The sequence below is a fragment of the Streptomyces toyocaensis genome (assembly GCF_000725125.1).
GTDB lineage: Bacteria > Actinomycetota > Actinomycetes > Streptomycetales > Streptomycetaceae > Streptomyces > Streptomyces toyocaensis.
Genome location: NZ_JFCB01000006.1, coordinates 170351 through 228021 on the forward strand (window position 1 = coordinate 170351; position 57671 = coordinate 228021).

47 protein-coding genes and 2 pseudogenes (2 of these 49 running past the window's edge) are annotated in these 57671 nt (G+C 72.1%); 29 read left to right on the top strand and 20 right to left on the bottom strand.

Annotated features, from left to right (window positions below; translation table 11 throughout):
• A pseudogene (locus tag BU52_RS09930) lies at positions 1-393 on the top strand (tyrosine-type recombinase/integrase) (its annotated part extends 12 nt beyond the left edge of the window); the annotation flags it as partial.
• Between the two features lie 110 nt (positions 394-503).
• Complete coding sequence (locus tag BU52_RS35235) at positions 504-1385, top strand: hypothetical protein (RefSeq protein WP_157847855.1); 882 nt, start codon at positions 504-506, stop codon at positions 1383-1385.
• A 74-nt stretch (positions 1386-1459) separates the two neighbouring features.
• Here the strand turns inward: BU52_RS35235 and BU52_RS09935 are convergent, their stop codons facing one another.
• Positions 1460-2821, bottom strand: coding sequence for a glutamine synthetase family protein (locus tag BU52_RS09935; protein ID WP_037931427.1), 1362 nt, complete (start codon positions 2819-2821; stop codon positions 1460-1462).
• 246 nt (positions 2822-3067) lie between these two features.
• Positions 3068-3511, bottom strand: coding sequence for an RrF2 family transcriptional regulator (locus BU52_RS09940; protein WP_037931430.1), 444 nt, complete (start codon positions 3509-3511; stop codon positions 3068-3070).
• 194 nt (positions 3512-3705) lie between these two features.
• On the opposite strand from BU52_RS09940, the gene BU52_RS09945 reads away from it, so the two are divergent.
• The 3 genes from BU52_RS09945 to BU52_RS09955 all read left to right on the top strand — a co-directional run bounded on the left by BU52_RS09945 (position 3706) and on the right by BU52_RS09955 (position 6850).
• Positions 3706-4371, top strand: coding sequence for a DUF3105 domain-containing protein (locus BU52_RS09945; protein ID WP_037931433.1), 666 nt, complete (start codon positions 3706-3708; stop codon positions 4369-4371).
• Positions 4368-4991 (top strand): DUF305 domain-containing protein, encoded by a 624-nt coding sequence (locus tag BU52_RS09950; RefSeq protein ID WP_037931436.1) that lies wholly within the window; start codon positions 4368-4370, stop codon positions 4989-4991. The genes BU52_RS09945 and BU52_RS09950 overlap by 4 nt, the downstream gene beginning before the upstream one ends.
• Before the next feature lie 98 nt (positions 4992-5089).
• Positions 5090-6850 (top strand): NAD+ synthase, encoded by a 1761-nt coding sequence (locus tag BU52_RS09955; RefSeq protein WP_037931439.1) that lies wholly within the window; start codon positions 5090-5092, stop codon positions 6848-6850.
• Between the two features lie 119 nt (positions 6851-6969).
• On the opposite strand, the gene BU52_RS09960 is transcribed toward BU52_RS09955, so the two are convergent.
• The 3 genes and pseudogenes from BU52_RS09960 to BU52_RS32745 all read right to left on the bottom strand — a co-directional run bounded on the left by BU52_RS09960 (position 6970) and on the right by BU52_RS32745 (position 13479).
• Positions 6970-8022 carry an endonuclease/exonuclease/phosphatase family protein gene (locus BU52_RS09960; RefSeq protein WP_037931441.1) on the bottom strand — a complete coding sequence of 351 codons (1053 nt, stop codon included), beginning with the start codon at positions 8020-8022 and terminating at the stop codon, positions 6970-6972.
• A gap of 797 nt (positions 8023-8819) precedes the next feature.
• Positions 8820-10040: pseudogene (locus BU52_RS09965) on the bottom strand (glycoside hydrolase family 64 protein); the annotation flags it as partial.
• Between the two features lie 100 nt (positions 10041-10140).
• Positions 10141-13479, bottom strand: a complete 3339-nt coding sequence (locus tag BU52_RS32745) for a glycosyl hydrolase (RefSeq protein WP_107061125.1) — start codon at positions 13477-13479, stop codon at positions 10141-10143.
• A 445-nt stretch (positions 13480-13924) separates the two neighbouring features.
• Here BU52_RS32745 and BU52_RS09975 point away from each other — a divergent pair, with 445 nt between their 5' ends.
• The 5 genes from BU52_RS09975 to BU52_RS09995 all read left to right on the top strand — a co-directional run bounded on the left by BU52_RS09975 (position 13925) and on the right by BU52_RS09995 (position 20025).
• On the top strand, positions 13925-14950 hold the full coding sequence (locus BU52_RS09975; RefSeq protein ID WP_037931444.1) for a LacI family DNA-binding transcriptional regulator: 1026 nt from the start codon (positions 13925-13927) through the stop codon (positions 14948-14950).
• 298 nt (positions 14951-15248) lie between these two features.
• A complete protein-coding gene (locus BU52_RS09980) occupies positions 15249-16553 on the top strand; it encodes an ABC transporter substrate-binding protein (RefSeq protein ID WP_037931447.1) in 1305 nt (434 codons plus the stop codon).
• 128 nt (positions 16554-16681) lie between these two features.
• Positions 16682-17647, top strand: a complete 966-nt coding sequence (locus BU52_RS09985; protein ID WP_037931450.1) for a carbohydrate ABC transporter permease — start codon at positions 16682-16684, stop codon at positions 17645-17647.
• The gene (locus BU52_RS09990; protein WP_037931453.1) at positions 17644-18549 is read left to right on the top strand and encodes a carbohydrate ABC transporter permease; all 906 of its coding nucleotides are present in this window, start codon (positions 17644-17646) and stop codon (positions 18547-18549) included. Before BU52_RS09985 ends, BU52_RS09990 begins: the two co-directional genes overlap by 4 nt.
• A 63-nt stretch (positions 18550-18612) precedes the next feature.
• On the top strand, positions 18613-20025 hold the full coding sequence (locus BU52_RS09995; RefSeq protein ID WP_037931456.1) for a GH1 family beta-glucosidase: 1413 nt from the start codon (positions 18613-18615) through the stop codon (positions 20023-20025).
• A 15-nt stretch (positions 20026-20040) separates the two neighbouring features.
• Here the strand turns inward: BU52_RS09995 and BU52_RS10000 are convergent, their stop codons facing one another.
• Both BU52_RS10000 and BU52_RS10005 read right to left on the bottom strand, forming a co-directional pair.
• Entirely contained in the window at positions 20041-20661 is a 621-nt protein-coding gene (locus BU52_RS10000; protein WP_037931460.1) for a TetR/AcrR family transcriptional regulator, read from the bottom strand.
• A 76-nt stretch (positions 20662-20737) separates the two neighbouring features.
• Complete coding sequence (locus BU52_RS10005) at positions 20738-22327, bottom strand: MFS transporter (protein ID WP_037931464.1); 1590 nt, start codon at positions 22325-22327, stop codon at positions 20738-20740.
• 206 nt (positions 22328-22533) lie between these two features.
• Here BU52_RS10005 and panB point away from each other — a divergent pair, with 206 nt between their 5' ends.
• From panB to BU52_RS10020, 3 genes are all read left to right on the top strand, one after another.
• Positions 22534-23412 (top strand): 3-methyl-2-oxobutanoate hydroxymethyltransferase, encoded by an 879-nt coding sequence (panB, locus tag BU52_RS10010; RefSeq protein ID WP_037931468.1) that lies wholly within the window; start codon positions 22534-22536, stop codon positions 23410-23412.
• 173 nt (positions 23413-23585) lie between these two features.
• On the top strand, positions 23586-24602 hold the full coding sequence (locus tag BU52_RS10015; protein WP_037931471.1) for an ATP-binding cassette domain-containing protein: 1017 nt from the start codon (positions 23586-23588) through the stop codon (positions 24600-24602).
• Positions 24599-25417: an ABC transporter permease gene (locus BU52_RS10020; RefSeq protein WP_037931474.1), complete on the top strand. Its 819-nt coding sequence runs from the start codon at positions 24599-24601 to the stop codon at positions 25415-25417. Before BU52_RS10015 ends, BU52_RS10020 begins: the two co-directional genes overlap by 4 nt.
• Here the strand turns inward: BU52_RS10020 and BU52_RS10025 are convergent, their stop codons facing one another.
• On the bottom strand, positions 25418-28690 hold the full coding sequence (locus BU52_RS10025) for a BTAD domain-containing putative transcriptional regulator (RefSeq protein ID WP_037931477.1): 3273 nt from the start codon (positions 28688-28690) through the stop codon (positions 25418-25420).
• A gap of 166 nt (positions 28691-28856) precedes the next feature.
• On the opposite strand from BU52_RS10025, the gene BU52_RS10030 reads away from it, so the two are divergent.
• On the top strand, positions 28857-29657 hold the full coding sequence (locus BU52_RS10030; protein ID WP_037931480.1) for a site-2 protease family protein: 801 nt from the start codon (positions 28857-28859) through the stop codon (positions 29655-29657).
• On the opposite strand, the gene BU52_RS10035 is transcribed toward BU52_RS10030, so the two are convergent.
• Both BU52_RS10035 and npdG read right to left on the bottom strand, forming a co-directional pair.
• Positions 29647-29889, bottom strand: coding sequence for a hypothetical protein (locus BU52_RS10035; RefSeq protein ID WP_078903184.1), 243 nt, complete (start codon positions 29887-29889; stop codon positions 29647-29649). The genes BU52_RS10030 and BU52_RS10035 overlap by 11 nt on opposite strands.
• A 4-nt stretch (positions 29890-29893) precedes the next feature.
• Positions 29894-30607, bottom strand: a complete 714-nt coding sequence (gene npdG, locus BU52_RS10040) for an NADPH-dependent F420 reductase (RefSeq protein WP_037931485.1) — start codon at positions 30605-30607, stop codon at positions 29894-29896.
• Between the two features lie 141 nt (positions 30608-30748).
• Between npdG and BU52_RS10045 the strand changes: the two genes are divergently transcribed.
• Entirely contained in the window at positions 30749-31351 is a 603-nt protein-coding gene (locus BU52_RS10045) for a hypothetical protein (RefSeq protein ID WP_037931488.1), read from the top strand.
• Between the two features lie 17 nt (positions 31352-31368).
• Here the strand turns inward: BU52_RS10045 and BU52_RS10050 are convergent, their stop codons facing one another.
• On the bottom strand, positions 31369-31599 hold the full coding sequence (locus tag BU52_RS10050) for a hypothetical protein (protein ID WP_037931491.1): 231 nt from the start codon (positions 31597-31599) through the stop codon (positions 31369-31371).
• Between the two features lie 60 nt (positions 31600-31659).
• On the opposite strand from BU52_RS10050, the gene map reads away from it, so the two are divergent.
• Both map and BU52_RS10060 read left to right on the top strand, forming a co-directional pair.
• Positions 31660-32517 carry a type I methionyl aminopeptidase gene (map, locus tag BU52_RS10055; protein ID WP_037931493.1) on the top strand — a complete coding sequence of 286 codons (858 nt, stop codon included), beginning with the start codon at positions 31660-31662 and terminating at the stop codon, positions 32515-32517.
• Positions 32518-32537: 20 nt separating this feature from the next.
• On the top strand, positions 32538-33185 hold the full coding sequence (locus BU52_RS10060) for a biliverdin-producing heme oxygenase (protein WP_037931496.1): 648 nt from the start codon (positions 32538-32540) through the stop codon (positions 33183-33185).
• A gap of 4 nt (positions 33186-33189) precedes the next feature.
• On the opposite strand, the gene BU52_RS10065 is transcribed toward BU52_RS10060, so the two are convergent.
• Entirely contained in the window at positions 33190-33834 is a 645-nt protein-coding gene (locus BU52_RS10065; protein ID WP_037931498.1) for a PhzF family phenazine biosynthesis protein, read from the bottom strand.
• 277 nt (positions 33835-34111) lie between these two features.
• On the opposite strand from BU52_RS10065, the gene efeO reads away from it, so the two are divergent.
• The 4 genes from efeO to BU52_RS10085 are packed head-to-tail and all read left to right on the top strand — an operon-like array spanning position 34112 to position 38348.
• Complete coding sequence (gene efeO, locus BU52_RS10070) at positions 34112-35269, top strand: iron uptake system protein EfeO (RefSeq protein WP_037931501.1); 1158 nt, start codon at positions 34112-34114, stop codon at positions 35267-35269.
• 16 nt (positions 35270-35285) lie between these two features.
• Complete coding sequence (efeB, locus tag BU52_RS10075) at positions 35286-36524, top strand: iron uptake transporter deferrochelatase/peroxidase subunit (protein ID WP_037931504.1); 1239 nt, start codon at positions 35286-35288, stop codon at positions 36522-36524.
• Positions 36525-36526: 2 nt separating this feature from the next.
• Positions 36527-37399: an iron uptake transporter permease EfeU gene (gene efeU, locus BU52_RS10080; protein WP_037931507.1), complete on the top strand. Its 873-nt coding sequence runs from the start codon at positions 36527-36529 to the stop codon at positions 37397-37399.
• Complete coding sequence (locus BU52_RS10085) at positions 37359-38348, top strand: hypothetical protein (RefSeq protein ID WP_051858089.1); 990 nt, start codon at positions 37359-37361, stop codon at positions 38346-38348. The genes efeU and BU52_RS10085 overlap by 41 nt, the downstream gene beginning before the upstream one ends.
• Before the next feature lie 51 nt (positions 38349-38399).
• Here BU52_RS10085 and BU52_RS10090 read toward each other — a convergent pair whose 3' ends face one another.
• Positions 38400-39134, bottom strand: coding sequence for a bifunctional DNA primase/polymerase (locus BU52_RS10090; protein ID WP_037931510.1), 735 nt, complete (start codon positions 39132-39134; stop codon positions 38400-38402).
• A 216-nt stretch (positions 39135-39350) separates the two neighbouring features.
• Between BU52_RS10090 and BU52_RS10095 the strand changes: the two genes are divergently transcribed.
• Positions 39351-40214 carry a glycerophosphodiester phosphodiesterase gene (locus tag BU52_RS10095; RefSeq protein ID WP_037931605.1) on the top strand — a complete coding sequence of 288 codons (864 nt, stop codon included), beginning with the start codon at positions 39351-39353 and terminating at the stop codon, positions 40212-40214.
• On the opposite strand, the gene BU52_RS10100 is transcribed toward BU52_RS10095, so the two are convergent.
• Positions 40192-40809 carry a TetR/AcrR family transcriptional regulator gene (locus BU52_RS10100; RefSeq protein ID WP_037931512.1) on the bottom strand — a complete coding sequence of 206 codons (618 nt, stop codon included), beginning with the start codon at positions 40807-40809 and terminating at the stop codon, positions 40192-40194. The genes BU52_RS10095 and BU52_RS10100 overlap by 23 nt on opposite strands.
• A 119-nt stretch (positions 40810-40928) precedes the next feature.
• Between BU52_RS10100 and BU52_RS35920 the strand changes: the two genes are divergently transcribed.
• Entirely contained in the window at positions 40929-41174 is a 246-nt protein-coding gene (locus BU52_RS35920) for a DUF6243 family protein (protein WP_078903185.1), read from the top strand.
• On the opposite strand, the gene BU52_RS10110 is transcribed toward BU52_RS35920, so the two are convergent.
• From BU52_RS10110 to BU52_RS10120, 3 genes are read right to left on the bottom strand one after another with little or no spacing between them, the layout of a single operon-like run.
• Complete coding sequence (locus BU52_RS10110; protein ID WP_037931515.1) at positions 41171-42184, bottom strand: small ribosomal subunit Rsm22 family protein; 1014 nt, start codon at positions 42182-42184, stop codon at positions 41171-41173. The two genes, BU52_RS35920 and BU52_RS10110, sit on opposite strands and share 4 nt — an antisense overlap.
• A 32-nt stretch (positions 42185-42216) precedes the next feature.
• Entirely contained in the window at positions 42217-43386 is a 1170-nt protein-coding gene (locus BU52_RS10115; RefSeq protein ID WP_037931611.1) for a serine hydrolase domain-containing protein, read from the bottom strand.
• On the bottom strand, positions 43347-44675 hold the full coding sequence (locus tag BU52_RS10120) for a multidrug effflux MFS transporter (protein WP_037931518.1): 1329 nt from the start codon (positions 44673-44675) through the stop codon (positions 43347-43349). Before BU52_RS10120 ends, BU52_RS10115 begins: the two co-directional genes overlap by 40 nt.
• Before the next feature lie 140 nt (positions 44676-44815).
• Between BU52_RS10120 and BU52_RS10125 the strand changes: the two genes are divergently transcribed.
• Positions 44816-45868, top strand: a complete 1053-nt coding sequence (locus BU52_RS10125; protein ID WP_037931521.1) for a Gfo/Idh/MocA family protein — start codon at positions 44816-44818, stop codon at positions 45866-45868.
• Here BU52_RS10125 and BU52_RS10130 read toward each other — a convergent pair.
• On the bottom strand, positions 45855-47495 hold the full coding sequence (locus tag BU52_RS10130; protein ID WP_037931524.1) for an alkaline phosphatase D family protein: 1641 nt from the start codon (positions 47493-47495) through the stop codon (positions 45855-45857). The two genes, BU52_RS10125 and BU52_RS10130, sit on opposite strands and share 14 nt — an antisense overlap.
• Positions 47496-48754: 1259 nt before the next feature.
• Here BU52_RS10130 and BU52_RS10135 point away from each other — a divergent pair.
• From BU52_RS10135 to BU52_RS10150, 4 genes are all read left to right on the top strand, one after another.
• Positions 48755-49366 carry a helix-turn-helix domain-containing protein gene (locus BU52_RS10135; protein WP_235216303.1) on the top strand — a complete coding sequence of 204 codons (612 nt, stop codon included), beginning with the start codon at positions 48755-48757 and terminating at the stop codon, positions 49364-49366.
• A 118-nt stretch (positions 49367-49484) separates the two neighbouring features.
• On the top strand, positions 49485-50225 hold the full coding sequence (locus BU52_RS10140) for a helix-turn-helix domain-containing protein (protein WP_235216300.1): 741 nt from the start codon (positions 49485-49487) through the stop codon (positions 50223-50225).
• 123 nt (positions 50226-50348) lie between these two features.
• Positions 50349-51272, top strand: a complete 924-nt coding sequence (locus BU52_RS10145; protein WP_037931529.1) for an ACP S-malonyltransferase — start codon at positions 50349-50351, stop codon at positions 51270-51272.
• Positions 51273-51313: 41 nt separating this feature from the next.
• On the top strand, positions 51314-52147 hold the full coding sequence (locus BU52_RS10150; RefSeq protein WP_078903186.1) for an IclR family transcriptional regulator: 834 nt from the start codon (positions 51314-51316) through the stop codon (positions 52145-52147).
• Between the two features lie 239 nt (positions 52148-52386).
• Here BU52_RS10150 and BU52_RS10155 read toward each other — a convergent pair whose 3' ends face one another.
• On the bottom strand, positions 52387-54375 hold the full coding sequence (locus BU52_RS10155; RefSeq protein ID WP_051858096.1) for an ABC1 kinase family protein: 1989 nt from the start codon (positions 54373-54375) through the stop codon (positions 52387-52389).
• Positions 54372-56525 carry an MMPL family transporter gene (locus tag BU52_RS10160; RefSeq protein WP_037931532.1) on the bottom strand — a complete coding sequence of 718 codons (2154 nt, stop codon included), beginning with the start codon at positions 56523-56525 and terminating at the stop codon, positions 54372-54374. The genes BU52_RS10155 and BU52_RS10160 overlap by 4 nt, the downstream gene beginning before the upstream one ends.
• A gap of 329 nt (positions 56526-56854) precedes the next feature.
• Here BU52_RS10160 and BU52_RS10165 point away from each other — a divergent pair, with 329 nt between their 5' ends.
• Positions 56855-57671, top strand: partial view of a polyprenyl synthetase family protein gene (locus tag BU52_RS10165; RefSeq protein ID WP_037931535.1) — the 5' portion only. 248 nt of this gene lie beyond the right edge of the window; 817 of the gene's 1065 nt are visible here — the first part of the coding sequence; its start codon is at positions 56855-56857; the stop codon falls past the right edge of the window.

Consider the following 57671-nt stretch of genomic DNA (forward strand, 5'->3'; position numbering starts at 1 on the left):
TTTCCCCCGGTGGAAATGACCTTGCCGTGGCTCCGGGCGGATGGTCCGCCCGTCACGAAACGGCTGCTGTTCACGCGCCTCGACGGCGCGGGTGCCGTTCGGCGTACCGACTTCAACGACCGCGCGTGGAAGCCTGCTCTCGTGGCCGCAGGGGTCATTCCAGCGCCGAAGCCGGGAGAGCGTCATCAGGCTGCCCGCGAACACGGCATGCACGCCCTTAGGCACTTCTACGCCTCGGTCCTCCTGGACGCCGGCAAGAACGTCAAGGCGCTGAGCAACTACCTCGGACACAGCGATCCGGGGTTCACGCTCCGGGTCTACACGCACCTCATGCCGAGCAGTGACGCACGGGCCCGTAACGCGATAGACAGTCTCTATCAGACAGTCACATGACGCCACAAAAATACACAAACGGAATAATTGAGTATTTCGGGATAACTGAACCATGATGCAGTTATCCCGAATGCTCACCGACACGGGCGAATTGTCACTATCATGCCCGCATGAGCAGCCGCCCTTTCCCCTCGCCGACGAGCGAAGACATCATCAGCTCCCTCGAACGCACTGGCTACCTTCTGGAACAGCGCGTGGCCAGAAAGGTAAGGTCCGCCGGTTTTACGGCAACCACCGGGAAGGCTTTCAAGGATCCAGAGGAGGGAAAATCACGTGAAGTCGACGTGTTCGCCGTCAAAAAAGTGTGGGACGCACCTTCTGGCAACGTACTGGTTTCAATTCAACTAGTGATTGAGTGTAAGCGCTCCGATGGTCCGTACGTCGCCCTTGGAATGAATCCCAACGTTCTGGATACTCACCGCCAGCCACACTCACATACGCTTCCAATTGATCAGGTTCGATGGCTGGAGTACGTAGGCGAGCGAACCGCTCGTCAACACGGGATGCAGACGTGGAAGTGGCTGGGCCTTCACGAGCTTCCGGGTAGCCCAAATCGTGACACCCGCAAAGGGGTCCAATTGGTTCGAATGAACCCAAAGAATAATGCGTGGACCGCAGAAAATTCTTCCGTCTTTGAATTGACCATCCCTCTAATGAAGGCAGTGGAAGCCTTCCGCCCTCTGCGGGACAAGAATCCTGAGCCGAGGCACGCCCATTTGTGTCTCTGCTTTCCAATCATCGTTACAAGCGGCGAACTCTTCTACGTGAATGGAGAATCCGAGACGCCAGCCGCAGAACGAGTCGACTGGGTTCCCCTCGAACGAGATATCGACATGAACTCGATGACTGGATTGTTCAACCAGGCAGCAAGCGACTCACCCCAGGTGCCTGCGCGGCATCATCCCGCCTCGCCATTCCCGGTTACGTGCCGGGCGTCAAGTTCCCTTCGCTTCAGTCTGTCTGACGGCCCAGAGACGGCCCAGGGGTGGTGAGAGACGTGGGGCCGACGGTCCGTGGCCGTCGGCCCCAAGGGTTCGTCTCGGCGGGAAATCGCCCTGACCTGCCCTTACAGCACCGGCAGGTTCTTGCGGAGCTCGAAGGCCGTGACCTCGGAGCGGTACTCCTCCCACTCCTGCTTCTTGTTGCGCAGGAAGAAGTCGAAGACGTGCTCGCCGAGGGTCTCGGCGGCCAGGTCGCTGCGCTGCATCAGGGCCAGGGCCTCGCCCAGGTTCTGCGGCAGGGGCTCGATGCCGAGCGCGCGGCGCTCCGCGTCGGAGAGGGCCCAGACGTCGTCCTCGGCGCCCGGCGGGAGCTCGTAGCCCTCCTCGATGCCCTTCAGACCGGCGGCCAGGAGCAGGGCGTAGGCGAGGTAGGGGTTGGCGCCGGAGTCGAGGGAGCGGACCTCCACGCGGGCGGAGCCGGTCTTGCCGGGCTTGTACATCGGCACCCGGACCAGGGCCGAGCGGTTGTTGTGGCCCCAGCAGATGTACGACGGGGCCTCGCCGCCGGCGCCGGCCGGGCGCTCCGTGCCGCCCCAGATGCGCTTGTAGGAGTTGACCCACTGGTTGGTGACCGCGGAGATCTCCGCCGCGTGCCGCAGCAGGCCCGCGATGAAGGAGCGGCCCACCTTGGAGAGCTGGTACTCGGCGCCGGACTCGTAGAAGGCGTTGCGGTCGCCCTCGAAGAGGGAGAGGTGGGTGTGCATGCCGGAGCCCGGATACTCCGAGAAGGGCTTGGGCATGAAGGTCGCCTGAACGCCCTGCTCCAGCGCCACCTGCTTCATGACCAGGCGGAACGTCATGATGTTGTCCGCCGTGGAGAGCGCGTCCGCGTACCGGAGGTCGATCTCCTGCTGGCCCGGGGCGCCCTCGTGGTGGGAGAACTCCACCGAGATGCCCATCGACTCCAGCATGGTGATCGCCTGGCGGCGGAAGTCCATCCCGACGTTCTGCGGGGTGTGGTCGAAGTAGCCGGAGTTGTCCGCCGGGGTCGGGCGGCTGCCGTCGAGCGGCTTGTCCTTCAGCAGGAAGAACTCGATTTCCGGGTGGGTGTAGAAGGTGAAGCCCAGGTCGGAGGTGCGGGCCAGGGCGCGCTTGAGGACGTAGCGCGGGTCCGCGAAGGACGGGGAGCCGTCCGGCATGAGGATGTCGCAGAACATGCGGGCCGTGCCGGGGGCCTCGGCGCGCCAGGGGAGGATCTGGAACGTCGACGGGTCGGGCTTGGCGATCATGTCGGACTCGTGCACCCGGGCGAAGCCCTCGATGGCCGAGCCGTCGAAGCCGATCCCCTCGTCGAACGCCTGCTCCAGTTCGGCGGGGGCGACGGCCACGGACTTGAGGAAGCCCAGCACGTCGGTGAACCACAGGCGCACGAACCGGATGTCGCGCTCCTCCAACGTCCGGAGCACGAACTCCTGCTGCTTGTCCATCTTCCGCTTCCCCATCCTTGCCGGTCAGGCCGCCTGTCCGCGCCCGCGCCCCGGAAGGCGGGCGGGCTACCGAGCGGGCACACGGGCATCCCACCACACCAGCGTTTCATACGCGTTGCCGGCCTCGACCGGCCGACTGGCCGTGGCGTGAACGTCCCGCTCAGGACAGGTGTACCGCTCTGGCGCCCATCTTGCCTGTTCGGACCCGCCTCCGTAACGGGTGGCCCCGCGTCCGCCGCGGCCGGCTCACGGCCGCGGGGAGATGCCCAGCAGGAGGGGGCCCGTGGGGTCGACGACGATGTCCGCCACCGTGATCGGGTCCAGCGTGGCGTAGAAGGCCTCCTGGGCCCGGCGCAGGGCGCCGCGCAGCCGGCAGGCGGAGCTCAGCGGGCAGGGGGCCGAGGTGGCCGTGCCCTCGCAGTCGACGACGTCCCCCTCGCCCTCGAAGGCCCGGACCAGGGCGCCCACCGAGGCGGTACGGCCCGCCTCCGTGAGCGCCAGGCCGCCGCCCCTGCCGCGCCGGGTGGTGACCATGCCCATGTGCTGGAGCTCGGCGACGACCTTCGCGGCGTGGGTGTACGGCACGTCCATGGCCGTCGAGACGTCCCGCGTCGTCGGGTTGGAGCCGTCGGCCACGGCGAGGCGCATGAGGACCCGGAGAGCCAGGTCGGTGGAGCGCAGGAGCCGCATACCAGGCAGCGTAGGTAATCGGCATTGCGGGTTCAAATTATCCGGGGTGGAGAAGGTGGGTGGGGGTGATGTGTGCGGCGGCCCTGCGGGCCGGTTCGCATCCGGTCGGATGTCCGCGCCCCCTACGGCCGGGCGCGCCTTCGCCCTTACGATCAGCTCACCCGATCGTCCCACTCCCCCCGAAGGACACTCCCATGGGCTCCGCCAAGAAGAGCAGCGCGGCACGCACGGCACGCATAGAGGAGATGCGGCGCGCCGAGCAGGCCCGCGAGCGCCGCACACGGATCCTCACGATCGCCGCGAGCGTGGTCGTCGTCGCCGGACTCGTCGTCGGCGGTGTGGTGCTCGTCCGGTCGCAGTCGGACGACGAGGGCGCCGGCGCGGCCGGTGACGCGAAGAACGCGGGCTCGTTCGTCACCGGCAAGGACGGCGTGCGGACGTGGAAGGGCACGCTGGGGCGCAACCACGTGACCAAGGCGGTGGACTACCCCGTCACGCCCCCCGTGGGCGGTGACCACAACCCCGCGTGGATGAACTGCAACGGGGACGTCTACACCGACGAGATCAACAACACCAACGCCGTGCACTCGCTGGAGCACGGAGCCGTATGGGTGACGTACAACGCCTCCGCCGACAAGGCCGACGTCGACGCGCTCGCCGCGAAGGTGAAGAAGACGCCGTACACGCTGATGAGCCCGGTCGACGGGCAGAAGGAGCCGATCCTGCTGAGCGCCTGGGGGCACCAGCGGACGGTGACCGGTGCGGAGGACCCGGACGTGGACGCGTTCTTCGAGAAGTTCGTCCAGGGACAGCAGACGCCCGAGCCGGGGGCCGCCTGCACCAACGGGCTGTCCAGGTGAGGCAGCTCGGGCTGATCGCGGGAGCCGCGGCGGCCGTCCTCGTGGGGGCCGGGGCGATCACGTACGCGACGGCCGGGGACGCGGGGACGCCGGACGCCGTGCCGTCCGCGGACTCCGCGGACGCCGGGTTCGCCCGGGACATGGCCGTGCATCATCAGCAGGCCGTCGAGATGTCGTACATCGTGCGGGACCGGACGGACGACGAGGCGGTCCGGCGGCTCGCCTACGACATCGCCCAGACGCAGGCCAACCAGCGGGGCATGCTGCTGGGCTGGCTCGACCTGTGGGAGCTGCCCAAGGTGTCCGCGGATCCGCCCATGACCTGGATGGGGATGGGCGACACGGCCTCGGGCAAGGACGGGGCGCTGATGCCGGGGATGGCGACGAACGCCGAGATGAAGCGGCTGGGGTCGCTGGACGGGAAGCGGGCCGAGGTCTTCTACCTGCAGCTCATGACCGACCACCACAGGGGCGGGGTGCACATGGCGCAGGGGTGTGTGCGCGCGTGCGAGGTGGGCGTCGAGAAGCGGCTCGCGCGGGGGATGGTGGAGGCGCAGGAGTCGGAGATCGCGCTGATGGCGGGGATGCTGAAGGAGCGGGGGGCGGCGGAGCGGGAGTAGGGGCGGGCGGGGCCGTGGCCGGTCCGCCGTCGTCCCGTCGTCCGGTCGTGGACCAGGGCTCCGGGACATCGTGTCGGTTTGACGATTACACTGGCCGCGTGCCTCAACTACGTCTCGCCCTGAACCAGATCGACTCGCGCGTCGGTGACCTCGCCGGGAACGCCGAAACGATCGTCCGCCGGACCCGGCACTCCGCCGAACGGGGAGCGCACCTCGTCGCGTTCCCCGAGATGGTGCTGACCGGGTATCCCGTCGAGGACCTCGCCCTGCGGTCGTCCTTCGTGGAGGCGTCGCGGGCCGCGCTGCGCTCGCTGGCCGCGCGGCTCTCCGAGGAGGGGTTCGGGGACCTTCCGGTGGTCGTCGGGTACCTCGACCGCAGCGCCGCCGCCCAGCCGAAGTACGGGCAGCCGGCCGGTGCGCCGCAGAACGCGGGCGCCGTGCTGTACGGGGGTGAGGTGGTGCTGACCTTCGCCAAGCACCACCTGCCGAACTACGGCGTCTTCGACGAGTTCCGGTACTTCGTGCCCGGTGACACCATGCCGGTGGTGCGCGTGCGGGGTGTGGATGTCGCCCTCGCCATCTGCGAGGACCTGTGGCAGGACGGGGGGCGGGTGCCGGCTGCGCGGTCGGCGCGGGCCGGGCTGCTGCTGTCGATCAACGCCTCGCCCTACGAGCGGGACAAGGACGACACCCGGCTGGAGCTCGTGCGCAAGCGGGCGCAGGAGGCCGGGTGCACGACCGCGTACCTCGCGACGACGGGCGGGCAGGACGAGCTGGTCTTCGACGGGGACTCGATCGTCGTGGACCGTGACGGTGCGGTGGTGGCGCGGGCGCCCCAGTTCGCCGAGACGTGTGTGGTGGTCGATCTCGAGCTGCCTGCCGCGGTGGCCGACGCGCCCACGGGGGTGGTGGACGACGGGCTGCGGATCGAGCGGGTGGTGCTGTCGGAGGAGCCGGTGCCCGCGTACGACGCCGGCCCGGCCGGGGCGTACGCCGAGCGGCTCGACGACGACGAGGAGGTGTACTCCGCGCTGGTGACCGGGCTGCGGGCGTACGTCGAGAAGAACGGGTTCCGGTCCGTGCTGATCGGGCTGTCCGGGGGGATCGACTCGGCGCTGGTCGCGGCGATCGCCTGTGACGCGGTGGGCGCGGAGAACGTGTACGGCGTCTCCATGCCGTCGAAGTACTCGTCCGAGCACTCGAAGGACGACGCGGCGGAGCTGGCGCGGCGGACCGGGCTGAACTACCGGACCGTGGCGATCGAGCCGATGTTCGACGCGTACATGGGGGCGCTGGGGCTGACGGGGCTGGCGGAGGAGAACCTGCAGTCGCGGCTGCGGGGGACGCTGCTGATGGCGATCTCCAACCAGGAGGGGCACATCGTGCTGGCGCCGGGGAACAAGTCGGAGCTGGCGGTGGGGTACTCGACGCTGTACGGGGACTCGGTCGGGGCGTACGGGCCGATCAAGGACGTGTACAAGACCGTGGTGTTCCGGCTGGCTCAGTGGCGCAACCGGGCCGCGGTGGAGCGGGGGCAGACGCCGCCGATTCCGGAGAACTCGATCTCGAAACCGCCGAGTGCGGAGCTGCGGCCGGGGCAGGTGGACACGGACTCGCTGCCGGACTATCCGGTGCTGGACGCGATCCTGGAGCTGTACGTGGACCGGGACCGGGGGGCGGACGAGATCGTCGCGGCCGGGTTCGACGCGGAGCTGGTGGCGAAGACGCTGCGGATGGTGGACCGGGCGGAGTACAAGCGGCGGCAGTACCCGCCGGGGACGAAGATCTCGCCGAAGGGCTTCGGCAAGGACCGGCGGCTGCCGATCACCAACGGCTGGCGCGAGGGGGCACACGGCTGACGCCCGCGGCGCAGCGGGCGGTGCGGTGGGGGTACGCGGAGCGCCTGTGGTCGCTGGGTGGGCCGGGGTCGGCTGTCCCACGCCCACCGCACGCCGCGCGCGGCTGTGCCACGCCCCACCTAGCCGGCCGGTGGGGTGACCTTCACCCGGGCTGCGATGGGGAGGTGGTCGCTGGCTGTGGGCGGGAGGGTCCAGGAGGCTTCCGGTTCGGCGCCCCTGACCAGGATCTGGTCGATCCGTGCCATCGGGAACGACGCCGGCCAGCTGAAGCCGAACCCGCTGCCCACGGCGCCCTGGGTGGAGCGCATCTGTGAGGAGACCGCGTTCAGGGCGCGGTCGTTCATCGTGCCGTTCAGGTCGCCGAGCAGGACGACGTTCGGCAGGGGCTCGCCGGCGATGGCCTCGCCCAGGGCGTCGGCGCTCTTGTCGCGCTGACGGGCCGTGAAGCCGGCCTCCAGTTTCACGCGGACGGAGGGCAGGTGGGCGACGTAGACCGCGACCCGGCCGGCGGGCGCGGTCACCGTGGCGCGCATCGCGCGCTTCCAGCCGAGGCGGATGTCCACCGCCTTCACGTCGCTCAGCGGGTACTTGCTCCACAGGCCCACGGTTCCCACCACGGAGTGGTACCTGTACGTCGGGGCCAGCGCCGACTCGTAGACCGGGACCTGTGACGCCTTCAGTTCCTCCAGGGCCAGGACGTCCGCACCCGAGGCGGCCACGTCGCGGGCCGTGCGGGAGGGGTCCGGGTTGTCGGCGTTGACGTTGTGGGTGGCCACCGTCAGATCGCCGCCGGTGGCGTTCTTGTCGGTGAGCAGGCCGCCGAAGAGGTTCAGCCAGACGGCCGCGGGCAGGACCGTCGCGATCAGGGCCGTAGCCGACTTGCGGACCAGGGCGAGGACGAGCAGCACCGGGATGAACAGGCCCAGCCAGGGCAGGAACGTCTCGACCAGGCTGCCCAGGTTGCCGATCGCGTTCGGGATCTGCGCGTGGGCCAGCATGACCAGGGCCAGCAGGACCGCGCACGTCGCGAGGAACAGTCCCCGGCGCCAGATGCGGCGGTCGCCGCGCCAGCCTCTGCTCACGCGGTGCCACAGGCGCCGAAGCCGGGAAGCCGGCTGCTCGGGCCCCGAGCTTCCGTTGTCCGTCTCCGTCATGTACGCCTGCTGCGCCATACCGTCGCCTCACAACCTGCCGTGCACACCGTCTCCCCCGTAAGACCCTAGGGGATGATCGGTTCTCTTCCTGCCGCCCCTCGGCGGCCGTACGGGGGCGATGACGCGCCGCGGTGCCCGGGGGGTTCCGGGTGGGGAGGGTGAAAGCGCCGTCTGTGACGAAACGCGCACAGCGGGGCTCGGCGGCCTCCCCACCGCACCGCCTAGAACGGGGTCGTGAGGACGGAACCCGAGCCGACCCCGAGGGAGGCCGTGCCGTCGCCGATGGCGTTCCACACCTCGACCCGGATCGTTCCCCCGGACATGTCGCCGAGGGTCCCGGTGGCGGAGTGCAGTCCGGCGCGTGAGCCCAGGTACTCCTCGTACCCCGGAACCGGGTCGGTGGCGAAGTAGCGGAAGGTCTCCACCCGTTCGAACGTGCCGTCGCCGGTCAGGTCGTACGACACCCTGACCTGCTGGCCGAGTCCGACGTGCGTCCCGGCGTCCGTGCGGAAGGTGAAGTCCGTCGCGCGGGTGGGGTCGTGATCGCCGACCACGTCGTGCGCCTCGTAGACGAGCGGCTCGTACGGCTGTCCGTCGTGGGTGGTCCCGTCGGCGGAGGGGATGGTGTCGGCGCTCGCTTCGGCCGCCGCCCGGGTGCTCAACTGTCCACCGGAGTGGAGGAAGAAGGTGTCGCCGGTGGGCGGGAGCGTCGGTGTCACGGTCGGGGTGGGGCTCGGGGCCGGGTCCCCGGGCCCGGGATCGCCCGGGGACGGCGACGCCCCGCCGGTGGGTGTCGGGGCCGGGCCGGAGTCGCCCGACAGCGGGTCGAGGGTCACGTAGGCGTGCCGCGGGTCGCCGTCGTGGACCAGCGACTCGTGGGCGCCGACGTCGTCGAAGGCGAAGGCGTACGCCTTGCCGTCGGCCATGCGCTCGTGGACCTCGCGCGCGTAGTGGTTGGTGACCGCGTCCCGGTAGAAGTCGGCGGACGAGGAGTCGGGCTGCTGGGAGTTGGACAGCAGGGTCGAACGGTTCAGAGCCGCGCACAGCGTGCGGGAGAGCGGGCCGCGCACCATGTCGTTGGGCGCGTCGAGGAGTTTGTAGCAGCCGTAGACGCTGTCGGAGTCCGGCTTGGCGAAGGACGTGGCGAGCGCACCGGACCCGTCGGTGAAGTTCATCCTGTCCCCCGAGACCCGGCCGTAGTACTTGATGTCGGGACGGTGGGAGAACGGTGTCACCGTCAGTGTCTCGGTGCTGTACTTCTGCCAGACACGGTCGATGTAGTCCTTCAGTGAGTCCTGCAGCGGGGCGCCCGCCTCGATGCCGTGGCTGGGGGCGAGGGCGCGCAGGACGGTGCCGTCGGCCCGCCGGTGGATCAACTTCTCCCAGCCGCCGCCGCGTTCCTCCAGCGCGTCGAAGAAGCCCTGGTAACCGCCCGGCTTCAGGTGGCCGGTGGTGGAGACCGATCCGTCGGGGCGCTCCACGCCCACGGCGTAAGGGGCGGAGAACATGTCGACCTGTGTGCTGTTCAGCCACAGCCCCGAGTCGTTCAGCGTGTACTCGGACCAGTTGAAGAGGATGTCACGGTTGGGGTCGGTCGGGTTCTGCACGGCGGGCTGCACCAGGCCGCCGGTGGCCAGCCTGAAGTCCAGCTTCTCACCGTAGGAGAAGTAGAGCCGGCCGGAGAACTTGGGCAGCCGGATCGTCATGGACTCGCCGTCGGCGGGGCCGGCGAAGGACGCGTCCGGCGCCGGGACGGGCGGGACGGTGCCGCCCGGCCAGGGGTGGAAGGTGCCGTCCGCGTCGGCCCAGCCCTGGCGCCCCGTGGACAGTTCGGTGCCGAGGTTGTACAGGTGGATCTGCTCGCCGGTGCCGGAGTTGTTGGTCAGGGTCAGCGGAATGGTGTCCGGCACCGCCGCCTCGGCACGGGACGCCGCGCCGGTGCCGACGACACCGGCGGTCGCCAGTACCGCTGCGGCGGCCACCAGGGCGAGGACCCGGGGGCCGGGACGGAACCGGCCCGATCTTGTCCTGGACATGCGCGTCCTCCTGAGAGACACGTGGGGGGAGGCACCCGGGGTGCCGTTGGCTGCGCCGGCCCGGCCGGTGGGAGACCCACCGGCCGGGCCGGGTGTCCCGTCAGGCGAACGGGATGGTGAGGACGGAGCCCGCGCCCACCTGGAGGGTGGAGGGACCGTTGCCCAGTGCGCTCCAGACCTCGACGCGGATGGTGCCGCCGTCCAGGTCGCCCAGGGTGCCCGAGGCGGAGTGCAGGCCCTGCCGGGCCGAGGAGTACTCCTCCCAGCCGGGGATCGGGTCGGTGGCGAAGTAGCGGAACGTCTCGACGCGCTCGAACGTGCCGTCGCCGGTCAGGTCGTACGACACCCGCGCCTGCTGGGCGTGGCCCACGGAGCTGCCCGCGTCCACCTTGAACGTGAAGGCGGTTGAGGAGCCCGCCTTCACGGTGCCGTTGACGTTCTCGACCTCGTAGACGAGCGGGTTCTTCGGGGTTCCGTCGTTGTTGGTGCCTCCGGCGGAGGGGATGGTGTCGGAGGTACCGGTCGCGGCCGCCTCGGTGGCGAGTCCGCCGCCCGACTGCGGGTAGAACGTGTCGCCCGTGACCGGCGGGTCGCCGGCCGTGGTCACCTTCAGCGTGCCGCTCGCCGGACCGGCCTGGCCGGCCGTGTCGCGCGCCTTGACGCTGTAGGAGTACTCGGTGCCGGCCGTCAGTCCGGTGTCGGTGTGCGTGGTGCCGGTGACGGTGGCGACCTTGGTGGTGCCGCGGAAGACGTCGTAGTCCTTGACGCCCTTGTCGTCGGTCGCCGCCTCCCAGGTCAGTTCGACGGAGGTGCTGGTGACCTCGCCGGCGACCGGGGTGCCGGGCGCGCCGGGCGGCTGGTCACGCGTGCCGGTGGTGGTGACCGTCACGGTGTCGCTGGGCGGGCCGACCTGGTTGGAGGTGTCGCGGGCCCTGACCTTGTAGGTGTACTCGGTTCCCGAGGCCAGCCCGGTGTCCGTGTAGGTGGTGCCGGTGACGGTGGCGACCTTGTCGTCGCCGCGGTAGACGTCGTAGTCCTTGATGCCGAGGTCGTCCGTCGCCGCCTCCCAGGTCAGCTCGACGGAGTCGTCGGTGATGTCGCCGGCGACCGGGGTGCCGGGCGCGCTGGGCCTGTCGTCACCGGGGGCGCCGCACAGCGTGCCGAGCTCGGTGTCGTCGCCCGCTCCGGACGCGGTCGACTTCGCCGGGACGTTGAGCACGCCGCCGTCGGAGAAGAGGACCGAGCACTCCTCGGCACCGTAGTTGTGCGCGGCGTAGGTCTTGGTGCCGTTCTTGTCGAAGACGGTAGCCGTCGGCGAGTTGGCCGTGACGGTCATGTCCGGGGCGCCGATGGAGTTCATCGTGGAGACCCAGTGGTAGGTGTGGGCCTTGGTCTCGCCGGCCTCGGGGACGTACCCGCCGTTCCACTGGTTCCAGTACTGCATGGCCTTGGCCGGGTCGTAGAGGGCCTGGACCTGCCAGAAGATGTCCTTCCACTCGACGGCCGGTCCGCCGTTCTCCTTCTCCATCTCGGTCACGCTGCGGCGCAGCATGTCCTTCTCGCGGGCCAGGTGCAGCGAGCCGCCGGTCATGGGGAGGAAGTTGATGCCGTGGATCTCCTCGGGGTTGGCGGTCCACCAGGTGGCGTAGGCGCCGCCGCTGCTCCAGACCATGCCCACGACGTCGTGGGTGAAGTCCTCGGGGTAGACCTGCTGATCGGCGTCGAACCAGTACTGCGCGATCGACTCCGACTCGGTCATCATCATGTAGACGCCCTGGTCGCGCAGCGCCTTGTCCCCCGTTGCCGAGCCCCACATGATCAGGCCGGCGCTGAGGTTGATCGACTCCGAGGACGACTCCTGGTTGTTGCCGGCGGCGAAGGCCTCGTGACCGGCGGCCCAGCTGTGACCGGCGTAGACGTCGAAGCCGCGCAGGAACGGGTACTTGGAGTCGTCCCTGGCCGGGTTGGCGGCGTCCTTGATGAGCTCCTTCACCATGCCGCCCCACTCGGAGTCGGCGGCCCACTGCGGGTCGTACTGAGCCACGATCGCCGCGGCCATCACGTAGTACGAGTAGTGGAAGTGGTGGTCGTTCAGCTCCTGGTCGCTGCCGTAGGAGGCCGGGTAGCCGATGAGCGTGCGCCAGTCCTTGTCGTAGGAGAACTCCGAGGGCCCGCCGACGGTGAACCACTCCTCCATGCGGCCCTCGATCAGCTCGATGAGCTTGTCGCGGCTCGCGGTGTCACCGATCTGGTCGGCGATCGGCACGAGCTGGGCGAGCTTGCCCAGGGCCTTGCCGGTCCAGTAGGTGTCGATGGCGCCGCTGAACGGGTCGCCCTGCGTCAGCACGTCGTTGATGTACGTCTTGAGCTTGGCCTTGTCGACGCCCGCGGCGCTCGGCAGCCCCGGCAGGACGCCGTTCACCTTCTGCACGGTGGTGAACGAGGTGCCCTCGCGGACCTTCATCTCCCCGCGGGAGGACACGTAGCCGTAGTCGGTCAGCGGGTCGGAGGTGTGCAGCCACTGGTGGCGGTAGAGCGCCTGGAGGGTGCCCTTCTCCGTGCCCTCCTTCGGCTCGGTGATCAGCGAGTACTTCGCCTCGACCTCTCCGGCACCCTCCCGGTACTCCCAGTCCACGGTGGAGCCGGTCACGAAGCTGAAGGCGTACTTCTCGTAGTCGGCGAGCGCGTCCTTGCTGGGCAGGACGGCCAGGGAGAAGTAGTCCTTCGAGCCGAGGTCGGCCCTGATCTCGCTGCCGGACACGGTCCAGTCGCTGCTGCTCGGGGCGAACAGCGCGTAGTCGTGGCCGGAGATGGTGACGCCGAGGACGTTGCCCTGGTCGGCGAAGACCGTCGGCGGGGCCGCGGCCTTGATCTGCGCCGCGCCGCCCGTGCCCTCGGCGTACACGTACGGCATACCGTGGCCGATGGTCGTCCGCAGCGTGCGCGCACCGTCGTTCCAGTACGGGGTCACGGTCCAGTCGCTCCACCCGTCCGCCTTGGCGTCGGGGGAGTTGAGGCCGGCGAGGCCGAGGGTCAGGTCGGCCTCGTGCGCGAACTCGTACTGACGCCCTTCGCCCACGATCTGGTGGTCGGTGGGGTAACCGACCTCCAGGCCACCGGACACCGCCTTGTAGGTGAGCGGGTGCCCGTACATGTTCTCCGACCACGGGTTGGCGGCGAACCGCTGGAAGGCCAGCGAGGACCACCAGTCGTTGGTCGGTACCGGCGTGTCCGCCATGCGCGGCGTGACCTTCGGCTTGACCGCCTGGCCGCCGTTGTTGGACGGACCCTGCCGCCCGGCCGGCCGGACGTCGCTGTAGCTTCCCTTGCCCACCTCGACGGTGGCGGCCGAGGCGACACCACTGCCGATGGTGGCCACCAGGCCTCCCGCGGCCATCGCGGCCGCCGACAGTAGGGCCAGGGGTCTCCGGAATCTCATGCGCAACCTTTCTGAGAGCGCTCTCAAGACGGCGCTCAACGTAGGCATCGGGCAAAGAACGGTCAATACTTCAAACAGGAATTGATGCCATCGGCCCGTCCGGGAGCCGACGGCAGAGGGTGGGGCGATGCCCCGCCCTGTGCCGGCGAAGCGGGTGCCGCGACGGAGTTCCGCCGCAGAGGGGACGCCCCGCCGCCGCAGGCGCTCGGCTGAGCCCTAGCGCCCCGGTGCCGCTCCGGTCGGCACCGGGGCGGTACCGCGACCGCGCATGGCGCGAGAACGGCTCCCGGACCCGCGTCCGGCCCGGACGCGGGTCCGGCCGCGAACCGGCGGCATCCCCGGCCGCCGTGTTGAAAGCGCTCTCATGTCACGACCGGGGGATCTATCCTGTCCACTGGGAGGAGCGGCAGGCGACGAGGTGCCGCACAGCAGACCAGGAGTTCCCTTGCCCGAGCAGACAGCAGCAAACCGTCCGACGCTGGAGGCTGTCGCTGCGCGGGCGGGCGTGTCGCGCGCCACGGCGTCGCGCGTGGTCAACGGCGGCGCCGGGGTGCGTCAACCGCTGGTCGACAAGGTGCGCGCGGCGGTCGACGAACTGGGTTATGTCCCCAACCACGCGGCACGCTCGCTGGTGACCCGCCGGCACGGCGCGGTCGCCGTGATCATCGCGGAGCCCGAGTTCCGGGTCTTCTCCGACCCGTTCTTCGCACAGCAGCTCCGGGGCATCAGCCGGGAACTGACCTCCAGAGACGTCCAGTTGGTGCTGCTGTGGGTGGAGGACGAGTCCGATCACGGGCGGATCGCACGGTATCTCGCCGGGGGGCACGTCGACGGGGCGATCGCCTTCTCCCTGCACGGCGACGACCGTCTGCCGACGCTGATCACCGAGAGCAAGGTACCCGCGGTCCTCGGCGGCCGTCCGGGGACGGAGACCGGCCCGACCCTGCCGTATGTCGACACCGACAACCGGGGCGGCGCGCGGGAGGCCGTGCGCCACCTGGTCTCCCTGGGGCGACGCAGCATCGCGCACATCGCGGGCCCGGGCGACCAGACCTCGGCTCTGGACCGGATCGCCGGCTATCACGACGTGCTGATCGACCCCGACCCGGAGCTGCTGCGCGAGGGGCACTTCACCGAGGAGAGCGGCGCCCGGGCCATGGCGGAGCTGCTCGACCGGCGGCCCGACGTCGACGGCGTCTTCGTCGCCAACGACCTCATGGCCCTGGGCGCCCTGCGCGTGCTGCGCGAGCGGGGCCTGCGCGTGCCGCAGGACGTGGCGGTGGTCGGCTTCGACGACATGGAGGCGGTGGTACGCGCCAGCGACCCGGCGCTGACCACGGTGCGCCAGGACGTCGAAGGCCTGGGCAGGCTGTCGGTGAAGCTGCTGGTCAAGCTGCTGAACCGGCCCGCCGGCCATGTCCCCGCGTCCGTGATCATGCCGACGACCCTCATCCGGCGCGCCTCGGCGTGAGAGCCGGCTCCCGGGCGGCGCCCGGGAGTGCGACGCCGCGTCCGCGTCCGCACCGGATACGGGCCGGCGGCGTTCCCGTGCGGCGAACCGCCGGGTGCGCGGAGCGCCTTCGACCCGGGGCCGTGAACGGCCGACGGGACCGGCGGTGACCCGCCCGGCCGGGCGGGTCCCGTGACGGGAGTCGCCAACCCGACGCGTTCGGAGCCTTGACGTACGGCTCCTCGGCCGGGCACTCTCCACTCGCACCGTGAGAGCGCTCTCAGAGCGCTCTCGCGCCACCGAGTCAAGGAGCCCACCCATGCCCACAGCCCGTGCCGCAAGAAGAGTCACCGCCCGACTGGGGGCGCTCGTCCTGACCGGGGCTCTGCTTGCCGCCTGCGGCGGTTCGTCCGACGCCGACTCCGCCGACGGCGCGAACGGCAAGATCACGCTCACCGTGGACCTCTTCGGCTCGTTCGGCTACAAGGAGGCCGGGCTCTACGCGGAGTACGAGAAGCTGCACCCGAACGTCACGATCAAGCAGACGGACACCGAGGACGAGGCCGACTACTGGAAGTCGCTCCAGACCCGCCTCGCGGGCGGCGGTGGCCTCGCGGACGTGCAGGGCATCGAGGTGGGCCGGATCGCCACCGTCACCCAGCAGCAGACCGACAAGTTCGAGGACCTGAAGAAGTACGGCGCGGAGTCCCTGAAGGGCCAGTTCGCCGAGGCCAAGTGGGCCGCCGCCACGGGCAGGAGCGGAGAGGTCCTCGGGCTCGGGACGGACGTCGGCCCCGAGGCCATGTGCTACCGCACCGACCTGTTCAAGAAGGCCGGGCTGCCCACCGACCGCGAAGAGCTCGCGCAGCGCTGGTCCAGCTGGGACGGCTACCTGGAACTCGGCAAGAAGTACAAGGCGAAGGCCCCTGACAAGAGCGCCTGGCTCGACAGCGTCGGCAGTCTCTACTCGATCATGATCGGCCAGCAGAAGGAGCGCTACTACAGCGCGTCCGGAGAGCTGATCTGGGACAAGAACCCCGCCCTGCTCGAGGCGTGGGACCGCTCCGTGGAGGCGGCGGAGAGCGGGCTGAGCGCCGAGCTCGACCAGTGGTCGCCGCAGTGGAACCAGGCCTTCGCCGCCGGCTCCTTCGCCACCATCCCGTGCCCCGCCTGGATGCTCGGCTACATCAAGGGCCAGGCCGGTGACGCGGGCCAGGGCAAGTGGGACATCGCCAAGCTGCCCGGCGGTGCCGGCAACTGGGGCGGCTCCTACCTGTCCATCCCGCGCGCCGCCGAGCACAAGAAGGAGGCGTACGAGCTCATCAAGTGGCTCACCGCGCCCGAGCAGCAGGAGAAGCTCTTCCGCAAGCAGGGCAACTTCCCCTCCAGCACCGGCGCCATCGACAAGGTCGCCGACACCACGGACCCGTACTTCTCGGACGCCCCGACCGGCAAGATCTTCGGTGACGCGGCCAAGGCGGCGCCCGTGCAGGTCCTGGGTCTGCACGACCAGAGCATCGCCCAGCAGATCACCAACGCGCTGAGCGAGGTGGAGCGCAAGGGCACCGACCCCGACAAGGCCTGGAAGAACGCCTCGAAGGGCGTCGCCAACACCCTCGGCTGAGCCGAGCCGAGGCTCCGGCCCGACGTCCGCGCCCCGAGCGCCGACCCACGCCTCCGCCGCCGCCGCTGCCCGCCCCGCCGGCGGCGGCGGAGTTCCATGACCGCCGTTCCCCTCCCGAAGGCCGCCCCGTGACCCTTTCCGCACTCGAGACGCCGGCCCCGCCGGCCCCGCCTCCCCCGCCCTCCCGGCCGAACCGCGCACGGCGCGCGTGGCAGAAGATGTCGCCCTACGCCTACATCGCGCCGTTCTTCACCCTGTTCGCCGCCTTCGGCCTCTTCCCGCTGATCTACACGGCGTTCGTGTCCCTGTACCGGGTCGAGCTGCAGACCCCCGGTGACATGGAATGGCGAGGGCTGGACAACTACACGGCCCTGTTCAGCGACGACTTCTTCTGGACCTCGCTGCGCAACACGTTCACCATCGGCGTCATCTCCACGGTCCCCCAGCTGGTCATGGCCCTCGGGCTCGCGCACCTGCTCAACTACCGCCTGCGCGCCCGGACGTTCCTGCGCACGGCGATGCTGCTGCCGTACGCGACGTCCGTGGCCGCGGCCACCCTGGTGTTCGCGCAGCTCTTCGGCCGGGACTTCGGCCTGATCAACTACGTCGCCGGGCTCGTCGGGATCGGCCCGATCGACTGGCAGACCGGCACGGTCGCCTCCCAGATCGCCGTCTCCACCATCGTCGTCTGGCGGTGGACCGGATACAACGCCCTGATCTACCTGGCGGGCATGCAGTCCATCCCGCAGGAGCTGTACGAGGCCGCCGAGATGGACGGGGCGTCGAAGTGGCGCCAGTTCTTCCACGTGACCCTGCCCGGACTGCGTCCGACGATCGTGTTCACCGTGATCGTCTCCACGATCGGGGCGACGCAGCTGTTCGGCGAGCCGCTGCTGTTCGAGGGGTCCATCTCGGGCGGCATCTCGCACCAGTACCAGACCCTCGGCCTGTACATGTACGAACAGGGCTGGGGCTTCTTCCACCTGGGCCGGGCCGCGGCCATCGCCTGGGTCATGTTCCTGCTCATCGTGGTGGTCGTGGGGGTCAACGCCCTGCTCGCGTACCGTCGTACCCGCAAGGAGGCCGTGCGATGACCACACTCGCCGACCCGCCGGTCACGCCTCCCGTCCGCCGGGAGCCGCCGACCCGGCGCCGGGCCCGGAAGTCCCGCGCCGGACGCACCAACCACGCCGGCAAGCTCACGTACGCGATCCTTACCGTCGCCGTCCTGGTCTCCGCCTTCCCGTTCTACTGGACCATCGTGGCGGCCAGCCGTTCCAACGCCGACCTCGCCCAGGTTCCGCCGTCGCTCCTGCCCGGCCCGCACCTGCTGCGCAACTTCGAGGCGGTGCTGGAGGAGGCGGACATCGGCAAGGCACTGCTGAACTCCTTCATCGTGTCCGGCTCGATCACCCTCGGCACCGTGCTCTGCTGCACGCTCGCCGGTTTCGCCTTCGCCAAGCTGCGCTTCCGCGGACGCGGCGCGCTGCTCGCCGTCACCGTGGGAACGATGATGATCCCGCCGCAGCTGGGCGTCATCCCGCTGTTCATGCTGATCGCCGAACTGCAGTGGGTGAACCAGCTCCAGGCCGTCATCCTCCCCGGCCTGGTCTCCGCGTTCGGTGTGTTCTTCATGCGCCAGTACCTGGTGCAGTCGCTGCCGGACGAGCTCATCGAGGCGGCGCGGGTCGACGGCGCCTCCACCGCCAGGATCTTCTGGTCCATCGTGGTGCCGGTCGCCCGGCCGGGCATGTCCGTGCTGGGCCTGCTGACCTTCATGGCCGCGTGGAACGACTTCTTCTGGCCCATCGTCGCCCTGTCCTCGTCCGAGCCGACCGTCCAGGTGGCCCTGCGCCAGCTCGGCGGCGGTTACGTCCACGACCAGTCCGTGATCATGGCCGGCACCCTCCTCGGCACCCTTCCGGTGCTGCTGGTCTTCGGCCTCCTGGGCCGGCAGATCGTCGGCGGCATCATGCAGGGAGCCGTCAAGGGCTGAGCCCGGGCCCCTCCTCACCCCTCCCCACTCCTCCCCCACCTTCGCCTTCGGAGCCTTCAGTCCATGACCGCACCAGTCACCGCCTCAGCCCCCCTCACCGGCGACACGACCGTCCTGAGGTTCCCCAGCGGTTTCCGCTGGGGAACCGCCACGGCCGCCTACCAGATCGAGGGCGCCGCAGCCGAGGACGGCCGCACGCCCTCGATCTGGGACACCTTCAGCCGCACCCCGGGCAAGGTCCGCAACGGCGACACCGGCGACATCGCCGCCGACCACTACCACCGCATGCACGAGGACGTCGCCCTCATGCGCCGCCTCGGGCTGACCGACTACCGGTTCTCCGTCGCCTGGCCCCGCGTGCAGCCCACCGGTCGCGGGCCCGCCGTGCAGAAGGGCCTCGACTTCTACCGGCGGCTCGCCGACGCCCTCCTGGACGCCGGTATCCGGCCGGTCGCCACCCTCTACCACTGGGACCTGCCCCAGGAGCTGGAGAACGCGGGCGGCTGGCCCGAGCGGGAGACCGCCCGGCGCTTCGCCGACTACGCCGCCCTGGTGGCCGAAGCCCTCGGCGACCGGATCGGCACCTGGACGACCCTCAACGAGCCGTGGTGCGCCGCCTTCCTCGGGTACGGAAACGGCGTGCACGCCCCCGGCCGCACCAGTCCCCTCGAGAGTCTGCGCGCGGCGCACCACCTCAACCTCGCGCACGGGTCGGCGGTCAGCGTGCTGCGCGACGCCCTGCCGGCCACGGCCCACGTGTCCCTGACCCTCAACCTCCACTCCCTGCGTCCGCTCACGCAGTCGGCCGGCGACCTGGACGCCGTCCGCCGGATCGACGCCGTCGCCAACCGCGTCTTCCTCGACCCCGTCTTCCACGGGCGCCTCCCGGAGGACCTGGTCCGCGACACGGCGGCGATCACCGACTGGTCGTTCGTGCGGGACGGTGACCTCGCCACCTGCTCGGCGCCGATCGACTCGCTCGGCATCAACTACTACTCCCCCACCGTCGTGGCCGCCGGCCGGTCGGAATCGCCGTCCCCGTGGGCCGGTGCGGAGCGGCACGTCCGGTTCCTGCCCGCGCCGGGACCCCGGACGGCCATGGACTGGCCCGTGGACGCCGACGGGCTGTACGAGCTGCTGATCCGGCTGCGCGACGACCTGCCGGGCGTTCCCGTGATGGTCACCGAGAACGGCGCGGCGTACGACGACTACGCGGACCCGTCGGGGCAGGTGCACGATCCGGAGCGGATCGCCTACCTGCACAGCCACCTCACCGCCGTGCACCGGGCGATCGAGGAGGGCGCCGACGTGCGGGGCTACTTCCTGTGGTCGCTGCTGGACAACTTCGAGTGGGCCTACGGCTACAGCAAGAGGTTCGGCATCGTGCACGTCGACTTCGCCACCCAGCGGCGCACTCCCAAGCAGAGTGCGGGCTGGTACGCGGAGGTCGTCGCCCGCAACGGGGTCGAGGCCTGACGGGGGCGCCGGCCTTCAGCCGCCGGCCGGGCGCAGGCCCTCCAGGAGGGTGTCCACGACGCGTTCGGCGAGGTCGTCCGGGAGGTCGGCGTCGGGGTTCAGGACGGTGCGGACGAGGAGCGGGCCCACGACGATGTCGTTGAGCAGCTCCAGGTCGACGTCGGCGCGGAGTTCGCCGTTCTCCCGGCCCCTGCGCAGCACCTCCAGGCCGAGCCTGCGGCGCGGCAGGATGACGGTGTCGTGGTAGGCGGCCCAGAGGCCGGGGCTGCTCTTCATCTGGGCGTGCACGTTGTGCAGGAGTGCCGGGCTCCTGCCGGCCAGGCCGCGCAGCCGCAGGGACTCCAGCAGGACGACGAGGTCGTCGCGCACGGAGGTGCCGGGCAGGTCGGGATCCGGGGGTTCCGCGGCGCGTATGACGTCGACGAAGAGTTCCTCCTTGCCGCTCCAGCGGCGGTAGATGGTGGCCTTGCCGACGCCCGCGGTGCGGGCGACACGCTCGATGGAGAGCTCCGCGAGGGGGACGCCGTCCTCCAGGAGCCGCATGACTCCCTCGATGATGGCGCGCTCGGCCGCCTCGCTGCGGGGGCGGCCCCGCGCGGGTGCCTGGTACCGGGGGCCGGTGCCGGCCGCACTCACGTCGTCGGATCCTCTCGGTGGGCTGCGGTGATTCTCCCCGGTGGGGGGCGGCGACGGTCCACCGGCCCGTGGGTCGTCAGTCCGCCGCCGTCACCAGCTCCCGGTCCCGGCCGTCACCGTCCGGCGCCGGTGTGCGGCCGGGCAGGAACAGGGCGACGACGACCGCGCCCAGCACCGCGACGACCGCGCCCCACAGCGCCGTGACGTGCATGGCGTGCAGGAACGCGTCGGCGGCCGCGCCGGCCAGGGCCTCGCCGCGCGGGCCCAGCCGGTCCGCCACGGCCAGGGTGGCCTCGATGGACTCGCCGGCCGCGTGCCGGGCGCCGGGGGGCAGCAGGCCCAGCTCCTCCTCGACGTCGGTGCGGTAGGCGGTGGACAGGACGGAGCCGAGCACGGCGATGCCGAGGGCGCCGCCGACCTGGCGGAAGGTGTTGCTGAGCGCGGAGGCGGAGCCGGCCTTCTCGCGCGGCAGTGCCTGCATGACGACGACGCTGACCGGTGTCATCACGTACGCCATGCCGGTCCCCATCAGGAAGAAGAGCACCTCCAGGAGCCAGATCGGCGTGTCCCCGTCCAGGAGCGCGAACGCGGCCAGCATCGCCGCGAGCACCACCAGGCCGGCGGTCGTGGTGACCTTGCTGCCGACGCGGTCCACCATGAGGCGGGCCCGGGGCGCGAAGAGCATCTGCGTGGCGGCCAGCGGCAGCATCAGCAGGCCCGTCTCCAGCGGCGAGTGGCCGCGCACGCTCTGCAGGTAGAACACCGCGAAGAAGGTCACGCCCATCAGCGCGAAGAAGACCAGCGCGATCGCGGCGATCGAGGCGGAGAACACCGAGTTCCGGAAGGAGGAGATGTCGACGGACGGGTGGTCGCTGCGCTTCTCGAACACCACGAAGGCGGTCAGTACGGCGAGACCGGCGCCGATCGTCGCCAGCACGCCGGCGTCGGTGAAGTCGGCGAGCTGACCGCCCCTGATGATGCCGTACACCAGCAGGACCAGGCCGGTCACCGACAGCACGACACCGACGGGGTCGATCCGGCCGGGCTTCGGATCGCGGGAGTCGGGGACCAGCCACAGCATCAGGGCTACGGCGAGGGCGACGATGGGCACGTTGACGAGGAAGACCGAGCCCCACCAGAAGTGGTCGAGGAGCAGTCCGCCGGTGATCGGGCCGATCGCGATGGCCAGGCCCACTCCGCCGGTCCAGATGCCGATGGCCCTGGGCTGTTCGTCGCGTTCGAAGACGTGCATCAGGACGGCCATGGTGGCCGGCATGACGAACGCGGCGCCCAGGCCCATCACCGCGCGGAATCCGATCAGCTCGGCCGGGGAACCGGAGAACGCCGCGAGTGCCGAGCCGGCGCCGAACACGGCGAGACCGGCGATGAGCACCTTCTTGCGGCCGAGCCGGTCACCCAGCAGCCCCGCGGTGAAGAGCAGGCCGGCGAAGACGAGCGTGTAGGCGTTGATGGCCCATTCCAGCTCGCTCTGGGTGGCGCCGAGGCCGGTGGGGGCGGGGGTGGAGATCGTCCGGATGGCGACGTTCAGGATCGAGTTGTCCAGGACGACGATCAGCAGGCTCATCATCAGCACGCCGAGAATCACCCAGCGGCGCCGGTGCACGGCTTCCGGGATCCGGCGGGCGGGGACGGCAGGAGAAGTCATGCGGTCCAGCGTAGGAAGTTCCGATACGACACCGTCTCGTATTGGGGGCGTGTTGCCCGGGTTTGTCACGGGACGGCGTGACTCGCGAGGGTCGAGGGAGGGCCCGGAGGGCCGCCTCTGGCCCTCCGCCGGTGGAGGTGCCACCATGGACGTGGTCCGGGGACGCCGTCAGGGCGCCTCGAGATGACGTGTTGGGAGACGGTTCAATGACGCAGCTTTCGGCTGCCCAGACCGGGTCGACGTCCGGTTCCCCCTCCGGCGGCACCACGCTGTACGGGGGCAAGGGCACGCGCCGTATCACTGTCCGCGACATCGCCGCCGCCAAGGGGCGCGGCGAGAAGTGGCCCATGCTCACCGCCTACGACGCGATGACCGCGTCCGTGTTCGACGAGGCGGGCATCCCGGTCATGCTCGTCGGCGACTCCGCCGGCAACTGCCACCTCGGGTACGACACCACCGTGCCCGTCACCCTCGACGAGATGACCATGCTGTCCGCCGCGGTCGTCCGGGGCACCTCACGGGCCCTGATCGTGGGCGACCTGCCCTTCGGCTCGTACCAGGAGGGGCCGGTGCAGGCGCTGCGCTCGGCGACCCGGCTGGTCAAGGAGGCCGGTGTGGGCGCCGTCAAGCTGGAGGGCGGGGAGCGGTCGCACCGGCAGATCGAGCTGCTGGTGGAGTCCGGCATCCCGGTCATGGCCCACATCGGGCTGACCCCGCAGTCGGTGAACGCCATGGGCTACCGGGTGCAGGGGCGCGGCGAGGAGGCGGCGCAGCAGCTGCTGCGGGACGCCAAGGCCGTGCAGGACGCCGGCGCGTTCGCGGTGGTGCTGGAGCTGGTGCCGGCGGAGCTGGCCGCCGAGGTGACGCGGGTGCTGCAGATCCCGACCGTCGGGATCGGGGCGGGTCCCGAGACGGACGCCCAGGTGCTGGTGTGGACCGACATGCTCGGCCTGACCGGGGGCCGGGTGCCGAAGTTCGTCAAGCAGTACGCGGATCTGCGTGAGGTGATGCGCGGGGCCGCGAAGGCGTTCGCCGAGGACGTGGTCGGCGGGACGTTCCCGCAGGAGGCGCACTCCGTCCACTGAGCCATTGCCGCACCATCCGTCGGCCCCGCCGGTCCTCCCCCGCCGGCGGGGCCGACGCATGCCCGGGGCCGGGCGGGGGTGCCGACGGACGCCGGCGGGACGTCGGTGCTCTGTCGGTGCTCTGTCGGTGCTCTGTCGGTGCTCTGTCGGCGAGGGCTGGGAGCGTCATCGGCATGACGCGAAACGACAAGGAACCGGGGAGCGCCGTGTCCGTGCGGGGGCTGGTCAAGCACTACGGGGAGACCAGGGCGCTGGACGGGGTCGATCTGGAGGTGCGTGAAGGCACCGTGATGGGGGTGCTCGGCCCGAACGGGGCCGGGAAGACGACGCTGGTGCGGATTCTGTCCACGCTGCTCGCACCGACGGCGGGGCACGCCACCGTGGCCGGGTACGACGTGGTGCGGCAGCCGCGGCAGCTGCGCAGGGTGATCGGGCTGACCGGGCAGTACGCCTCCGTGGACGAGAAGCTCCCGGGCTGGGAGAACCTGTATCTGATCGGGCGGCTGCTCGACCTGCCCCGCAAGGAGGCGCGGGCCCGCGCCGACGCGCTGCTGGAGCGGTTCTCGCTCACCGAGGCGGCCCGGCGGCCGGCGGCCACGTACTCGGGCGGTATGCGGCGGCGGCTGGACCTGGCCGCCTCGATGATCGGCCGGCCGGCCGTGCTGTACCTGGACGAGCCGACCACGGGCCTGGACCCCCGCACCCGCAACGAGGTGTGGGAGGAGGTCAGGCGGCTGGTCGGGGAGGGGGTGACGGTGCTGCTGACCACCCAGTACATGGAGGAGGCCGAACAGCTCGCCTCCGAGCTGACCGTCGTGGACCGGGGCAAGGTCATCGCGAGCGGCGGCATCGAGCAGCTCAAGGCCGCGGTGGGCGGCCGGACCCTGCGGGTCCGCCCGGCCGACCCGCTCCAGTTGCGCCCGCTGGCGGACGCCCTCGACACGCTGGGCATCACCGGACTCGCCGGCACCACCGTCGACACCGAGCGGGGTGCCGTGCTCGTCCCGGTGCTGAGTGACGAGCAGCTGACCGCCGTGATCGGCGCGGTCACCGCGCGCGGGATCACACTCAGCTCCGTCAGCACCGAACTGCCCAGCCTGGACGAGGTGTTCCTGTCCCTCACCGGCCACCGCGCCGGTGTCCCGCAGGACGCCGTACCCGCCGGGACCCGCGAGGAGGTCGCCGCATGAGCGGGACCGCCGTGACGACCGGCCTCCGCGCGGACGCGCGCATCCCCCTGCGCGCCCACCTGCGGCACACCGGGGCCCTCGTGCGCCGCAACATGCTGTGGATCCGGCAGGACCCGGAGTCGATGTTCGACGCCGTGCTGTTCCCGATCGTGTTCACCCTGCTGTTCGTGTACGTCTTCGGCGGCTCGATCGGGCAGTCGCTGGGCGGCGGGCAGGAGGCGTACGTGCAGTACATCGTGCCCGGCCTGATGGCCATGATGGGCATGAACATGGCCCAGGGAGTGGGCACCGGGTTCAACCAGGACTTCAACACCGGGGTCATGGACCGCTTCCGGTCGCTGCCGATCGGGCGGGGCTCGGTGCTGTTCGCGAAGATCTCGGTCGAGATGGTGCGGATGCTGATCGCCACCGCCGTCCTGCTGGTCGTCGGTGTCCTCGTCGGCTTCGACATCACCCACTGGCCGGGGCTGTTCGCGGCCGTGGGGCTGTCCGCGGTGTTCGGCTCGGCCCTGATGTGGATCTTCCTCACGCTGGGGGTGGTGATGAAGAACGCCCAGTCGGTGCAGGCGATGGGCTTCCTGGTGCTGATGCCGCTGCAGTTCGGCTCGTCGATCTTCGCGCCGCCGCAGTCGATGCCGGGCTGGCTGGAGAGGTTCACCGAGTACAACCCGCTGTCGGCGCTGGCGGACGCCGCGCGCGGGCTGATGGTGGGCGGCCCGGTGGCGCACGACCTGTGGATGACGCTGGGCTGGTCGGTGGGGATCACCGCGGTGATGGCGCCGGTCGCGATCCGGAAGTTCCGTACGAAGCACTGATCAGGCCCGTCCGAGCAGGGCGTCGGCCTCCTCCGGGGGGAGGCCGGCGCCCTCGGCGTACGCGGTCTCGTACGCCGCGTCGCCGAGTGCCGCCCGGATGCGTGCCTCGGCGCGCTCGCGCATCTCGCGTTCCAGTCTCCCGGCGTGGTGTCCGGGCGGCAGCCGGGAGTCGGCCGCGCCGAGGCAGCGGGCCGCGTCCCGGGCGTGCCGCCCGCCGTCGAGTCCGGCGAGCGCGGCGGCGCCCAGGGTGAGGTACGACGAGCGCATGTGGGGTGCCATGGCGGCGGACAGCGGGTCGTCCGCCTGCCGGAGGGCCTCGCGGATGACGACCATGGCCTGCTCGTCGTTGCCGTCGGCCACCTCCACCCAGGCCTCGGCACCGAGGATGAAGGCGTCGAAGACGACGTAGTGCGCGAGGCGGAACTCCTCGCGCAGAGCCCGCAGATGCTCCCGGGCCTCGGCCGTACGCCCCACGGTGCCGAGCCAGCCGGCCAGGAAGAGCCGGGCGGCGGGCAGGGCCTCGCTGTGCCGCCCGCGCGTGCTGTCGATGACCTCACGCAGCAGTCGCTCACCACGCTCCGTCCGGCCCGCCTCCAGCAGCGCACCGCCGAGCCGGGCCGAGAGGACGGCCACGTGGGCCCGGGCGCCCAGGCTTTCGGCGTACCCGATCGCCGCCTCGTAGTCCGCGGCGGCGGCCTCGTACGCGCCGCTGCGTTCGTGGGCCTCACCGCGCGCGGAGAGGGCCTCGGCGAGGCCCCAGGTGTCGCCCAGCCGGCGGTGGATCGCCAGGGCCTCGTCGGCGTCGCGGCGCGCGTCACCGGCCCAGTCACTGCGGTTGGCCAGGAAGTTGGCGCGCAGTTGGAGGTTGCAGGCCAGCTCCCACTCGAACCCGGGGTGCTCCCGGGACGCGCGGATGGCCGCGTCGACCACGTGGCGCAGCCGCTCCATGTCCCCGATCAGCATCACGGCGAACGTCCAGAGAAGGCCGGGCGGCCGGCAGACCTGCGGCATCCCCGGCTCGTACGTCGCGGCGATGAGGCGCAGCTTGTGCTGTGCCTGCGGGGTCTGCCAGTCGTCCAGCTCCGTGTCCATGTGGGCCATGTGGGCCAGGTGCACCCCGCGCCGGGCCTCGGCGAGGACCTCACCGGTCATCGGGGGCGGGGCGTCGGTGCAGCGCCGCCACAGCGGGGCGGCGGGCCGGACCGGTTCGGTGAAGGGGTCGGGGGCGAGGGCCATGACCTCGGCGCACCAGGTGCGGGCCTCGATGCGCAGATCGCGCATCTGCCAGTACCAGACGAGCGAGAGGGTGATGCAGAGTGCCTCCTGCTCGTCGCGCAGGGCGAGGGCGTGGCGCAGAGCCGTGCGCAGGTTCTCGTACTCCCGCTCCAGCCGCGCGATGGCGGCCGGCTGGCCCGGACCGCGCAGCAACGGCTCCGTGGTGCGGGCGAGTTCGCGGTAGTGCGTCAGATGCGCCCGCTCGGCCCCGGAGCGCCGGCCGGACTCGTCGAGGCGTTCGCCCGCGTACTCGGCGACCGTCTCCAGGAGCCGGTAGCGCATCTCGCCGTCCCCCGAAGGGGCGGCGACCACCAGGGACTTGTCGACCAGGGAGCCGAGGGCCTCCAGTGCGGCGGGGCCGCACACGGCCTCGGCGGCGGCGAGGTCGCACCCGCCCGCGAACACCGACAGGCGCCCCAGCACGTCGCGTTCGTCCGCGTCGAGCAGGTCCCAGGACCAGTCGACGACGGCCCTCAGGGTCTGCTGGCGGGGGAGGACGGTGCGGCTGCCGGAGGTGAGCAGGCGGAAGCGGTCGTCGAGCCGGTCGGCGATCTGGCGCGGGGTGAGCATCCGCAGCCGGGCCGCGGCGAGTTCGATGGCCAGGGGCAGTCCGTCGAGACGGCGGCAGATCTCGGCGCAGGCCTCCGGGTCGTCGCCGGTGGTGAAGCCGGGGCGGGCGGCCGCCCCGCGGTCGGCGAGCAGGCGCAGGGCGACCGGCTCGGGCAGCGGCTCGACCGGGCGCAGCAACTCCCCGCGCACACCCAGGGGTTCGCGGCTGGTGGCGAGGACGGTGAGGCGGGGGCAGCGCTTCAGCAGCGTCTCGGCGAGGTGGGCGGCGGCCTCGACGACGTGTTCGCAGTTGTCGAGGATCAGCAGCATGCGGCGGGGGCCGCAGTGCTCGGCGAGGCGCTCCACCGGGTCGGCGTGCCGCTCGGCGACGGCTCTCATGCTCTCGGCGCCGGCGCCGTACAGGACGGTCTCGCGGGCGCCGACGGCGGTGAGTACGGCCTCGGGGACGTCGTCGGGGTCGTCCACCGGGGCGAGTTCGGCGAGCCACACGCCGTCGGGGGTGGTCCGCCGCACGGTCTCGGCGGCCTCCTGCGACAGGCGGGTCTTGCCCGCCCCGCCCGGTCCGAGGAGCGTGACCAGACGGGCGGCGGCGAGGTCCGCGCGCAGGGCCTCGATGTCGTCCTCGCGGCCGACGAACGAGGTCAGCCGGGCCCGCAGGTTGCCGGGCGGCTCACTCCCCCGGGCCCCGGGCGCCGGCTCCGGTCTCAGCAGTTCGGCGTGGAGTGCGCGCAGTCCGGTGCCGGGGTCGGAGCCGAGGCGGTCGGCCAGCAGGCGGCGCACGTCCTCGTAGGCGGCCAGGGCCTCGGCGGTGCGGCCCGTGGCGCGCAGGGCGCGCAGCCGCAGCGCCTGGAGGGGCTCGTCGAGGGGGTGGTCGCCGCACAGCGCGGTCAGTTCGGGCAGGGACCGCTCGGCGTCGCCGAGGGCGAGGGCGGCGGTGTGCCGGGCGCGCAGCACGTCCAGGTGCCGGGTCTCGACGCGGGCCGCCTCCGCGGTGCGGTCGGGCAGGCCGGCCAGGGCGGGGCCGCCGCGCCACAGGGCGAGGGCGTCGTCCAGGACGGCGGCCGCCTTGGCGGCGTCGCCGTCGGCCAGGGCGCGCAGGCCCTCGCCGGCCAGCCGCTCGAAGCGGTGCAGGTCGATGTCGTCGGGCCCGGCGGTGAGCCGGTAACCGCCGTCGACGGAGGCCACCGCGTCCGGGCCGATCACCCGGCGCAGCCGCCCGACGAGGGCCTGCAGCGCCCCGGTCGCGTCGGCCGGCGGGTCACCGTCCCACACCTCGTCGACCAGCAGGCCCACGGGGACCGTGCGCCCGGGCCGCAGGGCGAGCACGGTCAGCAGCGCGCGCAGCCGCGCCCCGCCCACGGGGACGACGGTGCCGTCCGGGCCAAGTGCCTGGGTGGTGCCGAGGATGCGGTAGCGCACGGGGTCCATTGTCTCCGGTGGTGGTCGGAACGGTCATGGGGCGGTGCCGGACCGCGGCGGGGCCGTCCCACCCTGCAGGGAACCGGCCGCCGGCGCGAGACGTTTTCCCGGTGCGCCCGGTACCGTCGGGCAGTCCCCGCGGGTCCCCCGCGTGCCCGGCCGTCCAGGGAGCCCCATGACCACCGCCGCCACCCGTCACAGCGACCGGAGGATCAGCCCGGTCTTCCTGGGGATCCTGGCCGTCACCGCGGTCACCGGATGGGCCACCTGGACCGGGTTCGCCGCACAGCCCGGTGTCGCGGTGTTCCTGTTCGTGACGGCCGCGTGGATCGTCTCCCTGTGTCTGCACGAGTACGCGCACGCGCGCACCGCGCTGCACAGCGGCGACCTCTCGGTCGGCACGAAGGGCTACCTCACGCTGAACCCGCTGAAGTACACGCACGCCCTGCTGAGCATCGTGCTTCCCGTGGTGTTCGTGATCATGGGCGGTATCGGTCTGCCGGGCGGTGCCGTGTTCATCGAACGCGGCCGGATCCGCGGGCGGTGGCGGCACAGCCTGATCTCGGCGGCCGGCCCGCTGACGAACGTGCTGTTCGCCGTCGTGTGCACGGCGCCGTTCTGGCTGGACGCGCTGGACGGCGTGCCGGCGGACTTCCGGTTCGCGCTGGCCTTCCTGGCGCTGCTCCAGGTGACGGCCGCGATCCTGAACTTCCTGCCGGTGCCGGGGCTGGACGGCTACGGCGTGATCGAGCCCTGGCTGTCGTACGGCGTCCGGCGGCAGGTGGAGCCGTTCGCCCCGTTCGGTCTGCTGTTCGTGTTCGCGCTGCTGTGGGTGCCCACGGTGAACGGCGCGTTCTTCGACGTGGTCGACTCGCTGCTGGGGACGCTCGGCATCCACGAGTTCGACACCTACTGCGGCTACGAGCTGTTCCGTTTCTGGCGCGGCCCGAGCGGCGTCTGTGAGGTCAGCCCGTGACGGAGCCGTCACGCGACGCCGCCCGCCCCCGCCTCACGTAGTACCAGGTCATGTTGGACGACAGGCCCGCCAGCAGCACCCACACGACGCCGATGAACACACTTCCCCGCACGAAGGAGACGACGGCCGCGGCGACGGCGAGGAGGCACACGACGAGGGCGTAGAGGGAGAGGCGGGGCATGGTTGCGGGCTCCTGTCGGGGGACACTGCTACGGCCTCCAGTGTCCCCCATCGCCTCATACGTCCGTGACGCGGAGCCCGGCGTGCGCCTTGTAGCGGCGGTTGACGGAGATCAGGTTGGCGACCAGCGACTCCACCTGGTGGGCGCCTCGCAGCCGCCCGGCGAAGACGCCCCGCATGCCGGGGATGCGGCCGGCCAGCGCCTGGACGATCTCCACGTCGGCGCGCACCTCGCCGAGCACCATCACATCGGTGTCGATCTCGTCGATCTCCGGGTCCTGGAGCAGCACGGCCGACAGGTGGTGGAAGGCGGCGGTGACCCGGGAGTCGGGGAGCAGCGCGGCGGCCTGCTGGGCGGCGCTGCCCTCCTCCGGCTTCAGCGCGTAGGCGCCCTGCTTGTCGAAGCCGAGCGGGTTGACGCAGTCGACGACGAGTTTGCCGGCCAGTTCCCCGCGCAGGGACCGAAGAGTCTCGCCGTGGCCGTCCCAGGGCACGGCGACGATCACGACGTCGCTGCGGCGGGCGGTCTCGGCGTTGTCGGCGCCCTCGATGCCGTACCCGAGTTCCCCGGCCGCGGCCCGGGCGCGCTCGGCGGCCCGGGAGCCGATGATCACCTTCTGGCCGGCCTTGGCGAGCCGGTGGGCCAGGCCCCTGCCCTGTGGCCCGGTGCCGCCGAGCACGCCGACGACGAGCCCGGACACGTCGGGCAGGTCCCAGGGGTCCTTGGCGGGGGCCTTGGCGGGCGGCTGTGCGCTGTCGGTAGAGGTCATGGGCCGACTCTACGTCCGAGACGGCACCGTTTCCGGCCCGGGTGAGCGCCGTCACGACGGTACGGGCGGTTGTCCCCGGGTCGGGCGAATCCGGGCCGAACGGCGGGACAGGGGGGCGCGGTTGGGGCAGGATGCGGCGGCATGGACGCCGTACGGGTCGCGCTGCTGCGGGACGTGCTCGCCGGGACGCAGTGGCTGGGCGCCACCCGGCACTTCGCGGGGACCCTGCGCGGCTCGGTGGTCGCGCACGGCGGCGGGCTGCTGCTCGTGGGCACCCCGGAGTACGAGCCGTGGCATCTGGCGGCGCATCTGGTGGACGAGGCCGCCTGGTCGGGCACGCCGGAGCTGGCCCCCACGCTCGTACGGCACGACGCGCGCCCCTCGGACCCCGCGCATCTGGCGGTGGGCCCGGGGCGGCTGGAGGCCGCGCGGCGGGGTGAGACGCTGCTGGTGGTGGCGCCCGGGGAGCCGCCCGCCCCACTGCTCGAACGGATCTCGGACGCCCGCCGGGCGGGGGCGACACTGCTGTCCCTGGGCCCCGGGGAGGGCGAGCTCCCGGCGCTGGCCCACGAGGCCCTGCCCGTGCCCGACGGCTCCGAGCTGGACCTGGACACCGTGCAGCACCTGGTGAGCGCGGCGGCCGGGGAGAACGCCCTGCCGGCCCGCAGGGGGCCCCGGCGTTTCCGGGACCGCCTGTCGAGGCTGGCCGACCTGCTGACCGCCCCGCCACCCATCCGCTGGTAGCGGCCGGCCCGGCGAGGTCAGCCGTCGTCGCGTTCGCCCGCGGGGGCGTCGCGCCACTTGGCGTCGTTCTCCCACTGGAGGTTGCGCTCGCGGGCCGTCTCCATGGCACGCTCGGCCTCGCTGCGGCTCGCGTACGGGCCGAAGCGGTCCTTGGCCGGGCAGTCGGGGCCCTCCTCGACCTTCTTGTGCTCCAGGCAGTAGTACCACTCGCCCGGCTTTCCGACCGAACGCTTCTTGAACAGGGGCATGACCGGCTCCTTCCGCCACGGAAGATGGTCCCCCGTCGCGGCTGAATTAGACTCGCCGGCATGTCTGGCCAGTCGCTGCTCGTTCCGGGGGAACTGTCCCCCACCCGCTCCGTGCCCGGGAACATCCGTCGTCCCGAGTACGTCGGCAAGCCCGCCCCCACGCCGTACACCGGGCCGGAGGTGCAGACGCCCGAGACGATCGAGGCGATGCGGACCGCCGGCCGGATCGCGGCGCGCGCGATGGAGGAGGCCGCGAAGCTGATCGAGCCGGGCGTGACGACGGACGAGCTGGACCGGGTGGCGCACGCGTACATGTGCGACCACGGCGCCTACCCCTCGACGCTCGGCTACCGCGGTTTCCCCAAGTCCCTGTGCACGTCGGTCAACGAGGTCATCTGCCACGGCATCCCGGACTCGACGGTGCTGCGCGACGGGGACATCGTCAACCTGGACGTGACGGCCTACATCGGCGGGGTGCACGGCGACAACAACGCGACCTACCTGGTCGGGGACGTGGACGAGGAGAGCCGGCTGCTGGTCGAGCGGACCCGTGAGTCGCTCGACCGCGCGATCAAGGCGGTCAAGCCGGGCCGGCAGATCAACATCATCGGCCGGGTGATCGAGTCGTACGCGAAGAGGTTCGGGTACGGGGTGGTGCGCGACTTCACCGGGCACGGGATCAACTCGTCGTTCCACTCGGGCCTGATCGTCCCGCACTACGACAGTCCGCACGCGACGACGGTGATGCAGCCGGGGATGACCTTCACGATCGAGCCGATGCTGACGCTGGGGACCCACGAGTACGACATGTGGGACGACGGCTGGACGGTGGTGACGAAGGACCGCAGGCGGACGGCGCAGTTCGAGCACACACTGGTGGTGACGGACACGGGCGCGGACATCCTGACGCTGCCGTAGCCCGCGGGAACCCCGGACTCATGGACTCCTTCTCCACCCTCATCCGCACCGCCTCCCACCAGCAGCACGTGGAGGCGGAGACCTCGACGTTCATGAGCGATCTGCTCGGCGGCCGGCTGGGCGTGGACGCGTACGCGCGCTACACCGAGCAGCTGTGGTTCGTGTACGAGGCCCTGGAGTCCGGCGCACGGGGGCTGGCGTCCGACCCGGTGGCGGGCCCCTTCGTCCGGCCGGAACTGTTCCGGCTGCCCGCGCTGGAGCGGGACCTGGCGCACCTGCTCGGTCCGCACTGGCGCTCCCGCCTGACCGCCCTGCCCGCCACCCGGGTGTACGCCGGCCGGGTCGCCGCGTGCGCCCGCGACTGGCCGGGCGGCTATGTCGCCCACCACTACACCCGTTATCTGGGCGACCTCTCCGGCGGCCAGGTCATCCGCGGCAGGGCGGAGCGGACCTGGGGCTTCGCGAGGAAGGGCGACGGCGTCCGCTTCTACGTCTTCGAGGACATCCCCCACCCGGCGGCCTTCAAGCGGGAGTACCGCGGACTCCTGGACGCCCTGCCGGCGGGCGACCTGGAGAAGCAGCGCATCGTGGCCGAGTGCAAGCGGGCGTTCGCGCTCAACACGGAGGTCTTCCGGGCCCTGGGCGCGGAGTTCCCCCTGTCGGCGTGACCGGTCAGCGTTCCAGGTGGACGCGGCCGCCGATCTCCGTCCAGCCCTCCGGCTGGGGGGCCGTGATGAGCTGGGAGCCCGTGCCCTGGGTGATGTTCAGGGCCCGGCCGAGGCGGTCGGTGAGCAGGAGGGCCGCGGCGCCCGTCGCCTCGTCCTCGTCGATTCCGTCGTCGCGGCCGGGGAAGGCCCGGGCGCGGACCCGGCCGGCCGGTTCGTCCAGCCAGGCCCAGGCGTAGATCCACTCCCCCTTCGGGGGCACGGGCAGGGCGTCGACCTCGGCGGCGGTGGCGTACTGGCGCAGGGTGCGCGGCGGCACCCACTCCGCCCGGGCCTCGATCCAGCAGAACTCCCCGTCCTGCCGGGCGCCCACCACCCCCGCGGGCGTGACGAGTTCGGGCACGTCGAGCAGCCAGGCCGTGCCGACGCAGGGGTGGCCGGCGAAGGGCAGGCGCAGGGTGGGGGTGTAGATGTCGATCACCCCGCGCTCGGGGTCGTCGACGAACACGGTCTCGCTGAACCCGAGCTTCGCGGCGAACGCCTGCCGGTCCTCCCGCTCGGGCATCACCGAACCGTCACGGACGACACCGAGTTCGTTGCCGTACCCGCCGCGGTGTCCGCAGAAGACGCGCAGCACGTCGTAGTCAGTCACGGGGGCATTCAAGCATCGATGGCCAGGTCGCCCGGCCCGGGCACGGGTTACCGACAGAAAACGGTTGACCTGCCTTTGACCCGGGATGACCGTCCTTTGACCTGATCATGGCAGTCGTTTTGAGCCACCGTAACCGCTCCGTGCTCATACACCGTCCATGAGAGCCGGATCACTGAATGCATGGGTATCGCCCGGTCGAAGCGCAGGTATGTTAGGCGAGCCTCACCTTCCTTACGGGAGGCTGATCACGCAGTCATTCGGCCACACTGGAGCCTTCATGCGATCCGCCGGACCCGCCGGACTCTCGCTCGTCACCGCCGTCGCCACCGCGGCGGTCCTCGCCGCCGTCAGCGGCTGCACCGAGAAGGGCGCCGGGGACGACGACCGGGTCGTCACCGTGACGGCCACCGACGACTCGTGCGAGGTCTCGACGAAGGAGTTCCCGGCCGGGCACGTCGAACTCGCCATCGAGAACAAGGGCTCCAAGGTCACCGAGGTCTACATCCTCTTCCCCGACGACCGGGTGGTCACCGAGCGGGAGAACATCGGGCCGGGCACCAAGCAGCGCGTCACGGCCGAGGTGAAGCCCGGCGACTACCGGATCGCCTGCAAGCCGGGCATGCGCGGCAAGGGGATACGCCAGGACGTCCGGGCCACCGGCGGCAAGGCCGCTCAGCGCGACCCCCGGCTGGACAAGGCGGTGGCCGCGTACCGCGCGTACGTGCAGGCGCAGGCCGACGAGACGCTGCCGAAGGCGCGGGAGTTCGCGAAGGCCGTCGAGGACGGCGACGTCGAGGCCGCGAAGAAGGCGTACGCGCCCTCCCGCATCGGCTGGGAGCGCACCGAGCCGGTCGCCGAGTCCTTCGGTGACATCGACCCCAAGGTCGACGTCCGCGAGGACGGTCTGGAGGACGGCCAGGACCCGGCGACGGACTGGACCGGCTGGCACCGCCTGGAGAAGGCGCTCTGGCAGGACGGGAAGATCGGCGACCGGGAGAAGGAGCTCGCCGGCCGGCTGATCACCGACCTGGAGGACTGGCAGAAGCGCGTCGGCACGGCCGACATCACGCCGACCTCCATGGCCAACGGCGCCAAGGAACTCCTCGACGAGGTCGCCACCGGCAAGGTCACCGGCGAGGAGGAGCGCTACTCGCACACCGACCTGGTCGATTTCAAGGCCAACGTCGAGGGCGCCGAGACGTCGTACGCGCTGCTCCAGCCGGTCGCCCGCGAGAACGACCCGGCGCTGGTCAAGGAGCTCGACCGGCAGTTCGCGGCGCTCGGCACCCTGCTCGACCGGTACCGGCCCGACACGACGTCGTACGACTTCGTCTCGTACGACAAGGTCGGCAAGGCCGACCGCAAGGAACTGTCGGACGCGGTCAACGCGCTCGCCGAGCCGCTGTCGCGGCTCGCCGCGGCCGTGGCGAAGTAAGGGCGGTGCCGGGGCGATGACGGAGAGCACCTCACAGGCACCCTCGCGGCGTTCGCTGCTCGGCTGGGGCGGGGCCGGGCTCGCGCTCGGCGCCGCCGCGGCCGGGGGCGCGGCCGCCGTGGCCCGTACCGGGGACGAACCGCGATCGGACGCGGGAGCGGCGGTGGAGTTCCACGGCCCGCACCAGGCGGGCATCGCCACGCCGGTGCAGGACCGGCTGCACTTCGCCGCCTTCGACGTGACGACCGAGGACCGCGCCGCGTTCGTGGAGCTGCTGAAGGAGTGGACGGTGGCGGCGCGCCGGATGACGGCCGGCCGTGCCGTCGGTGACGGCGCGTACGGCGGTCCCGCCGAGGCACCGCCGGACGACACCGGTGAGGCGCTGGGGCTCAAGCCGTCCCGGCTGACGCTGACGGTCGGCTTCGGGCCGTCCCTGTTCGGCAGGTTCGGCCTGGCCGGGCAGCGGCCCGACGCGCTCGTCGAGCTGCCGAAGTTCGCCGGGGACAACCTCGACCGCGACCGCAGCGGCGGTGACCTGTGCGTGCAGGCGTGCGCGGACGATCCGCAGGTCGCCGTGCACGCGATCCGCAACCTGGCCCGCATCGGCTTCGGCCGGGTCGTGGTGCGCTGGTCGCAGCTCGGCTTCGGCAAGACCTCGTCGACGACGCCCGACGCGCAGACCCCGCGCAACCTGTTCGGCTTCAAGGACGGCACCCGCAACATCTCCGGCACCGAGAAGGACCGTCTGGAGAAGTTCGTCTGGGCCGGGGAGAAGGACGGGCCCGCGTGGATGGCGGGCGGCTCCTACCTCGTGGCCCGGCGGATCCGGATGCACATCGAGACCTGGGACCGGACCTCGCTGCAGGAGCAGGAGGACATCTTCGGCCGCGACAAGGGCGAGGGCGCGCCGGTCGGCAAGGCCAAGGAGCGGGACGAGCCGTTCCTGAAGGCGATGAAGCCCGACGCCCATGTGCGGCTGGCGCACCCGGACACCAACGCCGGGGCGACGATCCTGCGCCGCGGCTACTCCTTCACCGACGGCACCGACGGCCTGGGCCGGCTGGACGCCGGGCTGTTCTTCCTCGCCTTCCAGCGCGATCCGCGCACCGGGTTCATCCCGATCCAGCGGAGCCTGGCCCGGGATTCCCTCAACGAGTACATCCAGCACGTGGGTTCGGCGGTCTTCGCCGTTCCGCCGGGCGTCCGCGACCAGGACGACTGGTGGGGCAGGACGCTCTTCTCCGAGGAGGCGTAACCGTGTTCTCCAACTATCTGATCGGTCTGCGCGAAGGGCTGGAGGCCAGTCTCGTCGTCTGCATCCTGATCGCCTACCTGGTGAAGACCGGGCGGCGGGACGCGCTGAAACCGGTGTGGACCGGCATCGCCGTCGCGGTCGGCCTGGCGCTCGCCTTCGGCTGCGTGCTCGAATTCGGCTCCCAGGAGCTGACGTTCGAGGCGCAGGAGGCGCTGGGAGGGTCGCTGTCGATCCTCGCGGTGTGCCTGGTGACCTGGATGGTGTTCTGGATGCGGCGCACCGCCCGGCATCTGAAGGCGGAGCTGCACGGGAAGCTGGACGCCGCCCTCGCCATGGGTACGGGAGCGCTGGTCGTCACCGCGTTCCTCGCGGTGGGCCGCGAGGGGCTGGAGACCGCGCTGTTCGTGTGGGCGTCGGTGCACGCGGCCGGTGACGGCAGCCCGCGTCCGCTGCTCGGCGTGGCGCTGGGGCTGGCCACGGCGGTGCTGCTCGGCTGGCTGTTCTACCGGGGAGCGCTGCGCATCAACCTCGCCAAGTTCTTCACCTGGACCGGTGCCCTGCTGGTCGTCGTGGCGGCGGGAGTGCTGGCGTACGGCGTCCACGATCTGCAGGAGGCCGACCTGCTGCCGGGCCTGACGCACCTGGCCTTCGACGTCAGCGGCGCGATCCCGCCGGACAGCTGGTACGGCACGCTGCTGAAGGGCGTGTTCAACTTCCAGCCCGACCCCACCGTCCTCCAGGTCACGGTGTGGCTGCTGTACCTGGTCCCGACGCTCGTGCTGTTCCTCGCCCCGGTAGGGTTCGCCTCCGGGAAGGGGAAGGTGAAGGAACCGGATGAGCAGGGATCTCGGCCTTCGAAGGCACCGCAGGCTTGACAGGTGCGTGCTCACGGCCGCGGCGGTGACCGCTCTGTCGCTGACGGCGAGCGGCTGCGTGGTGGTGCACGGTGAGCGCGAGGTGCTCCCGGCGACCAGCCGCGCCGAGGCCGCGAAGGCGCTGGAGGAGTTCACGGCGGCGTACAACGCGGCCGACAAGGCGTACGACGGTTCCCTGGACGCCGAGCACACCACCGGCGCCCTCGCCGCGATCGACGGGGCACGGCTGAAGGCCGGGCGGGCCAACAACCCGGAGGGCAACCCCCGGCACGCGCCGCTGAAGCTGACGGACGCGAGGTTCACCATCCCCGCGAAGGCGGGCTGGCCGCGCTGGTTCCTCGCGGACGCGGACGCCAACAAGGGCGGTGAGACGCGCTGGCTGCTGGTGTTCACCCGGAACGGTCTCGACGAGCCGTGGGAGGCGGCGTACCTGACGCTGGTGGCCCCCGGCGACCTGCCCGGGTTCAAGACGGACAAGGACGGCTGGGCGGAGGCCGTGCCCGCGAACGCGTCCGACGTGGCGGTGCCGCCGGGCGAGTTGAGCCAGGGGTACGCGTCGTTCCTCAAGGAGGGCGGGAAGGTCTTCTCGGACGGTCCGCACACCAGCGCGTGGCGCGCGGCGCGCGCGAAGAGGGCGGAGCGGCCCGGGCTGGCCAGGCAGTACATCGACGAGCCGATGACAGGCGGCGACTACGCCCCGCTGGCGCTGCGCACCGAGGACGGCGGGGCACTGGTGTTCTTCACCACGCGCCACTTCGAGAAGCAGACCGCGGCGGCGGGGGCCTCCGTGCCGACGCCCAACAAGGACGTGCTGGCGCTGACGACGGGGGAGATCACGCAGTCGCTGACGATGGAGTTCGTCTCCAACGAGGTGGCGCTGGATCCGCCCGACGGCGAGGTGCGGGTCCTGGGACGGATCCAGGGGCTGGTCTCGGCGAAGGGCGAGTAGGTCGCGGAGCCCGGCGGCCGGGGCGCGGCTCGCGACGTCGGGGGGCCGGGCTCAGCGGCGCAGGGGCCAGGCCGTGCCCGCCTGGTCGGGCTGTTCGCCGCCGTGACGGGCGCAGGAGTCGGTGAGGACCTCCAGCAGGCTCAGCGGGTCCGGGAGCGGATGTTCGAGGCCGCGCACCCAGTGCACCGACCGGTCGTCGTCGCCGGGCAGGCGGGCGGGCGGTACGAGGACGTAGGAGCCTCGGCAGTGCCAGCGCAGTCCGGGGTGCTCGTCCATGGTCTCCGGGTGGCAGTCCAGCTCGCAGGGCCACCACTCGTCCTCGTCCTCGGGCGTGCCCCGGGTGAGGGTGAAGAACAGCATGCGGCCGTCGTCGCTCTCGGCGACCGGACCGACCTCGAGGCCGGCGTCGAGCAGGCGGGTGAGCGCCTCGCGCCCGGCGTCCAGCGGGACGTCCAGGACGTCGTGCACCATGCCGGTCGCGGTGATGAAGTTGGCCTGCGGCTGGTGGCGTGCCCAGCGCTCGATCTGGGCGGGGTCGGTGGTGGACTGCGTCTGCCAGGCGAACGACACCGGGTGCCGGGCGGGGGTGGGACAGCCCACGCGGTCGCAGGAGCAGCGGTATCCGGCGGGGTGGGCGGCGGGCGCGAGCGGCAGTCCCGCTTCGGCGGCGGCGAGCAGCAGCGCCTCACGGCCGCCCTCGTCGGCGGCCTGCCTCGGGCGGCGTCCGCGCAGCCACTGGGAGAGTCTGCCCTGTCGGCCGCTCCGGCCGCCGAACTCCGCGCTCATCTATCCCCTCGCCTCGCCGTCGTGCGCACCAGCATGCCCCATGGTCCCACGCCGGGCCGCGCCGGGGGGCCGGAGCCCACAATCGGCGCAGGTGGGACGAGGGTGAACCGAGCGGACGAGAGGTGCCGCGCCGGGGCGAAGGGGACGCACGCGCGGGCAGGCGGACGGGGTGTCATTGCGCCCTGTGCCGGGATGTGCGCCCCTACCGTGGTCGCCATGGTCACAAGGATCGCGTCGACGGGCCTGGCGGCCGTGGCCTGTGGGGTCTCGCTGACTCTCACGGGCGGCCACGGCGGCAGCCCTCCCCTGGAGTGGGGCCGCGGACCGCTGACGGTGGACTCGCTGCCCGAGGTCCCGTACGTCGCCCACCGGGGCGGGGCGCGGGAGGTGCCCGAGAACAGCATGTCGGGGCTGATGGCGGCGTTCCGCCGCGGTACGGCGCAGGTGCTGGACTTCGACACGCGGATGCTGCGGGACGGCACGCCGGTCGTCTTCCATGACGCGACCCTGAACCGCACCACGTTCCTGGGCGGTGAGGTGCGCGCCCTGGACGCCGGGGAGTGGCGGGGCGTACGGCTGCGTCCGCGCGACCGGCTGCCGGGGAGCTGGCGTGCGGAGCGGCCGCCGACCGTCGCCGAGGTACTGGACCGGTTCGGCGGGCGGATCGTGCTGATGCTGGAGGTCAAGGATCCGCGCGGGCTGGGCCGGCTGGCCGCGCTGATCCGGTCCCGCGGCCTGACCCGCTCGGTGTTCGTGAACACCAACGACCCCTCGGTCGCCCGCCGGATCCACGGGCTGGGCCTGCTGACCCAGCTGTGGCGCTCGGCCCGCCAGATGCGCACCGACCGCCCCGAGCGCTGGCGCTCCCACGTCGACCTGCTCGACGTCGACATCAGGGCCCGCGACGCGGATCTCAGACGGGCGGTGCGCTCGGGCGTTCCCCGGGTGTGGGCCCACACCGTCGTCACCCCGGCCCAGCGCGACCGCGCCCTGGCCCTCGGCTGCAACGGCGTCATCACGGACGCACCGGGGCGGCTGGCGCGGCATCCGGTGCGGGTCAGCGGGGCGCGAGGCCGTTGAGGGCGTAGTCGACGAGGGTGTCGGTGTAGTCGTAGGTGATCGGGCCGGTGTGCTGGAGCCAGCGCTGGGCGAGGGGGGAGACGAAGAGTTCGAGGGCGATACGCGGGTCGACCTCGGGGCGGACGTCTCCGGCCCGCTGGGCCGAGCGCAGACGGTCGGCGTAGAGCTGGAGCTGGGGTTCCAGCAGCTGGGCGACGAACCTGCGGCCGAGCTCCTGGTTGACGAGGCCCTCGGCGGCCAGGGCACGGGAGGGGGCCTCGAAGGCGGGGTCGCGCAGTTCGTCGACCGTGGCGCGCAGGACGGCCCTGAGGTCGGCCGCGAGGTCGCCGGTGTCCGGGAGGGCGTGCGCGACGTGGCCGGCGGCCTCGGCGGCCCGCTCGGCCATGTCGAGGAACGCCTCGAGGAGTACGTCCGCCTTCGACGGCCACCACCGGTAGATCGTCTGCTTGCCGACGCCGGCGCGGGCGGCGATGCCCTCGATGGTGGTCTTCGGGTACCCGGCCTCGGCGACCAGGGCGAGGGCGGCGTCGTAGATGGCCCGCCGGGAGCGCTCGCTGCGGCGGGTGGCGTCGGGGGCGGACTGGTTCTGGGCCATGGGCCGAATTTACCAGGTTGACAAGACGGTGCGTCTCGCCCGATGGTGGGTGCGAGGCAGCGAGACGATACGTCTCGTACTGAAATGCCTCACTGACTCGCCGACGAGAGGGGACGGCCATGAGCCGAGGCGGAGCCGGAAACATGCTGGGCGTCGGTGGTACCCGACAGCACCTCGGCCGCGGGGCGCTGCGCGGCGGCGGGAGCGGCGGGCGCATCGGGGGTGGTGTCGATCCGCAGGCCCGCAAGCGGGAACTGCTGCGCAGGCTCAGGGAGGAGCGGGAGCAGGAGCGGGAGCGGGAGCGGGAGCAGGAGCGGGAGCAGGAGCGGGAGCGGGACGCGGGGAACGGGGAGCCGACGGCCTAGCCGTCGGCGGGCCCGGCGTCCGTGCGCGGCGGCCAGGGGTCGCCCCAGTCGGTGTCCCGGGCCGCCCGGTACAGGTCGCCGTGGCGCTTGGTGACGGTGGTGCGGCGCAGGCCGGGGTCCGTCTCGCAGAGGTCGAGGAGGACCTGGCCCTTGCGGATCTGCGGCCTGCGGACGATCCGGGCGGTGGCCGGGGCGGCCGGGACGCGGGTGGCGGCCACGTAGCTGAACTTCTCGTCCTCGTAGGCGAGGGAGCCGCCCTTGACCTGGCGGTGCAGGGAGGAGCGGCTGACCCTCGCGGAGAAGTGGCACCAGTCCGTGCCGGGCTCGATGGGGCAGGCGGAGCTGTGCGGGCAGGGGGCTGCGACGTGGAAACCGGCGGAGATCAGGCGGTCACGGGCCTCGATGACACGGGCGTAGCCGTCGGGGGTGCCGGGTTCGACGATCACGACGGCCCGCGCGGCGCCGGCGGCGGCGTCGACGAGCGCGGCGCGGTCGGGGGCGGTGAGCTCGTTGAGGACGTACGAGACGGTGACGAGATCGGTGCTCTCGATGGTGAGCGCTGATCCGATACGAGAGCGGTGCCAGCGGGCCCGGCGCAGGGCGGGGTGGGCGGCGGCGAGTTCCCGGCCCAGGGCGAGTGCGGGTTCGGCCCAGTCCAGGACGGTGACCGGCCGCTCTCCGTCCCAGGTCGCGCTCACCGCCCAGGCCGCCGCGCCGGTCCCGCCGCCGACGTCCACGTGGTCGCGGGGCGCCCATCCGGGCACCGCGTCCGCGAACGCCGCCAGCGCCGAGCGGACCGCCTCGTAGGTCGCGGGCATGCGGTAGGCGGCGTACGCCGCCACATCGGCCCGGTCCCGGAGGATGGGGGAGGCCGTCGGGGTGGCGCCCCGATAGGTCGCGATCAGCCGCTCGACGGCCTGCGCGGCCTGCCGCGCCGGAAGCCCGTCGAGCAGCCCGGCGAGGGCGGAGCGCAGGGTGTCGGCGGGGGTCGGGGAGGCGGGGGCGTTCACCCGGCGATTCTACGGAAGAGGAGCGCGCCCCCTCACCTCCCCCGCACCGCCCGCGCCACCCGCGTCCCCGCCTCGGCCCTCGGCCCGCTGTCCGGCGGGACCGGCCGGCGCGGGTGCACCGTGTTGGCCAGGAGGATCACGTAGGTGTCCGTGGCACGGTCGAGCACCAGGGACGTCCCCGTGAAGCCCGTGTGGCCCGCGGCACCCCGGCCCGCCAGCTCCCCCATGAACCACGGCTGGTCCAGGGCGAAGCCCAGGCCCGGCGGGGTGAACAGCAGCTCCACGAAGTCCGGGCCGAGGACGCGGGCGGGGCCGTACGCTCCCCCGGCCAGCAGGGTGCGGCAGAAGACCGCCAGGTCACGGCCCGTGGAGAACAGCCCGGCATGGCCCGCGACCCCGCCCAGCGCCCAGGCGTTCTCGTCGTGCACCTCGCCCCGCAGCATCCCCCGGTCCGCCTTGGCCCACGGCCGCCTCTGGTCCTCCGTCGCCGCGGCGGCCGGGCACGGCCCGAAGGCGGTCGCGGTCATGCCGAGCGGCCGGGTGATGCCGTCCCGCACCAGGGTGTCGAGCGTGCGGCGGGTGAGACGCTCCAGGACCTGCTGGAGGAGCAGCATGTTGAGGTCGGAGTAGCAGTAGGTGCCGGGCACGCCGACGGGCTGCTCCGCGCGGAGCAGCGCGAGCCGTTCCGCGTCGTCGGCGCAGTCGTACAGGGGGAGTTCGGGACGCAGCCCGGAGGTGTGGGTGAGCAGCTGACGGACGGTGACGCCGTGCCGCGCGGCCGCCGTGAAGTCCGGCAGGTACGCGCCGACGCGGGCGTCGATGCCCAGGGTGCCCCGCTCGATCTGCTGCACGGCCGCCACCGAGGTGAACAGCTTGGTGAGGGAGGCGAGGTCGAAGGGGGTGTCCACGGTCATCGGGACCCGCTCGGCCGGGGGCAGTTCGACCGGGGCGCCCGCCTCCTCGTCGTACGCCGCGTAGCGCACGGCCCAGCCCGCCGCCTCCTGCACGGCGAGGACCGGGCCGCGCCCGACGACCACGACGGCGCCCGCCGCCCAGGGGCGCTCACCGCCGGTGCGGGCGTGGACCTCCCGGACCAGGCGCCTGAGTTCCCCGGCGTCGAGCCCGGCCCGTTCCGGTGTGCCGTGGCGGAGTCTCGGCGCGCTCAGACGCCCCCGCCCTTCGCGCCCGTCCTCCCGTTCCACGGGCGGCACATACCCAGGAAGCAGGCCAGTGCCACCAGTGCCGCGGCCAGTTGGACGACGGCCATCGGGACGGCGGTGTCCTCCCCGGCCACTCCGACCAGCGGGGACGCGATCGCCCCGATGAGGAAGGAGGCCGCACCGAGCAGGGCCGACGCGGAGCCGGCGGCGTGCCTGGTGCGCATCAGGGCGAGCGTCTGGGTGTTGGGCATGGTGATGCCCATCGCCGACATGAGCACGAAGAGCCCGGCGGCCACGGGCACCAGCCCCACCTCGCCGAACACGCCCAGCGCCATCAGCAGCAGCGCGAGGGCGGCGACGGCCACCACGGCGAGCCCCAGGCCGAGCACCCGGTCCAGCGGGACCCTGCCGACCAGGATCCTGCCGTTGATCTGGCCCATGACGACCAGGCCGATCGAGTTGAGCCCGAACAGCAGGCTGAAGGTCTGCGGGGAGGCGCCGTAGATCTCCTGGACGACGAACGGGGAGGCCGCGACGTAGGCGAAGAGGCAGGCGAAGGCGAACCCGCCGGTGAGCATGTAGCCGGTGAAGGCCCGGTCGGTGAGCAGCCCGCGCATCGCGCCGAGGGCTTCGCCGACACCTCCGCCGTGGCGGTCGGCCGGGGGCAGCGTCTCCGGCAGCCGCGCCCAGACGACGGCCGTCAGGAGCACCCCGGCGACCGCGAGGACGACGAACACGCCCCGCCAGTCCGTGACCCGCAGGACCTGCGCGCCGATCAGCGGCGCCACGATCGGCGCGACTCCGGAGATCAGCATGAGGGTGGAGAAGAAACGGGCCATGGTCACGCCGTCGTAGAGGTCGCGGGCGACCGCCCTGGCGATGACGATGCCGGCCGCGCCCGCGAGGCCCTGCGCCAGCCGGAACGCGACGAGGAGTTCCACGGTCGGCGCGAACGCGCACAGGGCGGTGGCGACGAGGTAGACGGCGAGGCCGGCGAGCAGCGGGCGGCGGCGGCCCCAGCGGTCGCTCATCGGCCCGACCACGAGCTGCCCGACCGCCAGCCCGGCCAGGCAGGCGGTGAGGGTGAGCTGGACGGTGGCGGCGGGCGCGTGCAGGGACTGGGTGACCTCGGGCAGGGCGGGGAGGTACATGTCCATCGCCAGCGGCGGTATGGCGGTCAGGCCGCCGAGGACGAGGGTGACCAGGAGGCCGGTGCGGCGGCCGGCGGCGGTGCCGGACGCCGGTGTGCGCCTCCCCGGCGTGGTCCGCGGTGCGCCACTCTCCCTCGCCTTCGCCGTCGGGTTCGATATGGACGCCCCGCCCTCGGGCATGTGACCCCTCCCTTTCCATGCCATCGGCTCCCTATGCTCTCAGCTCGTACGGAGTGCTCGGCGTCAACGGCGATGTCATGGGAGCGCTTCCACGGACATTCGTTGAAAATGTGACGAACGACACGAGCAGAGTGGGACACATGACGGAGCAGAGGGTGCGCTGGGGAATCCTGGCGACCGGGGGGATGTCCGCGACGTTCACGGCGGACCTCGTGGACCTGCCGGACGCGGAGGTCGTGGCGGTCGCGTCGCGCTCGGCGGAGCCGGCGAAGGCGTTCGCCGAGCGGTTCGGGATACCGCGGGCGTACGGCGACTGGGAGTCGCTGGCGCGGGACGAGGAGGTCGACGTCGTCTACGTGGCCACTCCGCACTCGGCGCACCGCGCGGCGGCCGGGCTGATGCTGGAGGCCGGGCGCGACGTGCTGTGCGAGAAGCCGTTCACGCTGAACGCGCGCGAGGCGCGGGAGCTGGTCGCCCTGGCCCGGGACAACGGGCGCTTCCTGATGGAGGCCATGTGGATGTACTGCCATCCGATGGTGCGGCGGCTCAAGGCGCTCGTCGACGACGGGGCGATCGGTGAGGTGCGCAGCGTCCAGGCCGACTTCGGGCTGGCGGGGCACCTCTTGCCGGAGGCGAGGAATGGAGCACTGCCCGCCTCGCACCGGCTGCGCGACCCGGCACTGGGCGGGGGCGCGCTGCTGGACCTCGGCGTGTATCCGGTGTCCTTCACGCAGCTGCTGCTCGGTGAGCCGTCGGACGTCGCGGCGCGAGCGGTGCTCTCGGAGGAGGGCGTCGATCTGCAGACGGGGGCACTGCTCTCGTGGGAGAGCGGCGCTCTCGCCTCGGTGCACTGCTCCATCGTGGGCGGTACGGCGACCTCCGCCTCGGTCACCGGGTCCAAGGGCCGGATCGACATCCCGTACGGCTTCTTCTTCCCGGACCGCTTCACCCTGCACCGGGACGGCCGTGACCCCGAGGAGTTCACGGCCGACCCGGCCGACGGGCCCCGGGCCAGCCTCAAGCACGAGGCCGCCGAGGTGATGCGGGCCCTGCGGGCCGGTGAGACCGAGTCGCCGCTGGTCCCGCTCGACGGCACCCTCGCCGTGATGCGGACGCTCGACACGATCCGGGAGCGCGTCGGCGTCCGCTACCCCGGAGAGGCCACCGGGACCCTGGGGGTCACGCCGGCTTGAGCCCCTGCTCCCCCGCCTCCGTCACGAAGGAGGCGGCGGTCGTGAGCGGCGCGCCCTGCGTGGTCACGTGGGACACCGTCTTGAAGTCGGCGCGCGCCCGCTCCCGGTCGAGCGACACCGTCGTGTATCCGCGCAGCCCGTTGTAGTACTTCATGTGCGGGTTGGCGGCCAGGAGCGTGGCCCAGTTGGACGGCCTCCGGGAGCCGTTGCCGCCGCTGGTGATCGAGGACGTGACGATCTCCGTCCCCACCGTGCGGGAGCCGGGGTCGGAGAAGTCGCGCTTGATGTCGAAGCCGTAGTGCACGTGCACGTCGCCGGTGAGGACCATGAGGTTCTCGACACCGGCGGCCTGCGCGCCGGCCAGGACCCGCTCGCGGGAGGCCGGGTAGCCGTCCCAGGAGTCCATGGAGACCTTGGAGGGCGCCGTGGTCGAGTTGAACCGCTGGGAGAAGGTGACCTGCTGGGGCACCACGTTCCACAGGGCGTCCGACCGGTGCCAGCCGTTGATCAGCCAGCGTTCCTGGGCGTCGCCGGTGAGCGTGCGCGAGGGGTCCTCGGACTCGGGACCCGGGTACTGCCAGCCGTCGCCGTACGCCTGGTCGGAGCGGTACTGGCGGGTGTCGAGCACGTCGAACTGGGCCAGTCGGCCCCAGTGCAGGCGGCGGTACAGCCGCAGGTCGGGACCGTCGGGGAGTTGAGGGCGGCGCAGCGGCATGTTCTCCCAGTAGGCCCGGTAGGCGGCGGCCCGGCGCAGCAGGAACTCCTCCGGCGGGACGCTGTTCTCCGGGGTGCCGCCGGCGTAGTTGTTCTCGGTCTCGTGGTCGTCCCAGGTGACGACGAAGGGGTGCGCGGCGTGCGCGGCCCGCAGGTCGGCGTCGGACTTGTAGAGGGCGTACCGCAGGCGGTAGTCCTCCAGGGTCACCGTCTCCCGCTGAAACAGGTCGGGCAGCGTGCCGGACGGGTAGGCGCGCGAGCCCGCCACGTCGTTGACGGCGTACTCGTAGAGGTAGTCGCCGAGGTGGAGGACGACGTCCACGTCCTCCTGGGCCAGGTGCCGGTAGGCGGTGTAGTAGCCCTGGTCGTAGCGCTGGCAGGAGACCACGCCGAAGGTGAGGCCGGCGGTGCGGCTGTGGGCGGCGGGGGCGGTGCGGGTGCGGCCGACCGGGCTCACGAAGCGGCCGGCGCGGAAGCGGAAGTAGTAGAGGTGGCCCGGGGCGAGGTGACCGGCCTCGACGTGCACGGCGTGGTGGAACTCGGGATGGGCGGTGGCCCTGCCCCGTCTGACGACGCGGCGGAACCGTTCGTCGAGGGCGAGTTCCCAGTCGACGGCGACGCGTCGCGCGGGCAGTCCGCTGTCGGCCCGGTAGGGGGCCGGGGCCAGACGGGTCCACAGCAGGACGGAGTCGGGATGCGGGTCGCCGGAGGCGACACCGAGGGTGAAGGGGTCGTCGGTGATCCGTGCGGCGTCGAGTTCGGCGGCGGCCGCGGTGCCCGCGCCGGGGACGCCGACCGCGAAGGCGAGCGCGGCGGCGGCGCCCGTCGTGGTCAGGAAGCGGCGGCGGCCGATGTGGCGTGCTGCCGCACGGAGTTCGGGGGCGTGCTGTGAGTGGCGGACCTCGGGTGTCATCCGTTCCTCCCCTGGCGTGTGGATACGGGAGGAAGTGCAGCGGCCAGGGACGACATCGCATTGACGCGTACACAGCATCAAGATGACGGTCACATGAGGTCCGCGTGGCGGACCTCCGCCGACCGCCTCCGCGCACACCGGTCACCTCGGGGACGCCCCGTCAACCCTCGTCACCCACAGGCGGATCGACACATTCGGAATATCGACGTCCGGCCCATTGCGACCGTGGGCCGACCTGTGCTCAACTCTTCTGCACAAAAGCTTCACATCTGGAGCAGGTTGCTTCCGCAAGCCATCTCCAGGGGGGAGGCGGCAGCCGTTCCACGGCCCCGGTCAGGGGTGGGCCCGCGCGGGACCGCGGGTGCGCACCGGCGCGCGGAACGGCTGCCGCACCGGCACACCCGGCGCCGGCGGGCAGGCGCCCGGAACCGGCCGGAAAACACACCGCGACCGGAAAGCGCCGGACATATACCGGGCACCTCCCGCGCCCGAAAAATCAGCCAAATTACGCGGTCTTCAACTCCCGCGGGCGAGAAAATGAACGCCGCTCAAGTTAGTGGTCTACCCCTCTGAAAGATGCTGAACAATTCCATAATGCACGAACAGTCGCATTCTTTCGGATTGACCGATTGGGCAGCATCTCGCGCGGTGCCGCCCGCGCTACCACAGGTATCGGCGGCGACAATGGCGGCTCACCGGGTCAAGTTGGCAACTAGCGGCCACTTCAGTGACGCTACGCGCAAGTAACCGGCCGGTCGGCACATGAAACGGAACCCGACCTACCGGTTCATTAGCTCCCTGTGCATCTTGCTGTCACGGACCCCACCATGGGAACTGGATATCGTCGCCCAGTCGTGATTACCTACACCTGATTTCGGCCACACTGTGAGCACAATGCCTTCGGCCGACCATCACAGTGCGATTCATTGCCAGGGAGGCAAACGCCCACGGGTGGCACGAGGTTTAATTTCCGGTTCAATCAATATGCCGAGCGGGGGCCGGCGGTGACGCCGGGCGTCGCACAGCTGGGGCAACCAGGGCCGGTCAACGCGCGGCAGAGGCAATGTGCAAACAATCATGGGGGCTCACGCGTGGCTGGCATTGCGTTCGATCTACCGACTGACGTCGAGCTGGAGGAAAGCGTTCCCCGAGGTCATGCCGCTCGCCTGGAACAGACGCTGTTGCAGGCCCGCGCCCTGATCGAGTCCACGGTGTCCCTGCACCGCAGACGCCCGGCAACGGTGTCAGGCGTGACCCACATGGACGCCGAGGTGACCGCCGAGACCCTCGAGCGGCTCGTGCGGGGAGCCCGGCGCTCGGTCAACGTGGCACTCACCGGGTCGGTCGGCTTCATGGAGGCCGTCCTGCGGCGTCTGGTCCAGGTACCGAGCGGCGTGACCGTAAGGGTCCTGTGCAATCCGGCCGCGCTCGAGGTCGCGCCCGCCCGGCTGCGGAGCCTGCCCGCGGTACGGGTGCTCCGGCACGAACTGTGCGGCATCGTCGTGGTCGACGGGACGGCCGCGTTCCTGCGGCTCGGCACCGAGGGATCGGCCGACGACAGGGCCGCGGTCGTCACCGACCGCGCCGCGGTCAGCACCCTGCAACTGCTCTACGCCGGGGCCTGGTCGCGCGGCCGCCGGCTCGTCGACCACCCCGAGCCCAGTCCCCGGCTGCGGTCGGAACTGACCCGCCGCATCCTGGAGCAGCTGCGGTCCGGCCGCACGGACGCCACCGCCGCGTGCGCGCTCCAGGTGTCCCTGCGCACCTACCGGCGCCATGTCGCCGAGATCATGCGGGAACTCGACGCCTCGTCCCGCTTCCAGGCCGGGGTGCGCGCGGTCGAGCTCGGGTTGCTGCACGAGACCAGGTGACCGGCCGGGCGGCGGTGCCGCCCACGGCCGTGGAACGGACCCAAGCGAACGGAACGTCAGCAAGGAATGGGGGCACGCGGTGTGCGGCCAATCGGGGGACGAGTTGGAGCATGCTCTCTTGCAGGTCAGAGAGTTGATCGAGTCGACCATGATCATCCATCGGGACCGCAGCCGGCGGGAGCAGCTCATCACGGCGCTCCCCGGCGGCTACGGACAGCTCATCGGCGTCACACGGGAGCTGATGGGACAGGCCACCGGCACCGTCGACATCCTGCGTTCGCGGTTGCCGGGCACCGGCAGCCAGTTGGAGCGGATCGGGCTGCTGGAGGCCGATCTGCTGCACTTCGCCCGCGAGCGGGTCTCCGCACGGTTACTGACCGGGCCCGACCTGGTGGGCGACTCGCTGGGCGGCTGGCTGCCCGACCCGCACCGCCGGCTGACGATCCGGGTGGCCCGGCTGCCCCCGTTGCAGGTGCTCATCGCCGACCGGGCCACCGCCCTGGTCGTGGTGGGCTCCCCCGCCGAGCGCCGGGCCTCCCTCATCAGGGCGCCCGAGGTGCTGCAGGCCCTGGGCACGCTCTTCGAGAGCATCTGGCACAGTTCCGTCTCCCCTTCCGAGCACCTGGCCTTCGGCGACCGTGACCGGGCGGTCCTGGTCCGGCAGATTCTGGGCGCGATGCGGGCCGGGACCACCGACGAGGTGGCCGCCCGTGAACTGACCGTGTCCGTGCGGACCTACCGCCGCTACGTCGCGGAGATCATGGCGCTGCTCGGTGCGAGTTCCCGCTTCCAGGCGGGTGTGAGGGCGGCGGAGCTCGGTCTGCTGCCGCCCGGACAGCACGGTCCCTACCGCCCGTGAGGAGCCCGCAGGTTCCTGAAACGCGCGTTGCCCCGCCCCGGGCGGCGCAGTTCGATGGGTTCCCAGGCAACGGGAGCGTCCTCGCCGGGCGCCCGGACGGTGTCCGTCGCGGAGGGTGGATCCATGGGTGAGCGTCCGATCGGTCTGGTCTTCCCCGGTCAGGGGACACAGCGTCAGGCAATGGGCGCGCCGTGGCGTGACACCCCGTCGTGGGGGATCACCGCCGAGATCTCCGAGGCCACCGGGGAGGACATCGCCGACCTGCTGCTCCACGCGCCCACGGAGCTGCTCCGGCGGACCGACCTGGCGCAGCTGTCGGTGTTCTCGGTCGCGGTGATCGCCCACGCGGAGGCGGTGCGCCGGGGCGCGTTCGACGGGCCCGTGGTCGCCTGCGCGGGTCACAGCCTCGGTGAGTACGCCGCCCTCACCGCGGCCGGGGCGTTCACCGTGCCCGCGGCGGCGGCCCTCGTCGCCGCGCGCGGCCGGGCGATGCGGGAGGCCGCCGCCGCCCGCGAGGGGACCATGGGGGTCCTCGTCGCGGCGTCGCTGGCCGACGTGGAGCAGTTGGCCGGCTCCGTGCGGGAGGCGGGCGAGGACGTGTGGGTCGCCAACGTCAACGCCCCCGGCCAGACCGTGGTCTCGGGCTCGCCCGAGGGGGTCGCGCGGGTCGCGGACGGTGCCGCCTCGATCGGGGCCAAGCTCATCCGGCTCCAGGTCGGCGGCGCCTTCCACAGCCCGTACATGGCGCCGGCCGCCGAGTCGCTCGCCGCCGCGCTGAAGGACACGGCGGCGGCGCCCCGGCACCTCCCGGTGGTGGCCAACGTGGACGCCCGGCCGTACGACGGTGCCGGTGGCTGGACCGAACTGGGCACCCGTCAGCTCACCTCACCGGTGCTGTGGGAGGAGAGCGTGCGGACACTGACCGGCCCGCTGGGCTGCGGCCGGCTCGTCGAACTCGGTCCCGGACGCACCCTGGCGGGACTGATCCGCCGTATCGCACCCGACGTCGAGGTGGTGTCCGTGGACGGCCCGGCCGCCCTGGACTGACCGACGGTCCGCCCGAGCAGAGCAGAGAAGACCCCGACACCATGGCAATCTTTTCCGACGTCACACGGCCCCGCCCGGCGGCGGGCCCCCTCGCGGCCGCCGAGCCGCGGGAGTGGATCAGCGGCATCGGCGTGCTCGACAAGGCGTCCCTCCTGCTGGAGATCGTGGAGCGGGCGCCGGCCCCGCTGAGCGAACTGGTCACCCGCAGCGGGCTGTCCCGGCCCACCGTGCACCGCATCGCGGTCGCGCTGGAGCGGCTCGGGCTGCTGGCCCGGGACTTCCGCGGGCGGTTCGTGCTCGGCCCGCGGCTCGGCAGCATGTCGGTCGAGGCGCGGTACGACCGGCTGGCCCAGGCGTCGGTCCCGGTACTGGCCGATCTGCACGCCCGTACCGGACTGGACGCCCGTGTCCTGCGCCGCCGCGGCCGGACGCAGACGTGTGTGGCGACCTGCGCGGAGGCGTCCGCGGGACCCGACGGCGCCGAGCGGGTGCCGGTCGGCATGTCCCGGCCCGCCACCGCGGGACCGGTCGCGCTGATCCTGCTGGCCTGGCAGGAACCGGAGGAGATCCACGAGGGGCTGCGGGGCGCCCGGTTCACCGCGGCGCACCTGGCCCAGGTGCGCCGCCGGGGCTGGGCCCGCGGGTCGGACGTCATGCTGCCCGGCGACACGGCCTACGCCGTGCCGGTGCGCTCCGGGGACGACCGGGTGGTCGCCGCGCTGTCGGTGTCCGGGCCGCCCGGCCGGCTGGACGCGCTCCCGGGCCGGTGGCTGGGCGCGACCGTGTTCGACTCGGCCGCCGCCCTGGCCGACGCGCTGCACCGCGCCCACGCGCTGCCGGCGGGTGCACGGGCGGGACGGCCATGGAGCCCGTAGGCACCCGGTGACCGCCCGGCCCGCTCATGCCCGCAGGACCCCGCGAGCCCCCGGCCCATTCAGCGCCGCAAGCACCCCACGACCAGCAGGCTCGCTCACGCCCCCAGGCACCCCACGACCGCCCGGGCCGCTCAGCGCCGCACGCACCCCACGACCGTCCGGGCCGCTCAGCGCCGCAGGCACCCCGTGTCCGTCCGGGCCGCTCAGCGCCGCACGCACCCCACGACCCCCCGGGCCGCTCAGCGCCGCGGTGTGGTGATGGTGAACAGGACGCGCAGCACCAGCACCGAGCTGATCAGCAGCATGTTGTAGCCGAAGACGTCGAACAGCCGCAGCGAGCCGGTGACCCGCGGACCGCCCCGGGTGGACAGCAGCAGCATGCCGAGGACACCGGTCAGTCCACCGAGGAAGGTGAGCAGCACGTCCCGGACGAGGGACTGGATGAAGCGCCGGTCCCGTTCGTCCGCGAGCAGCCGTACGTTGACGCCGAGGCGGCCCTGTTCCAGCGCGCTGGAGATCCGCTCGGCCCGGCGCGGCAGCCGGAGCAGCATCGGCAGCACGGCGGCCGCCTCGTCGGCCAGGGAGCGGCTCAGATGCCCCGGGGAGAGCCTGCGGGCCAGTTCGGTGGAGGCGAAGGCGCGTGCCTCCTCGACGAGGTCGAAGCCCGGCACCAGCCGTCCCAGTGCGCCCTCCACCGTCGCCAGCGCCCGGAACGCCGCGGCCACTTCGGGCGGCACGGTGAGCCCGTACTGCGCCACCAGCAGGAACAGGTCGGAGAACATCTCGCGGCCCGGGGGCCCCGAGGAGGCGAGGTGGCGGGCCGTGTAACGGCCCAGGGCGCGGGTGAAGCGCTCCTCGTCGATCTCGTCGGGCCGTTCCACCAGGTCCAGCAGGGCGTCGGACAGGGCCCGCGGGTCGTTGCGGTCGATCGCCATGAGCAGCTCGCGCAGACTGCCGCGCAGCATGCGGTCGATCCGGCCCACGGAGCCGAAGTCCACGAGGCCGAGCCGGCCGTCGTCCAGGACGAGGACGTTCCCGGAGTGCGGGTCGGCGTGGAAGACGCCGCCGATGACGATCTGGCTCAGCAGGCAGCGGAACAGGTCGCGGGCGAGCCGCTCGCGGTCGAGGCCCCGCGCGTCGATGACGGTGCCGGCCCGGTTCAGCGTGACGCCGTCCAGCCATTCGACGACCAGGACCCGTTCGGTGCTCAGGTCGTGGTGGACCTCCGGCATGAGCACCCGCGGCGCGGCCCCGGACGGGCCGTCCGCGCCGGTGTCCCGCGCGTCCTCGCCGTCGGCGAGGGCGGTGTTGGCGGCCACGGCAGCGGTGTTGCGGGCCTCGGTGCGGAAGTCCAGTTCCTCCTGGAGCGAGTCGGCGAACCCTCGCACCAGTGCCCGGGAGCCGACCGTCCGGCCCCAGGCGGTGTTCCGTTCGAGCATGTCGCTGATCCGGAAGAGAATGTCGAGGTCGCGTTCCACCACCTGCCGGGCCCCGGGGCGCTGCACCTTGACGGCCACGGCGCGGCCGTCGTGCAGCCGGGCCCGGTGCACCTGGGCCATGGACCCGGCCGCGAGCGGCTCGCGCCGGAACTCCGCGAACACCTTCTCCGGCGGGGCCTTGAGCTCCTCGGCGAGCACGCGTTCGATGTCGGGCCACGGCTCGGGCGCCACCTCGTGCTGCAGCGCGCTCAGTTCGTGGGCGAACACGTCGGGCAGCAGGTCGTAGCGGGAGGAGAGCACCTGGCCCAGTTTGACGAAGGTGGCGCCCGCCTCCTCCAGCGCCAGCCGCAGGGACCTGGCCAGCGCGGCCTGCTCCTGGGGGCTCGCGGCACCGCTGCGGGACCGGCCGGTCAGGAAGCGGCGCAGTCCGTGCCGTACGGCGATCCTGCTGAGCTGGGTGTAGCGGCGGCTGCGTGCCAGCCTGCGGCGCGCGGCGCCGGGCCAGCGCACCATGCCGCGCAGCGGGCCGCCGACCACCGCCTCGGAGAGCACCAGGAAGATCATCGCGCCGAGCAGGGCGGCGCCCAGTTGCACGGTGACCAGGGGGGTACGGCTCGCCTGCGGGCCCATCGGTGTGCCGACCACGCCCGCGGCGAGCAGTCCCGCGACGCCCGTGAGCAGGGCCCGGACCGCGCCGATGCGCAGTCCGAGCACCCTGCGGGCCAGCAAGGCCATGATCACGGGGCCGAGCAGAGCGGTGGCCCCGGCGATCAGGAGAACGCTGCTCACGTACGGTGCGCCGGGACGGGTTCCGCCGCCGCGGGGTCCGGGTCGGCCTCCGGCTGAGGTGCGGGACGGACCCGGCCGGGCCACCACGTCCGGTGGCCGAGCAGGGTGGTCACCGCGGGGACCAGGAGCACGGCCATCACGAAGGCGGTGAGCAGGATGCCGAAGGCGACGGCGAAGCCCATCTGGCGGAGCATGGAGTTCTCGGCCAGGAGCAGGACGCCGAAGGTGCCGGCCAGGATGACGGCCGCCGTGCCGACGGTGGACGTGGAGTGGGTGATCGCCCGGCGGACGGCCTGCGCCGGGGAGCTGCCGTGGGCGACCTCCTCGCGCAGCCGGGCCACCATGAGGATGTTGTAGTCGGTGCCGATCGCGACGACGAACAGGTAGACGATCACCGGCAGGGTGAAGGGCAGGCCCGCCTCGCCGGCGATGTTCTGGAAGAGCCACACGGTGGCGCCCAGGGTCGCGGCGAAGCCCAGTCCGACCGCGGCCATCAGGTACACGGGCGCGACGACACTGCGCAGCAGCAGGCCCAGGATCAGCATGATGGCCAGGCCGGCGGCCGGGAACACCACGGAGTAGTCGCGGTTGGTGGCGTGCTCGATGTCGGCGAGCACGGCGGACGTGCCGCCGACGAGGGCGCGGGTGCCGTCGGGTGCCGCCTCGTGGGCCGCGTCCCGCAGCGGTCCGGAGAGCAGTTCGACGGCCCGGTCGCTGTCCGGCTTGTGCGCCAGCACCACGCCGAACTTGGCGATGTCGCCCTTCGGTGCGAGGGCCGGCGGCGTCACCCGTCCGAAGTCGGCCGCGGCCAGCTTCTCGCCGTAGGCGTCGATCTGGCCCTGGTCCAGCTTGCCGCCGTCCTCCGCCTCCAGGAACACCCACGTCGGGTCGGTCTGGCCGGCCGCGAAGCCACGCTCCAGCTCCTTCGCGGCCTGGACCGACTCCAGGTCCTTCGGCAGGGAACTGCTGCTGTCGAAGACGGTGTTGAGGCTGAGGACGCCCAGGGCGAGCACGGCGAGCAGCCCGCCGGAGACGGCGGCGACGAGACCGGGACGGCGGGCGGTGAGCGCCCCGGTCCGGGCGGCGAGGGTGTGCTTGGGTTCCCTGCTCCACGCCTTGGACGGCCAGAAGGCCTTGGTGCCCAGCAGGGAGAAGACCGCCGGTACGAGGGTCAGCGCGGCGACCAGGGTGACGCCGACCGAGATGGCCAGTGCCGGGCCGAGCGCCTTCAGCATGCCCAGGCTGGACAGCAGGAGGGCGAGGAAGGCGACGACCACGGCGCCCGCGGCCGAGGCGATGGTCTCCCCGACGCGCGTCACGGCCTCGGTCATGGCCTCCTTCGGCGCCTGGCCCGCGCGGAGGAACTCGCGGTAGCGGAAGAGCAGGAAGAGGAGGTAGTCGGTGCCGACCCCGAAGAGCACCACGATCAGGATCGAGCCGATCGAGGCGTCCGCCTGGAGTCCGCCGGCCTCGGAGGCGATGGAGATCAGGCCGGTGGCGAGCACGAAGACGAGGGCGATCACGAGGACCGGCAGGACGGCGATGAGCGGGCTGCGGAAGATGACGGCCAGCAGCACGATCAACAGGACCAGGGTCGCCATCATGATCATGGCGTCCGTGTCGCCGGAGGACTCCTTGGTGTCCAGCGCCGTCGCGGCCGAGCCGGTGATCCCCATGTGCAGCGAGGTGCCCTTCAGCAGGGGCTTGGCCTTCTCGCGCAGCTCCCCGACCGACTCCATGAGGGTCTCGTCGTAGGGGTTCTCGGTCGTCGCGAGGATGCTCGCCAGGGCGATCTCGCCGTTCTCGGACACCGCCTGCGGGCCCGTCTCCACGGCGCCGATCTTCTCCAGGTCCGCCTTCTCCAGTCCGGCCGCGACCTTCCGCACGTCCGCGAGGTCGGCGTCGGTGAGCCGGCCGTCGTCGGCGCGGCGGAAGACGATGACGGAGGCGGGCTGCTCCTGCTGCGGGAAGGCCCGCTTCTGGAGGTCCGCGGCCTGCACCGACTCGTAGTGGGAGGGCAGGAACTCGGCCTGGTCGCTGACGGGTTTCAGGGGCGGGGCCAGGGTGGCCACGCCTATCGCCGCGATCACCCACGCCAGGATGGTCAGCCATGGGTGTTTGACGGCGGACCGTCCGACCCGTCCGAACATGGGGGGAGGCTCCTTCTCAGGGGGTGCAAGGGCGCACCGATTGTGGTCCGCGCGCGTGGTCCCACCGCCGTTTCGCCGCGGAAGCTGGCATCAAGCTGCCGGGCACCGGAACGGATTCCGGCGGGGGTTCCGTTTCGTGGTCCCCCGGGTTCCGGACCGCGACGGCGACGGGGGCGGCGGCCGTGCGGTGCGGGGAGCGTCCATGACACCTTCATGCCAGCTCCGTTGTCGGCCCCGTTGCCGACTGCAATGGTTGCGGCCGGAAACGGCGGAGGGCCCACGGCCGTGGTTCCGCCGTCACAGGCCGCACCGACAGGATGAGTTCGCCCGTGACCGCAGAGCAGCTGTACGAGGTCCCGGCCACCGTCGCGTGCGACGGCGACCGCCCCTACGCGACCGTGCTGCTGAGCCGGCTCGGCCCCGACCTGCCCTGTTTCCAGGAGCGGTTGGGCAGGGGGCTGGCCGCCGCGGAGCGCCTGCTGCGGGACCGCACGCGGGACGCGTCCGACCCTCGCGTGCGGGCGCTCACCGGGCATCTGGCGGCCACCGGCGGCAAGCGGATACGCCCCCTGCTGGTGCTGCTCGCGGCCGAGTTCGGTGACCCCGGCAGTGAGGGCGTGGCCCGGGCGGCCGTCGTCGCCGAGCTCGTGCACCTGGCCTCGCTCTACCACGACGACGTCGTGGACCGCGCCGTCACCCGTCACGGCGCCGCCAGCGCCAACGCCCTGTGGGGCAACCGGGCGGCAGCCATGGGCGGGAACTGGCTGCTGGCCCGGGCCGCCCGGCTGTCCGCCGACCTGGTGCCGGACGCGCTCGCGCTCAACGCCCGCACCGCGAACCGGATCGTGGAGGGGCAACTGCTGGAACTCGCCGGCCCCGGGCCTGGGGACGATCCCGTCGCGCGCTACTTCCGGGTCGCCGGGGGCAAGACGGCCGCGCTGCTGGCCATGTCGCTGGGGGTGGGCGCCTTCCAGGCCCGGGCATCCCGTCCGGTCGCCGCCACCCTCGTCGAGTACGGCGAACAGCTCGGCCTGGCCTTCCAGATCGCCGACGACCTGCTCGACCTCCGCTCTCCCGAGGCGTCCAGCGGCAAGGAGCAGGGCCGGGACCTGCTCGCCGGGGTACCCAGCCTTCCCGTGCTGCTGG

Coding starts and splice junctions, on each gene's coding strand:
- BU52_RS10025 (WP_037931477.1), bottom strand. CDS start 28,690: ATGGACCCCGTGCGCTACCGCATCCTCGGCACCACCCAGGCACTTGGC.
- efeB (WP_037931504.1), top strand. CDS start 35,286: ATGACGGAGAGCACCTCACAGGCACCCTCGCGGCGTTCGCTGCTCGGC.
- BU52_RS10135 (WP_235216303.1), top strand. CDS start 48,755: ATGGACGCCGAGGTGACCGCCGAGACCCTCGAGCGGCTCGTGCGGGGA.
- BU52_RS09960 (WP_037931441.1), bottom strand. CDS start 8,022: ATGGCGCAGCAGGCGTACATGACGGAGACGGACAACGGAAGCTCGGGG.
- BU52_RS35920 (WP_078903185.1), top strand. CDS start 40,929: ATGAGCCGAGGCGGAGCCGGAAACATGCTGGGCGTCGGTGGTACCCGA.
- BU52_RS10085 (WP_051858089.1), top strand. CDS start 37,359: ATGAGCAGGGATCTCGGCCTTCGAAGGCACCGCAGGCTTGACAGGTGC.
- BU52_RS10100 (WP_037931512.1), bottom strand. CDS start 40,809: ATGGCCCAGAACCAGTCCGCCCCCGACGCCACCCGCCGCAGCGAGCGC.
- BU52_RS09945 (WP_037931433.1), top strand. CDS start 3,706: ATGGGCTCCGCCAAGAAGAGCAGCGCGGCACGCACGGCACGCATAGAG.
- BU52_RS10050 (WP_037931491.1), bottom strand. CDS start 31,599: ATGCCCCTGTTCAAGAAGCGTTCGGTCGGAAAGCCGGGCGAGTGGTAC.
- BU52_RS10020 (WP_037931474.1), top strand. CDS start 24,599: ATGAGCGGGACCGCCGTGACGACCGGCCTCCGCGCGGACGCGCGCATC.
- BU52_RS10145 (WP_037931529.1), top strand. CDS start 50,349: ATGGGTGAGCGTCCGATCGGTCTGGTCTTCCCCGGTCAGGGGACACAG.
- BU52_RS10035 (WP_078903184.1), bottom strand. CDS start 29,889: ATGGGGGACACTGGAGGCCGTAGCAGTGTCCCCCGACAGGAGCCCGCA.
- BU52_RS09940 (WP_037931430.1), bottom strand. CDS start 3,511: ATGCGGCTCCTGCGCTCCACCGACCTGGCTCTCCGGGTCCTCATGCGC.
- BU52_RS10060 (WP_037931496.1), top strand. CDS start 32,538: ATGGACTCCTTCTCCACCCTCATCCGCACCGCCTCCCACCAGCAGCAC.
- efeO (WP_037931501.1), top strand. CDS start 34,112: ATGCGATCCGCCGGACCCGCCGGACTCTCGCTCGTCACCGCCGTCGCC.
- BU52_RS10150 (WP_078903186.1), top strand. CDS start 51,314: ATGGCAATCTTTTCCGACGTCACACGGCCCCGCCCGGCGGCGGGCCCC.
- BU52_RS10120 (WP_037931518.1), bottom strand. CDS start 44,675: ATGCCCGAGGGCGGGGCGTCCATATCGAACCCGACGGCGAAGGCGAGG.
- BU52_RS10005 (WP_037931464.1), bottom strand. CDS start 22,327: ATGACTTCTCCTGCCGTCCCCGCCCGCCGGATCCCGGAAGCCGTGCAC.
- BU52_RS09990 (WP_037931453.1), top strand. CDS start 17,644: ATGACCACACTCGCCGACCCGCCGGTCACGCCTCCCGTCCGCCGGGAG.
- BU52_RS09935 (WP_037931427.1), bottom strand. CDS start 2,821: ATGGACAAGCAGCAGGAGTTCGTGCTCCGGACGTTGGAGGAGCGCGAC.
- BU52_RS10160 (WP_037931532.1), bottom strand. CDS start 56,525: ATGTTCGGACGGGTCGGACGGTCCGCCGTCAAACACCCATGGCTGACC.
- BU52_RS32745 (WP_107061125.1), bottom strand. CDS start 13,479: ATGAGATTCCGGAGACCCCTGGCCCTACTGTCGGCGGCCGCGATGGCC.
- BU52_RS35235 (WP_157847855.1), top strand. CDS start 504: ATGAGCAGCCGCCCTTTCCCCTCGCCGACGAGCGAAGACATCATCAGC.
- BU52_RS10045 (WP_037931488.1), top strand. CDS start 30,749: ATGGACGCCGTACGGGTCGCGCTGCTGCGGGACGTGCTCGCCGGGACG.
- BU52_RS10095 (WP_037931605.1), top strand. CDS start 39,351: ATGGTCACAAGGATCGCGTCGACGGGCCTGGCGGCCGTGGCCTGTGGG.
- BU52_RS09995 (WP_037931456.1), top strand. CDS start 18,613: ATGACCGCACCAGTCACCGCCTCAGCCCCCCTCACCGGCGACACGACC.
- BU52_RS10090 (WP_037931510.1), bottom strand. CDS start 39,134: ATGAGCGCGGAGTTCGGCGGCCGGAGCGGCCGACAGGGCAGACTCTCC.
- BU52_RS10125 (WP_037931521.1), top strand. CDS start 44,816: ATGACGGAGCAGAGGGTGCGCTGGGGAATCCTGGCGACCGGGGGGATG.
- BU52_RS09980 (WP_037931447.1), top strand. CDS start 15,249: ATGCCCACAGCCCGTGCCGCAAGAAGAGTCACCGCCCGACTGGGGGCG.
- BU52_RS10130 (WP_037931524.1), bottom strand. CDS start 47,495: ATGACACCCGAGGTCCGCCACTCACAGCACGCCCCCGAACTCCGTGCG.
- BU52_RS10030 (WP_037931480.1), top strand. CDS start 28,857: ATGACCACCGCCGCCACCCGTCACAGCGACCGGAGGATCAGCCCGGTC.
- map (WP_037931493.1), top strand. CDS start 31,660: ATGTCTGGCCAGTCGCTGCTCGTTCCGGGGGAACTGTCCCCCACCCGC.
- panB (WP_037931468.1), top strand. CDS start 22,534: ATGACGCAGCTTTCGGCTGCCCAGACCGGGTCGACGTCCGGTTCCCCC.
- npdG (WP_037931485.1), bottom strand. CDS start 30,607: ATGACCTCTACCGACAGCGCACAGCCGCCCGCCAAGGCCCCCGCCAAG.
- BU52_RS10015 (WP_037931471.1), top strand. CDS start 23,586: ATGACGCGAAACGACAAGGAACCGGGGAGCGCCGTGTCCGTGCGGGGG.